A 49,706-nucleotide genomic window follows, 5' to 3' on the forward strand; every position below is an offset into this window, starting at 1 on the left:
CGCGTCGGGCAGTTCGGACCCCATTGCGCCGGAGGCGAAGCAGCCGAGGGCGAGGTGCCCGCCCGGAGCGAGACTGCGCTCCAGGAACGCGAGATAGCTGACGCGGCGGTGGGGTGGCAGGTGGTGGAAGCAGCCGGAGTCGTGGATCAGGTCGTACGGCCCGGCCGGCGCCCCTTCGGCGAAGGCGTCACCGCAGTGGAAGCGGACGTCCGCTCCCGCCTCGCCCGCTCGTTCACGGGCCCAGGAGACGGCACCGGGCGACAGGTCGACCGCGTCCACGTCGAAGCCCCGCGAGGCGAGGAACAGCGCGTTGCGCCCCGGGCCGCAGCCGAGATCGAGGGCGCGCCCCGGCGCGACGAGGCCCCGGTCGAGATAGGAGACGAGGTTCTCGTCGGGCTTCGCCACGAAGAAGGGAACCGGCTTCGACCTGTCCTCGTAGAAGCTGTCCCACCACGCCCCCGCCGCGTGCGTCCACCGATCGGCCTCCGGCGCGAACAGGCTGTCCATGAGCTTCAGGACATCGTCCACCGAGCGTATGTTCCGGTCCATTCGGAACCCCCTTTCAGACCGTCCAAGCATAGTCGGGTAGACGGTATAAGCCCAGCTCAAAGGGTGTTTGGGGAGGCTCCTGGGTGCGGCTTGAACACCCTTTCCCGCACGGCCGGGGCCGCGGGTCGCGGTGGCGGCGATCTCCCCCGCAGGGGCCCCTCACCGGCCGCCGCGGGGCGTTCCCGGGCGGTGCGCGGCCCCCTTTCTGCGGGGGTGGCGGGCCGCACCGGGGGCGCCGCCGGGAGCCGCGCCCGGCGGGTCAGTCGAAGAGATCGACCAGACCGTTCACCCAGATCGCGACGAGCACCAGCGTGACGGCCAGACAGCCCAGGGCGGCCAGGGACTGTCCGGACGAGCCGTCGTCCGCGGCGCCGTCCCCGCCGTCCGCGAGGGTGTCCCAGTCGAGGGCCCGGCCCGCGGAGGCGCTCGCCGAACGCCGTACGGCCGCCAGTTCCCCCGAGGCGAAGGCCGAACCCGCGGCCGCCTCCGGTCCACGCCAGGCCAGGGCCCTCATCGTGCCGCAGCCCGAACACCTCTGCACCGTATGGGACATACGACCCTCCGCCGGAGGGAACGGCTGCGGTGCGACGTGGCTCAGGGGTGAGCGGGTGCTGACTGTCGGTGGCAGCCGGTAGCGTCGTCGCATGTCCAACACCGCCGTGCTCGAGGGCGTCCTGGAGCGGATCACCTACGCCAACGAGGAGAACGGCTACACCGTCGCGCGCGTCGACACCGGGCGCGGAGCCGGTGACCTGCTCACCGTCGTCGGTTCGCTGCTCGGTGCCCAGCCCGGTGAGTCCCTGCGGATGGAGGGGCGTTGGGGATCCCACCCGCAGTTCGGCAAGCAGTTCCAGGTCGACAACTACACGACGGTCCTCCCGGCCACCATCCAGGGCATCCGCCGCTACCTCGGGTCGGGGCTGATCAAGGGCATCGGGCCGGTCATGGCCGACCGCATCACCACCCACTTCGGCGTGGACACCCTCGACATCATCGAGCAGCAGCCGAAACGCCTGGTCGAGGTGCCGGGCCTCGGCCCGAAACGCACGAAGATGATCGCCGCGGCGTGGGAGGAGCAGAAGGCGATCAAGGAGGTCATGGTCTTCCTCCAGACCGTCGGTGTGTCCACCTCCATCGCGGTGCGCATCTACAAGAAGTATGAGGACGCCTCGATCTCCGTCGTGAAGAACCAGCCCTACCGGCTGGCCGCCGACGTCTGGGGCATCGGCTTCCTCACCGCCGACCGCATCGCGCAGGCCGTCGGCATCCCGCACGACAGCCCGGAGCGGGTCAAGGCGGGACTCCAGTACGCGCTGTCGCAGTCCACCGACCAGGGGCACTGCTTCCTGCCCGAGGAACGGCTGATCGCGGACGGGGTGAAGCTCCTCCAGGTGGACACCGGGCTCGTCATCGACTGCCTCGCCGAACTCGCCGAGGACCCGGAGGGAGTCGTGCGCGAGAGGGTGCCGGGGCCCGAGGACGGGCAGCCCGTCACCGCCGTGTACCTGGTGCCGTTCCACCGCGCGGAGATCTCCCTCGCGGCCCAGGTGCAGCGCCTGCTGCGTACTCCCGAAGACCGGATGCAGGCGTTCCAGGACGTCGACTGGGACAAGGCGCTGGCCTGGCTCGCCCGGCGCACGGGTGCGACGCTCGCCCCCGAGCAGGAGGCCGCCGTCCGGCTCGCGCTCAGCAGGAAGGTCGCCGTGCTCACCGGCGGTCCCGGCTGCGGCAAGTCGTTCACCGTCCGCTCCGTGGTCGAGCTGGCCCGCGCCCGGAACGCCAAGGTGGTGCTGGCCGCTCCCACCGGGAGGGCCGCGAAGCGGCTGTCCGAGCTGACCGGCGCCGAGGCCTCCACCGTGCACCGGCTCCTGGAGCTGAAGCCCGGCGGGGACGCCGCATACGACCGGGAAAGACCGCTCGACGCCGATCTCGTCGTCGTCGACGAGGCGTCGATGCTGGATCTGCTGCTGGCCAACAAGCTCGTCAAGGCCGTGGCACCCGGTGCCCATCTCCTGCTGGTCGGCGACGTGGACCAGCTTCCCTCCGTCGGCGCCGGGGAGGTGCTGCGCGATCTGCTCGCCGAGGGCGGCCCCGTCCCCGCGGTCCGGCTGACCACCATCTTCCGGCAGGCCCAGAAGTCGGGCGTCGTGACCAACGCCCACCGGATCAACTCCGGAGTGCCGCCCCTGACCCAGGGCCTGGACGACTTCTTCCTGTTCGTCGAGGACGAGACGGAGGACGCCGGCGTACTCGCCGTCGACGTCGCCGCCCGCCGCATCCCCGCGAAGTTCGGCCTGAACCCGCGCCGCGACGTGCAGGTCCTCGCCCCGATGCACCGCGGCCCGGCAGGCGCCGGCCATCTCAACGGGCTGCTCCAGCAGGCCATCACCCCCGGACGCCCGGGGCTGCCCGAGAAGCGGTTCGGAGGGCGGGTCTTCCGGGTAGGCGACAAGGTGACGCAGATCAGGAACAACTACGACAAAGGTGAGAACGGCGTGTTCAACGGGACGGTCGGCATCGTCACCGCCCTCGACCCGGACGAGCAGAAGCTGACGGTCCTGACGGACGAGGACGAGGAGATCTCCTACGACTTCGACGAACTGGACGAACTGGCCCACGCCTATGCGATGACCATCCACCGGTCACAGGGCAGCGAGTACCCGGCGGTGGTCGTCCCCGTCACGACCAGCGCCTGGATGATGCTGCAGCGGAACCTCCTGTACACCGCGGTGACCAGGGCCAAGAAGCTTGTCGTGCTGGTCGGTTCACGGAAGGCCATCGGCCAGGCGGTCCGCACCGTTTCCGCAGGCAGGCGCTGTACGGCACTGGATTTCCGGCTCCGGAGCGGTGTGGCCGGAGACTTCCCGGAAAAATGATCGATCAAAACGGTGGGAAACATCACTGAGCTCTTCCGGAACCGGGTTCCAGGGGGCAGGATGAGAAAGTTGACGGCACTCAGTGCCGTCAGTAGGTCCAATGGACGACCCCGAGTGCACTCTCCTGAGCCAAATGGGGGAGGGTGGAGACAGTCAGGGCACCTCGAAGAAGAGGCACTACGTCGGTGAGGGATGACGTGAGCGAGCACACCAAGAACGCTGTAGTACTGCGGTACGGCGATGACGAGTACACCTACCCGGTGATCAACAGCACCGTCGGTGACGAGGGCTTCGACATCGGCAAGCTCCGGGCCAACACGGGTCTGGTCACGCTGGACAGCGGGTACGGCAACACGGCCGCCTATAAGTCCGCCATCACCTACCTCGACGGCGAGCAGGGCATCCTGCGGTACCGCGGCTACCCGATCGAGCAGCTCGCGGAGAGCTCGACGTTCCTCGAGGTCGCCTACACGCTGATCAACGGTGACCTGCCCAAGGACGACGAGCTGTCGGCCTTCAAGAACGAGATCACCCAGCACACGCTGCTGCACGAGGACGTCAAGCGCTTCTTCGACGGCTTCCCCCGCGACGCCCACCCGATGGCCATGCTGTCCTCGGTCGTCAGCGCGCTGTCCACCTTCTACCAGGACAGCCACAACCCGTTCGACGAGGAGCAGCGCCACCTCTCGACGATCCGGCTGCTCGCCAAGCTCCCGACGATCGCGGCGTACGCGTACAAGAAGTCGATCGGTCACCCGTTTGTCTACCCGCGCAACGACCTCGGCTACGTCGAGAACTTCCTGCGCATGACGTTCTCCGTCCCGGCCCAGGAGTACGTGCCGGACCCGGTCGTCGTCTCGGCGCTCGAGAAGCTGCTCATCCTGCACGCGGACCACGAGCAGAACTGTTCGACCTCCACCGTGCGCCTGGTCGGCTCCTCGCAGGCGAACATGTTCGCCTCGATCTCCGCCGGCATCTCCGCGCTGTGGGGCCCGCTGCACGGCGGTGCCAACCAGTCGGTGCTGGAGATGCTCGAGGGCATCCAGGCCAACGGCGGCGACGTCGACTCCTTCATCCAGAAGGTCAAGAACAAGGAGGACGGCGTCCGCCTGATGGGCTTCGGCCACCGGGTGTACAAGTCCTTCGACCCGCGCGCCAAGATCATCAAGGCTGCCGCGCACGACGTGCTGTCCTCGCTCGGCAAGTCCGACGAGCTGCTCGACATCGCGCTCAAGCTGGAGGAGCACGCGCTCTCGGACGAGTACTTCGTCTCGCGCAACCTCTACCCCAACGTGGACTTCTACACGGGCCTGATCTACCGCGCCATGGGCTTCCCGACCGAGATGTTCACCGTGCTCTTCGCGCTCGGCCGCCTTCCCGGCTGGATCGCCCAGTGGCACGAGATGATCAAGGAGCCGGGATCCCGCATCGGCCGCCCGCGCCAGATCTACACCGGCGAGGTCCTGCGCGACTTCGTCCCGGTCGAGGGCCGCTGAATCCCGGTGGCCTGAACCACCGCCGTACCCGGCCGATCCGGCCGGCATCCTTCGCCCCGTGTGCCGCGCCCGACTGTTCGGGGCGCGGTGTCGGGGCGATTCGGCGTTCAGGGCCGAGCCGCGGGCGCCGGAGAGGGCGCAGTGCCGTGTTCCGAGGGCCGTGGAGAGCGCGCCCGCGGTCCGCGAGCTGCGGCGCGACGTACGCCCGCATGGCGGGCAGGCGGGGGAACGCCCCACCCGCCGAGCCGCCCGCACACGGAAAAACGCCCCGCCTGCCGATCCCCCCACGGGTCGACGGACGGGGCGTTTTCCATATCCCGGAGCGGATTCCCCCCACGGGATCCGGCCGGGCGTCTGAAGGGAGCCTGAACTCCTCGTGATGCCGGTGGCGCGTATTCAGTTCTGCCCTGCCGGGCGGCTGCCGGGGTACGTACGGGAGGGCCGCTCAAAGCTCCCCGGTGCACGTGCCCCGGCCGGCGATCGCCAGGAGCGTCCCCCAAGACACTCCAACGGACGTCCCCCAAGACATCCATGACATCGCACTCTTAGACTCACCAACCCATCAGATGGTTACCCTCGAATCGGTGTGATCTAAGTCTCTTTGTAGAAATTATGTGAAGGAGCGCAACCTCAGACTGTTCGTCACGACGAACACCGACGAAAACGCCATCGCCGCACCCGCGATCATGGGGCTGAGCAGCCCGAACGCAGCCAAAGGCAGTGCGGCCACGTTGTAGCCGAAGGCCCAGAAGAGGTTGCTTCTGATAGTCGACAGAGTACGCCGTGACAGCCGGATGGCGGCAGTGGTCACCTTGAGATCTCCACGAATCAGTGTGAGGTCGCCCGCCTCGATCGCCGCGTCGGTCCCCGTACCCATCGAAAGGCCCAGGTCGGCGACCGCGAGGGCGACGGCGTCGTTCACCCCGTCACCCACCATGGCGACGGACCGGCCCTCCGCCTGGAGACCGCGTACGACCTCGGCCTTGTCCTCGGGCAGGACCTCCGCGTGGACCTCGTCGATGCCGACCGCGCGGGCCACGGCCTCCGCGGCGGCCCGGTTGTCGCCCGTCAGCAGGATCGGCCTCAGCCCCAGCGCGCGCAGCTCCGCGACGGCCTCGGCGCTGCCCTCCTTCACTGTGTCGGCGACCTCCAGCACCCCTCGCGCCCGCCCGTCCCAGGCCACGACGACGGTCGTGCTGCCCCGCCCCGCCGCGTCCGCCTGCGCAGCGGCCAGGGACGGCGGCAGCGCGATCCCGGCGTCGGCGAGGAGCCTCGGCCGGCCGGCCAGCACGTGACGGCCCTCGACGACGCCCCGGACGCCGAGGCCGGGAACGCTGCTGAAGTCCACCGGAGCGGGCAGTGTTCCGCCGGTCCGCGCGGCCGCTCCGGCGGCGACGGCGCGGGCCACGGGGTGCTCGGACGCGTGCTCCAGGGCGCCCGCGAGCCGGAGCACTTCGGCCTCGGTCGTACCGGGCTCGGTGTGAACGCGTCCCAGGGCCATACGGCCGGTGGTGACCGTGCCGGTCTTGTCGAGCACGATCGTGTCGACCCTGCGGGCGGTCTCCAGCACCTCGGGCCTCTTGATGAGGATGCCGAGCTGTGCGCCGCGTCCTGTGCCCGCCATGAGGGCGGTGGGAGTGGCGAGTCCCAGGGCGCAGGGGCACGCCACGATCAGGACGGCGACCGCCGCGGTGAACGAGGCCGTGACGTCGTCGGTGACGAGGAGCTGGGCGACCAGGGTCGCCAGGGCGATGAGCAGCACCACGGGGACGAAGACGGCCGAGATGCGGTCCGCCAGACGCTGGGCGGCGGCCTTGCCGTTCTGGGCGTCCTCGACGAGCCGGGCCATGCGGGCGAGCTGCGTGTCGGAGCCGATCCGGGTCGCCTCGACGACCAGCCGCCCGGAGGCGTTGAGCGTGCCGCCCGTCACGGAGTCGCCCGGGGCGGCGTCCACGGGGACCGACTCCCCGGTGAGCATGGAGGTGTCGATCGCGGAGCGCCCCTCGACGACGGTGCCGTCGGTGGCGATCGTCTCCCCGGGCCGTACGACGAAGCGGTCGCCCACGTGGAGGGCGCCGACGGGGACCCGTACCTCCGTGAGCTCCCGGGCGGAAGCCCCGTGCAGGGGTGCCGTCTCCGCCGGGATGCCGGAGCGGCCGTCCGCACGGGGGCGGAGGACCGCCACGTCCTTGGCGCCCAGGTGCAGCAGCGCGCGCAGAGCGGCACCCGCCTTCCGCTTCGACCGTGCCTCCAGGTAGCGCCCCAGCAGGAGGAAACCGGTGACTCCGGCAGCCACCTCCAGGTAGATGGTGGCCGACGGGTCGGACCGGGAGATGGTGAGGTCGAAGGTGTGCCGCATGCCCGGCATGCCGGCGTCGCCGAGGAACAGGGCCCACAGGGACCAGCCGAAGGCGGCGAGCGTGCCGATCGACACGAGCGTGTCCATCGTCGCCGCACCGTGCCGCAGATTGGCCCACGCGGCGCGGTGGAAGGGCAGCCCACCCCAGACGACCACGGGGGAGGCGAGGGTGAGGGAGAGCCACTGCCAGTTGTCGAACTGCAGTGCGGGGATCATGGCCATGAGGACGACCGGCACGGCGAGCACCGCCGACACGAGGAGACGCTGCCGGAGCGCGGCGAGACTCCCGTCGGCCGCGGCGTCGGCGGTGTCCTCGGGAGGGAGCGCGTCCGGAGCGGCCGCCGTGCCCGGGGAAGCGCCGCCCTCGTCCTCCCGGTGCGCCGGGGCGGCATCGCGTGCGGCGCCCTGCCCGGCCGGCTGGGGAGGGGGCGCCGGGGCCGGGCGGACCACCGGCCGGGCCGTGTAGCCCGTCTTCTCGACGGTGGCGACGAGGTCTTCGAGCGCGGTCCCGGCGCCGAAGGAGACGCGGGCCTTCTCGGTCGCGTAGTTGACGGTGGCGCTGACCCCGTCCATCCGGTTGAGTTTCTTCTCGACGCGGGCCGCGCACGAGGCGCAGGTCATCCCGCCGATCGTGAACTCGGTCTCGGAGGTCTCCTCCGCGGGGGCCTCGGATGCCGTGGTGCCGGCCATGTGCGGACTCCTGGGTCGAGCAGTCGTGCCGTTCCCCACCAGTATCTGCTTCCCGGGTGGGGGAACGGTCCGACGGAGGTGCGTGTGTGAACGGGGCGCCACCGGCACGGGAGCGCGGAGCGCGGTTCCGGGGTGCGGGGCGGCAGTGGCCGTCCGTTCCGTCCGGGACGGCGGTCGTCCCTTGCCGGTGCCGGTGGCGCGGGGGTGTGATGCGTGTTGTACGGGACCGTCGCGGCCGCCGCGGTGCGGTCAGGCGCGGCCGACGAGTTCGTAGCCCGCCTCGTCGACGGCGGCGCGTACCGCTTCCTCGGTGAGCGGGGCGGCGGAGGCGACCGTGACCAGGCCGCTGCCGGCCTCCGCCTTCACGGAGGTGACGCCCTCGATCCCGGAGATCTCCTCGGACACGGCCCCTTCGCAGTGGCCGCAGGTCATGCCCTTCACCTCGTAGACGGTGGTGACGCCGCCCACCTGGACGTCGGTCGTACCGTCCTGGCAGGAACCGGTGGACGAGCAGCAGGAGCCGGCGGCCCTGGGGGTCTCGGTCTCGGCGGTCATGACGTTCTCCTCTTCGCAGGCACACTGGACGCAGCAGGTGAGGCGCGAGGGGGCGCCGGGGAGCGCGGTGCGCCCACCTGCACGGCCAAGTATACCCCTAGGGGGTATTACTGGCCTCGGCTGGTCACTCCACCGGGCGTGTCGCAGGCCAGGGGTTCGAGATAGCGGTAGATCACCGCTTTCAGCTCCTCGGTGTACGCCGTCCGCTCGGGCCCGTCGTGCGGCATGACCAGGTCGAGGCCGGCCTTGAAGAGCACGAAGGACATCTCGGAGACGCGGGCGACCCGGTGGGCCCCCGGACCGCTGCGTGCCTTCCACCAGAGGTTCGGACTCAGCGAGGGTGAGCCGGTGCCGGGCGGTGACCGGGGGGCCGGGCGGACCGCCGGAGAGGCGGAGCGGGAGCGCGACAGGATCACTGCCGGGGCGTAGATTCCCCGGATCGGCGATCCGGACGGCGCGAGCCGGACCACGGGAGGCGGGGCGGATGCGGGCAGTGGTCTTCGAGGAGTTCGGACAGGAGGCCCGTGTGCGGGACCTCCCCGACCCGGCAGTCCCGGACGGGGGTGTCGTGGTGCGCGTCGGCGCCACGGGGCTGTGCAGGAGTGACTGGCACGGCTGGATGGGGCACGACCCCGGAATCGTCCTGCCGCACGTGCCCGGACACGAACTCGCGGGAACGGTCGAGGCGGTGGGCGCCGGTGTCCACAACTGGCTTCCGGGAGACCGGGTCACCGTGCCCTTCGTCTGCGCGTGCGGCCGGTGCGCCGCGTGCGCGGCGGGCGCACAGCAGGTCTGTGAGCGGCAGACCCAGCCCGGCTTCACCCACTGGGGATCCTTCGCCGAGTACGTGGCGCTGGAGCAGGCGGACGTGAATCTGGTCGGCGTGCCCGAGGAGTTGTCCTTCGCCACCGCGGCAGGGCTCGGATGCCGGTTCGCCACGGCGTTTCGGGCGGTGGTCCGACAGGGGAGGGCGGCCCCCGGGGAGTGGGTCGCCGTGCACGGCTGCGGTGGGGTCGGGCTGTCGGCGGTGATGGTCGCGGTCGCGTGCGGAGCGCGGGTGGTGGCGGTCGACGTCTCGCCGCAGGCACTGGAGTTGGCGCGGGCGTTCGGAGCGGCGGAGTGCGTGGACGCTTCGGCGTACCCGTCCGGGGCGGACGAGGCCGTGCGCGAGCTGACCGGCGGCGGTGCGCACCTGTCGCTGGACGCGCTGGGCTCGCCCGTCACCTGCGCCGCCTCGGTGCGGAGCCTGCGCCGGCAGGGGCGGCACGTCCAGGTCGGGCTGCTGCCGACGGCGGCCGGTGACCCCGTCGTGCCGATGGCGCGGGTGATCGGACTGGAGCTGGAGATCCTCGGCAGCCACGGCATGGCGGCACACGACTATCCGCCGATGATGGACATGGTGAGGGCCGGAGTCCTGCGGCCGGATCGCCTGGTGACGTCCACCATCGCCCTGGACGCGGCCCCGGCGGCGCTCGCGGCCATGGGCACTACACCCGGGGCGGGAGTGACGATCATCGAACCGTCCTGGCCGAGTCCGCCGTCGAGCGGATGACCGGGAGCGGCGGACGGGCGGGGCAGCGGACGGACGGGGCGGGACGGGGAGCCCCGACGGGGGAGCGCCGGTGGGTGTGCTTCCGGCGGGGAGGCGCACACGGGCCACCGGAAGCGGCGCTCCGGCCGGTGGTGCCTTCAATCCAGTCGCGGTGTCAACGGCCCCGGTTGCCGGGGCGGGACGCGATCCACGCGAGGACCGTGTCCACGTACCAGTGGGGCTTCCCGTTCCGGACGTCGTCGGGGGGCGGGAGAAGGCCGTGCTTGCGGTACGAGCGGATCGTGTCCGGCTGGACCTGGATGTGTGCCGCAATGTCCTTGTACGACCAGAGCGTTCTGTCCGTCATGAATGACACCTCTCAGTACCTCGGCGTGCCTCTGTTCCGTGAACGAGAGGGCCGCATACCGGGCAGGGGGCGTCGTCGGCCCGTGACACAGGACCAGCAGAACGCGGACATACGTGACAGAGGAGTGACTGCTGGGGCGAGAGCGGACCGAGGACCGAGGGGTGCAGGTCCGAGAGGAACTCGGGGGCCGGGCCGCTCAGGAGGAAGGGCGGGCTCAGGAGGAAGGACGGGCTCAGGGGGAGATCAGCGGCTCAGGAGGAAGGCCGTGCGGGTCCGCAGATCCTGAGGAACTCCCGGGTCCGGCGGGCGATGGGGAGCGGTTTGTCGGGCGGGCAGGGATACATGTCCTGCTCGACGATGGCGAACAGGTCGGTGCCCAGCGCGCGTGCCGCGTCCAGGACCGGCTCCAGCGCGGGTACCCCGCCGGGGGGTTCGCACATCACCCCGCGGGCGACGGCCGGCCCGAAGGGAACCTCGTTCGCGACGACGTCGGCGAGCACCACCGGATCGACCTGCTTGAGGTGCAGATACCCGATCCGCTCGCCGTACGTCTCGATCAGCTTCACGCTGTCGCCGCCGCAGTAGGCGTAGTGACCGGTGTCCAGGCAGAGGGAGACCAGATCGGGGTCGGTGGCGTCGAGGAAGCGGCCGACGTTCTCCTCGGTGTCGACATGCGTGTCGGCGTGCGGATGCACCACGACCCGCAGCCCGTACCGGTCCCGCACCTCGCGGGCGAGGCGTTCGGTCTGCGCGGTGAGGTCGCGCCACTGCCCGGCGGTGAGCGTGCGGTCCTCCAGGACCTCCCCCGTCTTGTCGTCGCGCCAGAAGGAGGGGATGACGACCAGATGCCCGGCCCCCATCGCCCGGGTGAGTGCGGCGATACCCGCGACATGCTCCCAGGTCCGTTCCCAGACCGCGGGGCCGTGGTGCAATCCGGTGAAGACGGTGCCCGCGGAGACGGAGAGGCCGCGCCTGGCCGTCTCGTCCGCGAGGCGGGCGGGATCGGTCGGGAGGTAGCCGTACGGGCCGAGTTCGATCCACTCGTAACCCGCCTCGGACACCTCGTCGAGGAAACGCTCCCAGGGCACCTGCAGCGGATCGTCGGGGAACCACACCCCCCACGAATCGGGTGCCGAGCCGATGCGGATGCGGGTCGGAGAGGGTACGGAGGAGGTCATATCGCCCACCCTCCAGGCCTCGGAGGGGAGTGTCAAGGCTTCGGTCAAGGCTTCGTCCTTATGTCCGGACAAAGTGTTGACAGGGCGTCGGGTCGGGGCTAGACCTGGGAGTCCGTCGCCCGGCGGCAGTCGGTTCCCAGGAGGTGTGCCGGGCCCTCCCCGGACGAGTGCCGGGCCGGAGTACCGGGGTCGAAGGGATGCGTATGCCTGAGCCGTACGACGTGATCACCATGGGGCGGATCGGGGTGGACATCTACCCGCTGCAGACCGGTGTACCGCTGGCCGACGTCGAGACCTTCGGGAAGTTCCTCGGCGGCTCACCGGCCAACGTGGCGGTGGCCGCGGCCCGGCTGGGACGCAGGGCGGCCGTGATCACGAGGACGGGCCAGGACGCCTTCGGCGACTATCTGCACCAGGCGCTCCGGGAGTTCGGGGTGGATGACCGGTGGGTGAGCGCGGTGGCGGAGTACCCCACCCCGGTCACCTTCTGCGAGATCTTTCCGCCGGACCGCTTCCCGCTCTACTTCTACCGGCAGCCGAAGGCGCCCGATCTGGAGATCGGCGGCCACGAACTCGACCTGGACGCCGTGCGGGACGCTCGCGTGTTCTGGATGACGGGCACCGGTCTCTGCGCCGAGCCGAGCCGGACCGCCACCCTCACCGCCCTGCGGGCCCGCAGCGAGGCGGCCGCGTCGGACGGCCCGTCCGGCCGTGCCCGCACCACGGTCTTCGACCTCGACTGGCGCCCCATGTTCTGGGACCCGTCGGAACACGGCTCCGCCGCACCCGCCCGCTACCGGGAGGCGCTCGCCCACGCCACGGTCGCCGTCGGAAACGTCGACGAGTGCGAGATCGCCACCGGCGAACGCGAACCGCACGCCGCCGCCCGTGCCCTGCTCGCCGCCGGTCCGGAACTGGCCGTGGTCAAACAGGGGCCGGACGGCGTTCTCGCCGTCCACCGCGACGGCACGACCGCCGAGATCCCGCCCCTCCCGGTCGACGTCGTGAACGGGCTGGGTGCCGGGGACGCGTTCGGCGGCGCGCTCTGCCACGGGCTGCTCTCCGGCTGGGACACGGAACGCGTGATGCGGTACGCCAACGCCGCGGGGGCCATCGTCGCCGCCCGCCTCGCCTGCTCGTCGGCGATGCCGTTCCCGCGTGAGGTCGAGGAGGCGCTGTCCGCCGGTGCCGTAGGCGCACAGGACGCGACGCGGACGGGACCGGCGCGAGCCGCCACGCCCCCGCGGACCACCGCGGACCCGCGCACCACGGAAGTCGCGGTACCCCCAGGAGACGCACAGTGACCCCGCCACCCCCACCGCCCCCACCGCCCCCACCGCCCCCACCGCCCCCTGCGACCCCCTCGACACCCTCCACCCCGGGCTCGGCGTCCCCACCGCCCCCGCCCCCGCCCCCGCCGTCGCCCGCGGCCTCCGGCCCCGCGGATCTCGTCCGGCTGCGCGCACGCCACCCCGAAGCCGTCACGGAAGCCGCCGCCGCCCGCCGCACGCGCCCGCTCCTCGGCCCCGCCGGACGCCTGATGATCATCGCCGCGGACCACCCCGCACGCGGCGCCCTCGCCGTGGGCGACGACGAACTCGCCATGGCCGACCGCTTCGACCTGCTCGAACGGCTCTGCCTCGCGCTCTCCCGCCCAGGGGTCGACGGGGTGCTGGCGGGCGCCGACGTCCTGGAGGACCTGCTGCTCCTCGGGGCCCTGGAGGACAGGGTCGTCATCGGCTCCATGAACCGCGGCGGACTCGCCGGCGCCGCCTTCGAACTCGACGACCGCTTCACCGGCCACCGCCCCGTCGACCTCGCCCGGCGGAGGTTCGACGCGGGCAAGCTGCTCCTGCGGATCGACCACGACGACCCCGGCTCCCTGGAGACCCTGGACACCGCCGCCCGCACGGTGAACGCCATGGCCGCCCGCCGACTCCCCGTCTTCATCGAGCCGTTCCTCTGCCGCCGTACCCCCGGCGGTATCCGCACCGGCCTGGGTGCCGCGGCCGTCGCGACGTCGATCGCCATCGCCTCGGGGCTCGGCGGCACATCCGCGTACACCTGGCTCAAGGTCCCCGTCACCGAGGACCCCCGCGACATGGAGCGGGTGATGCGCGCCTCGACCCTGCCCGCCGTCCTGCTCGGCGGCGAGGTCACGGAGGATGCGGACGCCGCGTACGAACGATGGCGGGGCGCGCTGCGGCTGCCGACCGTCCAGGGGCTGGTCGTCGGGCGGTCGCTGCTCTATCCCGCCGACGGTGACGTGGCGGGTGCGGTCGACACGGCCGTCGGACTTCTGTGAACGCGGCCTGACGACGGGTAGGGATGGAGTCATGACGACGCCCGACGAGCAGCAGAGGCACCACCTCCGGTCCGGTCACGCCGCGCGTGGTCCGTATGCCCTCGACATCGACCCCGAGCGGGCCGGGTGGGACCGGTCGAGTCTGCGTGTGCTGGAACTCGAGCCGGGTGGTGTTCACACCCTGGTAACCGGGGAGAGCGAATGGATCGTTCTGCCGTTGTCCGGTGGCTGTACGGTGCAGGCGACAGGTGAGATCTTTGAACTGCTGGGCAGGAAAGACGTGTTCAGCTCAGTGAGCGACTTCGCCTATGTCCCACGCGACGCACGCGTCCAGATCGCCTCCGGCGCAGGAGGCCGCTTCGCCCTGGCAGGAGCGAAGTGCGAGCGACGACTCCCCGCTCGCTACGGTCCCGCGCCGGAGGTACCGGTCGAGCTGCGCGGTGCGGGCGCCTGTTCGCGTCAGGTCAACAACTTCGCCGCGGCCGACACCTTCGACTGCGACCGCCTCATCGCCGTGGAGGTGCTGACCCCCGGCGGCAACTGGTCCTCCTACCCCCCGCACAAGCACGACGAGCACCTGCCCGGCACCGAGGCCGAACTGGAGGAGATCTACTACTTCGAGGTCGAGGGCGACGGCCTCGGATACCACCGGGTCTCGCCCTCCCGGGCGGGAGGCACGGACGTACTCGCCGAGATCTCCACGGGCGACGCCGTCCTCATCCCCGACGGCTGGCACGGCCCGTCCATCGCCCCGCCGGGCCGCACCCTGTACTACCTCAACGTCATGGCCGGCCCGGGCGAGCAGCGCGAGTGGCTCATCCGCGACCACCCCGACCACCGCTGGATCCGGGACACCTGGCCCGGGCAGCCCGTCGACCCACGACTGCCGTTCCACGGCACGGAGGCCACCCGGTGACCACCCCGCACCGCACGTCCGACCCGGCCGCGCCCACCCGCAGGCTCACCACCGCGCAGGCCCTGATCACCTTCCTCGCCCGGCAGTTCACCGAAAGGGACGGCCGACGGCACCGTCTGGTCGACGCCACCTGGGGCATCTTCGGACACGGCAACGTCGCGGGAATCGGACAGGCCCTCGTCGAGTGCGGCCCCGCCATGCCCTTCCTCCAGGGCCGCAGCGAACAGGCCATGGTGCACGCCGCCGTCGGCTACGCCCGGCAGTCCGGCCGGCTCTCCGCCCACGCCGTCACCACGTCCATCGGGCCCGGCGCCACGAACCTCGTCACCGGCGCCGCCCTGGCGACCGTCAACCACCTGCCCGTGCTGCTCCTCCCCGGGGACACCTTCGCGGCCCGGCCCGCGGACCCCGTGCTCCAGCAGCTCGAAGTGCCGCACAGCGGTGACGTGTCGGTCAACGACTGCCTGCGCCCCGTCTCCCGCTACTTCGACCGGATCACCCGTCCGGAGGCGCTGATCCCCGCCGCCCTCCAGGCCATGCGCACGCTCACCGACCCGGCTGCGACGGGAGCGGTCACCCTCGCGCTGCCGCAGGACGTGCAGGCCGAGGCGTACGACTGGCCCGCGGACTTCCTCGCGCCGCGCGTCTGGCACGTCCGCAGGCCCGCCCCCGACCCGTACGAGCTCGAACAGGCGGTCAGGGCGGTACGCGCCGCACGTCGTCCCCTGATCGTCGCGGGCGGCGGGGTCCACCACAGCGCCGCCGAGGAGACCCTCGCCGCCTTCGCGGCCTCCACCCGCATCCCCGTCGCCTCCACCCAGGCCGGCAAGGGGTCCCTGCGCCACGACCATCCCGCCGACGTGGGCGGCATCGGTCACACCGGCACCGCCACGGCCGACACGCTCGCCCGGGAGGCCGACCTGGTCATCGGTGTCGGCACCCGCTACACGGACTTCACCACGGCCTCCGGCACCCTGTTCGCCGACCCGGCCGTCCGCTTCCTCAACCTCAACATCACCGGCTTCGACGCCCACAAGCTCTCCGCCCTCCCGCTCGTCGCGGACGCCCGGACCTCCCTCGAAGCGCTCGGCGAAGCACTCGGCGCGCGGGGCTACCACGTCGACCCCGCGTACGAGACCGGTTACACCGACGCCAAGGAACGCTGGGAGCGGCGCGTGGACGCCGCGTACGCCGCCGACGACCAGGACGCCCGCCCCACCCAGGCCCAGGTCCTCGGACTGCTCGACGAGCTGGTCACGGAGGACGACATCCTCGTCAACGCCGCCGGCTCGCTGCCGGGCGACCTCCACAAACTGTGGCGGACCCGTTCCCCGCGTCAGTACCACCTCGAATACGGTTACTCCTGCATGGGCTACGAGATCCCGGCGGCCCTCGGGGTGCAGCTCGCCGCCCCCGGCCGCCCCGTCTGGGCCCTCGTCGGCGACGGCACCTATCTGATGAACCCCACCGAGATCGTCACCGCCGTGCAGGAAGGGCTCCCCGTCAAGCTCGTCATCCTGCAGAACCACGGGTACGCCTCCATCGGCGGCCTCTCCGATTCCGTCGGCGCGGAACGCTTCGGCACCGCCTACCGCCACCGGGCCGACGGCGGCGCGTTCACCGGCGCCCCGCTGCCCGTGGACCTCGCGGCCAACGCGGCGTCACTCGGCATGCACGTACTGAAGGCGGGGACGGTCGGCGAGCTGCGCCGGGCCCTCGCCGAGGCGCGCGGCGCGGACCGCCCCACTTGTGTCTACGTCGAGACCGAAACGGCAGACACAGTGTCGGGGCCTCCTCCGGCACAGGCGTGGTGGGATGTTCCCGTAGCCGAAACCGCGACCCGCCCGTCGGCGGTCGAGGCCAGGAAAGAGTACGACCGGCAGATCGCCGCCCGACGCCGCCACCTGTGAAGGAGACCCCCGTCATGAAGACCGTCAACCACTGGATCGGTGGCAAGACCGTCGAGGGCACGTCGGGCAACCACGGTCCGGTCACCGACCCCGCGACCGGCGCCGTCACCACCCGGGTCGCGCTCGCCTCCACCGAGGAGGTCGACGCCGCGGTGTCCGCCGCGCGGACCGCGTACGAGAGCTGGGGCACCTCCTCGCTCTCCGCCCGCACCGCCGTCCTCTTCCGCTACCGCGCCCTGCTCGACGCCCGCCGTGACGAGATCGCCGCGCTGATCACCGCCGAGCACGGCAAGGTGCACTCGGACGCCCTCGGAGAGGTGGCCCGGGGCCTGGAGATCGTCGAGCTGGCCTGCGGCATCACCACGCAGCTCAAGGGCGAGCTGTCCACCCAGGTCTCCAGCAGGGTCGACGTCTCGTCGATCCGTCAGCCGCTCGGCGTCGTCGCGGGCATCACCCCGTTCAACTTCCCGGCCATGGTGCCGATGTGGATGTTCCCGCTGGCCATCGCCTGCGGCAACACCTTCGTCCTGAAGCCCAGCGAGAAGGACCCGTCGGCCGCCAACCTGCTGGCCGAACTGGCCGCCGAGGCGGGCCTGCCCGACGGCGTGCTGAACGTCGTGCACGGGGACAAGGTCGCCGTGGACGGTCTCCTCAACCACCCGGACGTGGCCGCCGTCTCCTTCGTCGGCTCCACCCCCGTCGCCCGGTACATCCATGCCACGGCCTCCGCCAACGGCAAGCGCGTCCAGGCGCTCGGCGGTGCGAAGAACCACATGCTGGTCCTTCCGGACGCCGACCTCGACGCGGCGGCCGACGCCGCCGTGTCGGCCGCCTACGGCTCCGCCGGTGAGCGCTGCATGGCCATCTCGGCGGTCGTCGCGGTGCGTTCGATCGCGGACGAGCTGGTGGCGAAGATCCGCGAACGCGCCGAGAAGATCAAGATCGGTCCCGGCACGGACCCCACCTCCGAGATGGGACCGCTGATCACCGCCGCCCACCGGGACAAGGTCGCCTCCTACGTCACCGGAGCGGCCGCGCAGGGCGCCGACGTCGTCCTGGACGGCACCGGGCACACCGTCGAGGGCTTCGAGGACGGCCACTGGATCGGCCTGTCCCTCCTGGACAACGTCTCCACCGGCTCCGACGCCTACCGCGACGAGATCTTCGGCCCCGTCCTGTGCGTCCTGCGCGTCGACACCTACGAGGACGGCGTGGCCCTGATGAACGCCTCACCGTTCGGCAACGGCACGGCGATCTTCACCCGCGACGGCGGTGCGGCCCGGCGCTTCCAGCTGGAGATCGAGGCGGGCATGGTCGGCGTCAACGTGCCGATCCCGGTGCCCGTCGGCTACCACTCCTTCGGCGGCTGGAAGGACTCCCTGTTCGGCGACCACCACGTCTACGGCAACGACGGGGTGCACTTCTACACGCGCGGCAAGGTCGTCACCACCCGCTGGCCCGACCCGGCCGACGCCCCCGCGGGCGTGGACCTCGGCTTCCCCCGCAACCACTGACCGCCTCCCCGGCCGACGGCCCCCGTTCCCCTCGGGGACGGGGGCCGTCGGCCTGCCTGCGCGGGGAGACCGCAAGGCCCGGGGGCCCGTGCGGCCGCAGCGGAAAACCCCTGGCCCGGGGGACGGAGTCCGGCCCATCCTGGGGCCATGACCGCACCGCACCAGGAGATCCGCGCCCTGCACACCGCCGACACGCTCACCGTCTACCAGGCCTACTCGCCTGCCATCGGCGTCCCGGCGGCCCGCGACGGACGGTTCCCGGCGGCCTGGAAGCGCGACCGCATGACCTGGATCAAGCCGAGCTTCCTCTGGATGATGTACCGCTGCGGCTGGGGCACCAAGGAGGGCCAGGAGACCGTGCTCGCCGTCGAGATCACCCGCGAGGGATTCGCCTGGGCGCTGCAGAACGCCGAACTCTCCCACTACGTCAGGGGAGTGCACCCCGACCGGGACGCCTGGCGGCGCGGCCTGCGCCGCAGCCCCACCCGGGTGCAGTGGGACCCCGAGCGTGACCTCCGCCTGGACCCGCTGCCGTACCGCTCCCTCCAGCTCGGGCTCGGCGGCGAGGCGGCCCGGCGTTACGCCGACGAATGGCTGGTCTCCGTGCGCGACGTCACTCCGCTCGCACGCGACATCCACGGCCTCGTCGGAGCCGGCCGCCACGACGAGGCCGCCGCGCTGCTCCCCCTCGAAACGCCCTACGACCCGGGCTGCAGCGTGCCGGCGGGGCTCCCGAAGTCCCAGGTCAGCATGGCGAATCCGCCCTCGTCGGCGGCGCCCGCCGAACGGTAGGCCGCGAGAGCCGCCTCGTTGTCGCGCTCCACGCCCACCCACATGTCGTAGCAGCCGCGCCTCCGGGCCTCCGCCGCCAGCGCGTGCGTGAGGGCCCGCCCGATGCCCCGGCGGCGGAACGGCTCGCCGACGGAGAGTTCGTACAAGCACATCTCCGTGCCCTTGTCCGGGTGCAGCATCTCGATGCCCGAGACGAAGCCGACGGGAGCCCCGTCCACGTAGGCGATCAGCATCAGATGGCCGTGCGCCGCGAGGAAGCGGTCCGCCCACTCGGGACGCGGCGCGACATCGTAGAGGTGCCCGGCGCCGAGGAGTTCGGCCGTGGTGGTCGCGGGGCGGATGACGATGTCCATGGACGGTGCCTTTCGTGAGTTCTCTCGCCCATTGCGAGTTGTTGCTTCCAGCCGACCAATGGACATGTAGCGCCCAGCGTGGGGAGCGGAGCGCCACCCACCTTCTGTCACCCTAGAAATCCAAGAGCGGTGCCAGGTCCCAGTCTCAATGTCGTTGAGGGATGTCATCCTCGGCTCCATGGATCACTCTGCGCGGATCAGCGCGTTCACAGGTCTCGTCGGACCGCCGCCCGGTCCGACGTCCGTCGTCGACTGGGCGGCGGTCGAGGGCTGGCTCGGCACCCCACTGCCCGGTGACTACAAGGCGCTCGTGTCGGCGTACGGTGCGGCCGAGATAGGCGGCCCGGGTGCGGCGATCCGGCTGCACCCCCCGTGCGTCAGCACCGACGGCCGCTTCGAGTACGCAGCATGGATGGTCGAGACGCACCGGCACTCGGCGATCCGGCCCGGCATGTTCACCGCGCGTCGGCGCCCCTTCCTGCCCGAGGAGGGCGGCCTGCTCGCCTTCGCCACGACGAGGAGCGGCGACCACCTCTTCTGGAACACGGGAGCGTCGGCCGACCCCGACGAGTGGCCGGTCACGCTCATGACCACACATGTGGCAGTTGGGGTGAGTGAGCCCTGGGTGGACTATGAAGTCCCTTTCTTGGAGCTGCTGTTCACGCTGCTGCGCGCCGGCGTGCCGCACCCGGGCGAGCCCGGCGGGCTGCTGGGCCCGCTGTCCTCACAGATACGGGTCTGGTCGCCGCTGGCCGGGGCCGCACCTTGGTCGCCACCGCCTGCGGGCACCGCCGTGGACGCGCGGCAGCGCGCGGCGCTCACCGAGGGCTCGGGCCTCGACGCCGTCATGGCGCTGGTTCCACCGCCCCTGGAGCCGTACCTGGGCGAGGGCACATGGGAGCAGGTCTTCGAGCGGCTCGGCACCCGGCTGCCGCCGGACTTCGTGGTGCTCGCGGAGCGGTACGGGGCGGGCAACTGGAGCTGGTGGCTGGACATGAGCGCCCCACTGTCCCTGGACCGGCCACGGGAGCAGGGGCTCGCGGCCACCGTCGAGGGCATGCTTGACGGATACCGCCAACTGCGCGCCGCCCATCCCCAGTACTACCCGATGCCCGCGTGGCCCGAGTCCGGCGGCTTCCTGCCGTTCGCGTCGACGATCGACGGGGACCAGATCGGCTGGTGCGCGGACGGCCCGCCCGAGACATGGCGCGTAGCCGTCAACCCACGCCACTGCGACCAGGGACCGCCCCTGCCAGGCGGCTTCACAGCAACCCTGCTCACGTGGTTGCGCGGCGGCCCCGCCGAATCCGGCTTCCCCGGCCTGACCGGCCGGGACCTGCATCCGCTGGACGTCATGTTCTTCGAACCGTTCGGGCCGGGCGCGCCGTGGTGAAGCCCCTCGTCACCACGGGCTGGGGCCTCAGCACCGTTGCGTCATGGCCATGAGCGGCTTTTGAGGCTGTGGGCGAAGAACGCGACGGTGGTGCGGACGGTGTAGTTCTGGGCCAGACACACCCGTGTTGAGCACAAAGCCGTCAAGCGATCACCGATCATCTGCCGTTCCCGCGCATCAGGTGATGCTGGTCGGGAGGCTCCGGACGGGGCTGCGGTGGGTGGTGCTGTCGGTACGCCTGTCCAGCTCGGTCCGGAGTTCGTGGATGACCTGGGCATAGACGGCGACGCGCTCGCGAAGCCGGTCGTTGTGCTCCCGCAGGGCCTGGGCGGCGGCTTCGGCGTCGATGGCGCGGGCGTGCAGGTGTTGGAACGCGGGTGGAATGCCGTTCGCCTCGGGCTTTCGGCGGACCGGATCGGTCACGTACCACGGCACCCCCCGCCGCGGGTCGCACCAATGCACCTGCCATCGCGCCAACGGCCCGGCTTGCACCTCAAGTTCATCGATCATCAATGAGTGAACGCGCAGCCACTCACGGTCACTGAAATCCCAGCAACAGCCGCTTGTGGCTGGAGACCGCCGGCGGGGCGTACCGCGCACGGAGTACGCCCCTGCGCGGCGTACCTCTCAAGGAGGCCGGTCAGCTCACCCTGGCGGCTTCCCGGCGCGCCGCGCACGCCGTTTAGGGTCGGGTCATGGACCACTCGACTTCCCGGTGGCGGCACCGGCTGCCCCGTACCCCAGGCCGGTGGGCCGCGGTCGTCGCCGCCCTCGCCGTACTCGTGGGCGCCGGTACCTGGACCGCCGCGGCCGACGACGACGGCGAGCCCTCCGTGCACCGGCAGGACCGGATGATGAGGATGAACGGGGTGGACGTCGACACCTCGTACTTCACGTCCGGCGGCTCGCGGCGCCGGCCCGCCGTCCTCATCGGGCACGGCTTCGGCGGCAGCAAGAACGACGTGCGCGCCCAGGCCGAGAAGCTGGCCGCCGACGGCTACGCCGTCATGACGTGGTCCGCCCGCGGGTTCGGGAGGACCAGCGGCGAGATCACGCTCAACGCGCCCGACGGCGAGGTCAAGGACGTCTCGGGCCTCATCGACTGGCTGGCGGAGCGGCCCGAGGTCCAGCTCGACAAGAAGGGCGACCCCCGGGTCGGTGTCACCGGCGCCTCGTACGGCGGGGCGGTGTCCCTGCTTGCCGCCGGTCACGACGAGCGGGTCGACGCCATCGCCCCCGTCATCAGCTACTGGAACCTCGCCGACGCGCTCTTCCCGGACGGTGTGTTCAAGAAACTCTGGGCGGGGATCTTCGTCACCTCCGGCGGCGGCTGCCAGAAGTTCCAGAAGCAGCTGTGCGACATGTACGAGCGGGTCGCCGTCAGTGGCAAGCCCGACGCGGCGGCGCGCGCCCTGCTGACGGAACGTTCCCCCGTCGCGGTCGCCGACCGCATCGACGTACCCGCGCTCATCGTCCAGGGGCAGAGCGACTCGCTCTTCCCGCTCGGCCAGTCCGACGCGATGGCCAGGGCCATCCGCGCCAACGGCGCTCCCGTCGCCGTCGACTGGATCTCCGGCGGCCACGACGGCGGTGACGACGAGGGCGATCGTGTCGAGGGCCGGATCGGGGACTGGTTCGACCGCTATCTGAAGAAGGACGAGGGCGCCGACACCGGCCCGGGATTCCGTGTGACCCGGACCGGAGGCGTCGACTCCACCGACGGCGCCGCGCTGAAGCGCGGGGCGAGCAGCGCCACCTATCCCGGGCTGACCGGCGGCGGCCGCGAGATCCCCCTGACCGGTGCCGGTCAGCGGCCCGCTGCGGCCGGTGGCCCGGCCACCGGGGGACAGAACGCCCAGCGGGGCGACGGCCGGAGCGGCGCGACGCAGACGTTCCGCAACCCGGCCGGGGCGAGCCCGCCCTCCATCTCCGCCGTCCCGGGCGTCGGCGGCGGGCTCTCCCAGCTGTCGTCCCTCGGCGTCGGGTTCTCGGCCGACTTCCCCGGGCAGTACGCCCGTTACGAGTCCGCACCGCTGGACACCGCCGTACGCGTCACCGGCACGCCCACCGTCCGCGTCAACGTCAAGGCGGACCACGGCGACGCGGTGCTGTTCGGCAAGGTGTACGACGTGTCACCCGACGGGAAGCAGCAGGTCCTGCCCTCCCAGCTCGTCACACCCCACCGGATCACCCCCGGACGGCAGGGCAGGCCGGTCGAGCTGACGCTGCCCGCCGTCGACCACGAGGTGGACGCCGGACACCGGCTGCGGCTGGTGCTCTCCGCCACCGACCTCGGCTACGCCTCACCCGCCGAGCCCGCCACCTACACCGTCTCCCTCGACGGACCGCTGACCGTCCCCACGGCACCCGCCGTGAAGAGCGCCGCGGCCGTCCTGCCCTGGTGGACCTGGGGGCTTCCCGCCGCGGCGGTCGTCATCGCCGCCGCCCTCCTGCTCACCGCACGCCGCCGCACCACGACACCCGCCCCGGATCCCGCGCTCGCCGGCGTACCGCTGCAGATCACGGACCTGTCCAAGAAGTACGCCAAGTCCGTGGACCGGTACGCCGTCCGCGACCTGGGATTCCGCGTCGAGAAGGGCCAGGTCCTCGGACTCCTCGGACCCAACGGCGCCGGGAAGACCACCACCCTGCGCATGCTGATGGGCCTCATCACCCCCGACTCCGGCGAGATCCGGGTCTTCGGCCACGCCATCCGGCCCGGGGCGCCCGTGCTGTCCCGTGTGGGGTCCTTCGTCGAGGGCGCCGGCTTCCTGCCCCACCTGTCCGGCCGCTCCAACCTGGAGCTGTACTGGCAGGCCACCGGCCGGCCCGCCGGGGACGCGCACATCGACGAGGCCCTGGAGATCGCCGGACTCGGCGACGCCCTGGCCCGTGCCGTGCGCACCTACTCCCAGGGCATGCGGCAGCGGCTCGCCATCGCCCAGGCGATGCTGGGCATGCCGGACCTCCTCATCCTCGACGAACCGACCAACGGCCTCGACCCGCCCCAGATCCGCGAGATGCGGGACGTGATGATCCGCTACGCGGCCGGCGGCCGGACCGTGATCGTCTCCAGCCACCTCCTGTCCGAGGTCGAGCAGTCCTGCACCCACCTCGTGGTCATGGACCGCGGCCGGCTCGTCCAGGCCGGTCCCGTCGCCGAGATCACCGGCTCCGGCGACATGCTGCTCGTCACCACCGCGGCCGAGGTCGCCGAGCCGCTCGCGGACAAGGTGGCCGCCCTGCCGGGCATCGGCTCCGCCGTCCGCGTGGACGACGGCCGCGGTCTCCTCGTCCGTCTCGACGGCGCCACCGCCGCGCAGCTCGTCGCCGACCTGGTCCGCCTCGACGTGCCGGTCACCGGCGTCGGGCCGCACCGCCGCCTGGAGGACGCCTTCCTCACCCTCATCTCCCAAGGATCCGCATGAGCTCCGCAACAGAGGTCCGGGCGCTCCCGGAGGCCCCCGGCTACCGTGCCCGCCGCACCCTGCCGCTGCGTGTGGAGGCGATGAGGCAGCTGCGCAGGCGGCGCACCCTGCTCATGGGCGGGGTGCTGGCCGCCCTGCCGTTCATCCTCGTCATCGCCTTCGCGATCGGAGGCACCCCGGGCGGCGGCGACGGCGGCCGGGGCGCGTCCCGCATCAACCTGATGGACGTCGCCACGGAGTCCGCGGCGAACTTCGCGGCGACCTGCCTCTTCGTCTCCGCCGGCTTCCTGCTGGTGGTACCGGTGGCCCTCTTCTGCGGGGACACCGTGGCGTCCGAAGCGAGCTGGTCCTCGCTGCGCTACCTCCTCGCGGCGCCGGTGCCCCGCTCAAGACTGCTGTGGAGCAAGCTCGTCGTGGCCCTCGGCTTCAGCCTCGCCGCGATGGTGCTGCTGCCGCTCGTCGCCCTCGGCGTCGGGGCGGCGGCCTATGGATGGGGGCCGCTGAAGCTGCCCACCGGGGGTGCGCTCACCACCGCGGACACCGTGCCGCGGCTCGCACTCGTCGTCGCCTTCGTCTTCGTCTCCCAGCTCGTCACCGCCGGGCTGGCGTTCTGGCTGTCGACGAAGACGGACGCCCCGCTGGGCGCGGTGGGCGGCGCGGTCGGGCTCACGATCGTCGGCAACGTCCTGGACGCCGTCACCGCGCTCGGCACCTGGCGTGAATTCCTGCCCGCGCACTGGCAGTTCGCCTGGGCGGACGCGCTCCAGCCGGACCTCGAATGGGGCGGGATGGCGAAGGGCGCGGCCGTGTCCGTCACCTATGCCCTGATCCTGTTCGCGCTCGCCTTCCGGGGGTTCAGTCGTAAGGACATCGTGTCCTGACGTTGACGTTCCGCCCCGTCGGTGCCCGCCGTTGCGCCATCGAGACTGTTCCGCAACGCTTCCGACGACTCCACGGGGCCACCCCGCACGTCACATTCACAGATGCCGACGACGTGGGGGGTACGCATGCAACGCGGGACAAGGACGAGGACGTACAGGGGAGCACTGGCCCTGCTCCTGGGCGCGGCTCTGATCACCGGCTGCGCGGGGACGAGTTCGGACGGCGGTGAGTCGGCCGTCGACCGGGCGACCGGCACCGGCGGGCCGGCCGGCGGCAAGCAGCCCCCGCCCGCCGCACCGGAGCAGGAGCAGGACGCGGACGGGGCGGCGAAGGACGGCGGCACCCGCAAGGGCGTGGCGCCCGACTACCTGTCGACCTTCGCACTCGACGTGGACACCGCCAGTTACGGCTACGCGCGCCGCACGCTGGGCGAAGGCCGGCTCCCCGAGGCGGACACGGTGCGCCCCGAGGAGTTCGTCAACAGCTTCCGCCAGGGCTACCGGACGCCCAAGGGCAACGGCTTCTCCGTCTCGGTCGACGGCGCCCGGCCCGGTGCCGGGGCTGCCGACTGGTCGCTCGTACGCGTGGGGCTTGCCACCGCCCCCGCGGCGCGCACGAGTGAACGCCCGCCCGCCGCACTGACCTTCGTCGTCGACGTCTCCGGATCGATGGCCGAGCCCGGACGCCTCGACCTCGCCAGGACGTCACTGGGCATCCTCACCGACGAACTGCGCGACGACGACTCGGTCTCCCTGGTCACCTTCAGCGACGGGGCCGAGACCCTGCTCCCCATGACCCGGCTGCGGGGCAACCGCACGAAGGTGAGGGACGCCATCGAGGAGATGCGGCCGGAGGACTCCACCAACGTCGCCGCCGGCGTCGAACGCGGCTACGACGAAGCGGTCGAAGGCCACCGCGAGGGCGCCACCAACCGGGTGGTCCTTCTCTCCGACGCGCTCGCCAACACCGGCGAGACCGACGCCGACGCGATCCTGGAGCGGATCGCCGACGCGCGCGAGGAGTACGGCATCACGCTGTTCGGCGTGGGCGTCGGCAGCGACTACGGCGACGAGCTGATGGAACGCCTGACGAACAAGGGCGACGGCAACACCACCTACATCGCGGACGAGTCGCAGGCCAGGAAGGTCTTCGTCGACCAGCTGCCTGCTCACGTCCAGCTGCGCGCCCGGGACGCCAAGGCCCAGGTGGCGTTCGACCGCGGGACGGTCCGGCAGTTCAGGCTGATCGGCTACGAGAACAGGAAGGTCGCCGACGAGGACTTCCGTGACGACGCCGTCGACGGCGGCGAGGTCGGCCCCGGCCACACGGTGACGGCGCTCTACGCGGTGCGGCTCCGTGAGGGTGCCTCCGGGCACGTGGCGACGGCGACGGTGCGCTGGCTCGACCCGACGACGAGGAAGGCGCACGAGGCGACCGGATCGGTGGAGACCGGCGCGGTCTCCGGAAAGCTCTGGGGAGAGGCCGGTGCGCGGCTCCAGGTGACGGCGGTCGCCGCCTACTTCGCTGACACCCTGCGCGGCGGGGACCTGCCCGGCACGCCCGCGCTCGGTGAACTCGCCGAGCGGGCAAGGTCGCTGGCCGTCTCCACCGAGGACGGCGCGGTGCGGAAACTCGCGACGATGATCGAGCAGGCGGACCGGCTGAACGGCGGTGGCGACGAGCCCTCGGGGAACGGGAGCGAGGGCGAGGTCGGCTGACGCCGTGGGCCGGCCCGGCGGGGCCCCCGCCGGGCCGTTCGCGGCTCCCGGCACCGCGGTCACGGCGGCGCCCCGGCTGCCGGGGAGGACAGCCGGGGCGGCGGGGTGCGGTCAGGCAGGCGGCCCTACGCCAGGTGGAACACCTCGGTGAGCGGGAGCATCGCCTCGTCGGCGGCCTCCGGCTGCTCGAAGAAGGCGGCCATGTCCCGCTGCCACCGGGCGTTGACCTCGGTCGCCGCCATCGCCTCACGGGCGGCGTCGAAGTCCTCGGTCTCCAGATAGCCGACGAGCAGGCCGTCCTCGCGGAGGAACAGCGAGTAGTTGTGCCAGCCGGCCTCCGAGAGGGCTTCGAGCATGTCCGGCCACACCTCGGCGTGACGCTCGCGGTATTCGGCCGTGCGGTCCGCACGGACCTTCAGCAGGAAGCAGACGCGCTGCATGGAGAGGGGTCCCTTGCTCAGAAGTCGAACGTGTCGATGTTCTTGGCGTCGAAGACGGTCGGTTCGCCGAGGATGACCTCACCGTCCTTGCCGACGGTGTACTCACCGAGCTTGCCCGCCTTGAACTTCTCGCCCTCGGCGCCGGTGATCTGCCCCGATGCCAGGGCCGCGGCCGCGTAGGAACCGAGGTAGCCGAGCTCCTCGGGGTTCCAGAGGGAGAACTGCTCGACCGTGCCGTCCTTGACGTACTTGCGCATCTGGTTCGGCGTACCGAGGCCGTTGAGGACGACCTTGCCCTTGTACGACGAGTCGCTCAGGTAGCGCGCGGCGGCGGCGATGCCCACCGTGGTGGGGGAGATGATGCCCTTGAGGTCCGGGTAGGCCTGCATGAGGCCCTGGGTCTGCTGGAAGGACTTCTGGTCGGCGTCGTCGCCGTACGCGACCTTCACCAGCTGCATGTCCTTGTACTTCGGGAGCTTCAGCTCCTCCTTCATGAACTCGATCCAGGTGTTCTGGTTCGTCGCGTTCTGCGTCGCGGACAGGATCGCGATCTTGCCCTTATAGCCGATCTGCTCGCCCAGGTGCTGGACCAGGCTGCGGCCGATCTCCTCCGAGCTGGCCTGGTTGATGAAGAGCTGCCGGCAGTCCTTCGCCGTGTCCGAGTCGTAGGCGACGACCTTGATGTCCTTCTTCATGGCCTGCTTGAGCGGGCCGCACACCGCGTTCGGGTCGTTCGCCGCGACGAGGATCGCGTCCTGGCGCTGCTGGATGAGCGTGTTGATGTAGGAGACCTGCGAGGAGGCGTTCGCGTCCGACGGACCGACCTCCTTGCCCGTGCCGCCGTACTCCTTCGCCGCGGCGATACCCGCCTCGTCGACGATCTTCTCGTACGGGTTGTTGATCTGCTTCGGCAGGAAGGCCAGCTTGAGCCCCTTCTTCAGCGGGGCGTCCGGGTCGGCCTTCGCGGAACTGCCGGCCTTCGCGCCGCCGCTGTCCTTGCTGTCCTTCGTGGTGCCGGAGCAGGCGGTCAGGGCGAGGGCCAGGGAGACGGCGGTGGCTGCGGTCGCGACGGCGCGGCGCCCAGCGGCATTGCGGAGCATCATGGCGGCGTGTGCCTTTCGGAGAAGGAGCTGAGAGGTACCGAGAAGGGGAGGGGGTCTACGGCTGCGGCGAAGGGGTGTTCGCGGCACGCCTGTGCCGGCGTTCGACGACCGCGGCGATGACCCGCGGAGTGAGGACGGACGCCACGAGCAGCAGCCCGGTCACGATGACCTGCACCTCGTTGGCGATGTCGTTGAGCGTGAGCAGGTTCTTCAGCACACCGATCAGCAGGACACCGGCGACCGCGCCGAAGAGCGTGCCCTTCCCGCCGTCGAAGTCGATACCGCCGAGCAGCACCGAGGCGATGACGAGCATCTCGAAGCCGAGTCCGTTGTCCGCCCGGGCACTTCCGTAGCGGAGGGTGAAGACGACCCCCGCGAAGGCGGAGAACAGCCCCGTCACCACGAAGAGCAGCAGCTTGATCCGCTTGACCCGGATGCCCGCGAAGTACGCGGCCTCCTCCTGCGCGCCGATCGCGAAGAGCGAGCGGCCGAACCCGGTGGCGTGCAGCACCACGGCGGTGACCACGGCCAGGACGGCGAAGAGCACGACCGGATAGGTGAGGAAGGTCCCGGGGACCGTGGTCGTGTCGACGGCCCAGTCCGCGTACGTCTGCGGGAAGTCCGTCACCGCGTCGCTGCCGAGCGCCACCGAGGCGAGCCCCCGGTACAGCGCCAGCGTCCCGATCGTGACCGCCAGCGAGGGCAGCCCCACCTTCGTGACGAGCCAGCCGTTCAGGAGGCCGCCGGCGACGCCCACCAGGAGCACCACCGGCACGATCATCTCGAACGCCCAGCCCGCCTCCCACAGCGCGCCGGTCAGCGCACTGCCCAGACCCAGCATGGACGCCACCGACAGGTCGACCTGGCCGGCGACGACGAGCAGGGTCATCGGCAGGGCGATGAGGGCGACTTCGGCGATGTCGTTGAACGCGAACGCGAGGTTCTCGCCGGAGCCGAAGCCCTCCGTCGTGCCCAGTCCGACGACGAGGACCGCCACCAGCAGGACACCGACGGCCGTGTCCCAGCGCAGTGCCAGGCCGCGTACGGGCGAGGTCCGCGCGGCGGGAGCCTTCTCTGTCTCAGGCGCCGTGGTCATGACGGGCGCTCCTCTTCCTCAGTGCGGCTGTCATCCGCAGGTTCACGATCCGGTCGACGCTGATGGCTAGCAGCAGGAGCGCGCCGGTGATGGCGCCCTGCCAGAAGGAGTCCACCTTCAGCACGACCAGGACGCTGCCGATGGTGGTGAGCAGCAGGGCGCCGAGCGCGGCGCCCCAGACGGTGCCGGTGCCGCCGGTGATCGCGACACCGCCGACGACGACGGCGCTGACGACGGTCAGCTCCCAGCCGTGCGCGTTGTCCGCGACGACGGTGCCGAAGCGGGCCAGCCACAGTGCACCGGCGAAGCCGGCGACCGCCCCGGAGAAGGCGTAGGCGGCGAGCACCCGGCGGCGGATCGGGATGCCGGCGAGCCGGGCGGCCTCGGGGCTCGACCCGATCGCGTAGAGCTCGCGCCCCGAGCGGTAGCTGCGCAGGAAGTACGCCGTCGCCGCGAGCAGGAGCACCGCGAGCAGCGGCAGGTACGGGATGCCGAGCACGCTGCCGCTGCCGAGCCCCAGGACGGCCTCCGGCACGTCGGAGGCGCTGATCTGCTCGCCCTGCGCCCACCAGTAGTCGACGCCCTGGATGATGTAGAGCATGCCCAGGGTCACGACGAGCGCCGGGACCCTGCCGAAGCTGACGAGGGCGCCCGAGACGAGCCCGCAGACCACTCCGATGGCGATGCCCAGCAGCATCACCGTCACCACCCCGTGGTCGCTGCCCGCCACGAACTTGCCGCAGGCGAAGGCGGACAGGCCCACGACGGACCCGACGGACAGGTCGATGTTCCGTGTGATCACCACGGCTGACTGGCCGACCGCGAGGAGCACCAGGATCGACGCGTTGAGCAGCAGGTCCTTGATGCCCTGGTCGGAGAGGAAGCGCGGGTTGGCGAGGTAGGTGCCGAGGATCAGCAGGACGAGCGCGCCCGCGATGGAGATCTCGCGCGCCCGGAAGACCGTGTCCACCAGCGAGGACGCGCTGCGCACCGGCGCCTTCGCGGTGTCCGGGGGGCTCTCGATGGTCGTGGTCATGCCGCTGCCCTCTCATTGCGTCCGGTGGCCGCCGCCATGACCGACTCCTCGGTGGCGCTCTCCCGCGGGATCTCCGCCACGAGCCGGCCCTCGTGCATCACGAGCACGCGGTCGGCCATGCCGATGACCTCGGGGAGGTCCGAGGAGATCATCAGGACGGCCAGGCCCTCGGCCGCGAGCGAGGACAGCAGCCGGTGGACCTCGGCCTTGGTTCCGACGTCGATCCCGCGGGTCGGTTCGTCGACGATCAGCACGGCGGGGCCGGTCGCCAGCCACTTGGCCAGCACGACCTTCTGCTGGTTGCCGCCGGAGAGCACGCCCACGGTGTCGGCCAGCCGGTTGTACTTGAGCTGGAGGCGCACCGCCCAGTCGGCGGCCCGGTCGTGCTCCAGCGCCCGGCTGACGAGCCCGCGCTTGCGGACCTCGCCCAGGCCGGTGAGGCCGATGTTGCGCTCGATGGACATATCCATGACCAGTCCGCGCTGCCGCCGGTCCTCGGGTACGAGCGCCAGACCGGCGTCCATCGCGGCCGTGGGCGAACCGGGGCGCAGCACCGTGCCGCCCACCTTCACCTCGCCGGCGTCGGCACGGTCGACGCCGAAGACCGCCTGGGCGACCTCCGTGCGTCCGGCGCCGACGAGCCCGGCGAGTGCGACGATCTCGCCGCGGCGGACGTCGAAGGACACATCGCGGAAGACGCCCTCGCGGGTCAGCCGGCGCACCGACAGGGCGACTTCGCCGACCTCGGCGTCCTGCTTGGGATAGAGGTCGTCGAGGTCGCGGCCGACCATCCTGCGGACCAGGTCGTCCTCGGTGAGCCCCTCCAGCGGTTCGGAGGAGATCCACCGTCCGTCGCGCAGGGTCGTGACGCGCTGGCACAGCTCGAAGATCTCGTCGAGGCGGTGCGAGATGAACAGCACCGCCGCGCCCTCCGACCGCAGCGCGCGGACGACGGAGAAGAGCCGCGCGGTCTCGCTGCCGGTCAGGGCCGCGGTCGGTTCGTCCATGATCAGGACGCGGGCGTCGAACGAGAGGGCCTTGGCGATCTCGACGATCTGCTGGTCGGCGATCGACAGGCCGCGGGCCGGCCGGTCCGGCGCCAGGTCGACGCCGAGCCTGCGCATCAGTGCCGCGGTGGTCTCGTGGACGGCCCTGCGGTCGATCCGGCCCAGTGTCCGCCGGGGCTGCCGGCCCATGAAGATGTTCTCGGCGATGGACAGGTCGGGGAAGAGCGTCGGCTCCTGGTAGATGACGGCGATGCCGGCGTCACGCGCGTCGGCCGGGCCGTGGAAGACGACGGACTCCCCGTCGAGGAGCACCTCGCCGCTGTCCGGCCTGTGCACGCCGGCCAGGGCCTTGATCAGGGTCGACTTGCCTGCGCCGTTCTCGCCCGCGAGCGCGTGGGCCTCGCCGGGGAACAACTGCAGGGAGACGTCCTGCAGGGCCCGTACGGCACCGAAGGACTTGCTCACGCCCTTCAGGGCCAGGACCGGGGCCGGGTCCGGAGCGGACTGGTTCATGGGAGCTCCTCAGCGGTGGCCTGGTCGCTCCACGCGCCGTGAAAGGTTTCAATGAGGTTGCTCGGAAGCTAAACGGGGATTGCGGGCGCAGTCAATGGGTTGATGGCGAGAAGTTCCAGGAATGAGGTCGATGTACGACCTGAATGGGGGGAATGAGTGGGAACCCTTGACAGGCTTCGAGGCAGGCCACTATCTTCCGAGGCTTTGAATCGATTCATGTCACGGTTGTATATCGCTCCACTCACCCGTACGCACCAGGTGTGTCCGGACCCTCACCGGCGGGCGAGCCCGGCGGCCGCCGGGTGCCCGGGCCCGAGCAGGACGGTGAGCCCCGCTCTTCCCGGCACGGTCACCGGGACCCGGTGCCATCCCGCACGCCGGTAGAAACGCAGCGTCGCCTCCGCGTGCACGGACGTCAGCAGCCAGCAGCGCCCGTCCGGTGCTGCGCCCGTGACGGCCGTCAGCAGCGCGGCGCCCAGACCGGCGCCCCGCGCGGCCGGGGAAACCGCCAGTTCGTCGACCTCCAGGGCCCCGCACAGCCATGCGGACACGCGCTCGGGCCCCAGGGCGCGGCCCACGTGGCCGTAGCTGCGGCCCGTGGGGAACACCTCGGGAGTGGTCCACGCGGTGGCGAAGCCGCAGACCTCGCCGGGGGAGCCCGCACCCTCCGCCCCGGGGGGAGGCGCGTCGTCGCCGGATTCCAGGGCCAGCGCCGCGGTGAAACCGGGGCGCAGGGCGTCGGTCATGAGGCGCTCGACGTACGGCCCGGCCGCCGAGGGGTCCTCGTTCCACGGCGGAGCCGAGAACACGTCGGCGTACACCCGCCGAATGCCGTCGGCGTACGCCGGAAGGAGCCTGCCCGCCGTCAACCGGACCTGCACGCGCCGCCCCCTCCGCTCCCGGTTCGGTTCCGGGCGCCGGAACCGCTGCGGAAAGAATAGGGCGCGGCTCCGGGCCCCGGCGGGTGCGGCTCAGCTTGAGGGTGCGGCTCAGCCCGGGGTGAGGAGATGCGTGGTGAACCAGTCCCGCGCGAGGTCCGCGACGCGGTCCAGGGCGCCCGGCTCCTCGAACAGATGGGTGGCGCCCGGCACGATCTCCAGTCGCGTCTCGCAGAACAGCGCCGCCTGGGCCTGCCGGTTGAGGTCGATCACGGTGGTGTCCTCGCCCCCGACGATCAGGAGCGTCGGCGCCCGTACCCCGGAGAGGTCCACACCGGCCAGGTCGGGCCGGCCGCCGCGCGAGACCACCGCTCCGATACCCGAGTCCGTGGCGGCCGCGGCCCGCAGTGCCGCCGCCGCCCCGGTGCTGGCACCGAACGAACCGACCGGCACGGACACCCGGTTCCTGAGCCAGCGCGTGGTGTCGGACAGCCGCGCCGACAGCAGCCCGATGTCGAAGACGTTGGCCCGGTAGACCTCCTCGCCCGGGGTGAGCAGGTCGAAGAGCAGCGTGCCCAGACCGGCGCGGTTGAGCGCGGTGGCCACCGCGCGGTTGCGCGGGCTGAGACGGCTGCTGCCGGAACCGTGGGCGAACACCACGACGGCGCCGGCGTCCGCCGGGAGCACCAGATCGCCCGTGAGCGGAACGCCGCCCGCGTCCACCTCGACGCTCTCGGCCGTGAGGCCGTCCTCGGGCGCGCGGGCCAGCAGGGCGACGACCTCGTCGTCGGAGGTCTGGGAGAAGTCCCGGTACCACTCGCCCACCGCGGAGAAGAGGGGCGGCGTGGACAGACACACGATCTCGTCCACGTCCTCACCCAGGCGCGCGGCCACGTCCGGCGACGCCACGGGCACGGCCAGCGCGACATACGCGGCCCCCTGCGCCCGGACCACCTGGCAGGCCGCCCTGGCGGTGGCGCCGGTGGCCACCCCGTCGTCCACCACGACCACCGCGCGGTCCCGCAGCGGCAGGCGCGTCCTGCCCGCCCGGTACGCACCCGCCCGCCGGAGCAGCTCCGCCTCCTCCGCGTGCTCGACGGACCGGACCTCGGCCTCCCGCACGCCGGCGTGCCGCACGATCTCGTCGCTGATGACCCGCACCCCGCCCTCACCGATCGCGCCGAAGCCCAGCTCCGGATGGTGCGGCACACCGAGCTTGCGGACCACGATCACGTCGAGCGGTGCACCCAGGGCCCGGGCCACCTCGTAGGCCACGGGGACCCCGCCCCGTGGCAGCCCCAGCACGACGGGGTCGCGGCGCTCCAGGTGCCGCAGGGCCTCGGCCAGTCGTCGCCCGGCGTCCGTGCGGTCGGTGAACAGCACGGTGGCTCACCTCCAACAGAAGCGGGAGACGGCAGCCCACGCGCCCGCCCCTGTTTCGAAACAAACCCATGTGTGGCGCTTCGGCAAGTCGGGGAACGACCGGTTTCGGCGGTAGAGACCGTCCCGGGCCTTCCCCGGACCGTCCCCGGGCCCTCCCGGGCCCTCCTCGGACCGTCCCCGGGCGGCGGATCGGGCGCGGACGCGGGCCATGCCGGTCCGGGAGCCGGAGCGGGCATGCCGGTCCCGTTCCCGTCCGTTTCCGACCGGAACGCCGGGCGTTCCGAGGGGCGCCGTGATCTCGCGGCCGGCGTCCGTGCGGCCGGGGCCGGAGAAGATTCGCCTGCGGGCCGGAATCCTGCTTCCTTGACAGAGGAAATAAAGTCGGCCACTCCACCGTGCCGCGCATGTCCGACATGGCCTTTCGGCGCACAACGGGGCCGGGTGAGCCGGTGGATGGGGATGCCTCGCCGGCCGGCGCCGATTCACGCAGGTCGCACGTCGACGGGGTCGCACGGCGTTCTGCGGTGCCGAGCCCGGCGGTCGTGGAGGCCCGCCACCCAACACGGACATCTACGCGCGCAGCCGGACGGCGATCGCCCGCCCCGCGGATTCCCGGGATAGGCCTGAAACGCGTGGCGGACAAGTGACGACTTAGGGCGCGATACGGCCCCTCCGGCATGCTCACGCCGTTCTCACAGCTTTTCCACAACCTTTGTACGTTTGGTGACCACGCGTCATTTATTGGTAACGCAACGTGTATTGACCTTGATCGGGCGTGCCTCACTAATTGGCTCCCGGCGAACGACCATTCGCTGTCGCCCGGGACATTCACGGGCCGACCCCTGCTCGCAGCATGGAGTCATGCCTTGCGCAAAGCGGCAAGATCGGAAAGATCGAACGGGTCCGGCAGATCAGAGATATCGAAGAGGCGCGGACAGGCGCGGCAGAGAATCGGCGGGGGACTCGCGGTTCTGAGTGCGGCCGCCATGGGGGTCCTGGGCCTGCAGGTCCCGACCGCCGGCGCGGCGCCCGTCACCGGCGCCCGCGTGGCCTACGAGGCGAGCTGTGGCGTGGCGAAGCCGGGTGACGCCACCTGCTACTCGCTGCGCCGTACGGACATCAAGGAGACCAAGGGTCTCAGGGCGGCCGCGGACGCGCCGCCCGGCTTCGGCGCGACGGACCTGCGCGACGCGTACAACCTGCCGGACGACGGCGGCGCGGGGCAGACCATCGCCGTGATCGACGCCTTCGACAGCCCGACCGCGGAGAGCGACCTCGCGGTGTACCGCGAGCAGTTCGGCCTCCCGGAGTGCACCACGGCCAACGGCTGCTTCACCAAGGTGGACCAGCGGGGCGGCACGAACTACCCTGCGCCGGACCCGGGTTGGGCGGGTGAGATCTCCCTCGACCTCGACATGGTGTCGGCGGCGGCTCCGAACGCGCACATCCTGCTCGTGGAGGCGGACGACGCCAGCTTCGAGAGCCTGGGCGCCGCGGTCAACAAGGCCGTCGAGCTCGGCGCGAAGTTCGTGTCCAACTCCTACGGCACCGACTACCGCGGTGGCGGCGGCGAGGACCCGGCCGAGACCACCGAGTACGACGCGTACTACAACCACCCGGGTGTCGCGGTGGTCGCGTCGACCGGCGACTTCGGCTACGGGGTCAGCTACCCGGCCGCGTCGCAGTACGTCACCGCCGCAGGCGGCACCGCGCTGCACCGCGACACGAACACGGAGCGCGGCTGGACCGAGAGTGCCTGGGACGGCGCCGGTTCGGGCTGCTCCCTGTACGAGCCGAAGCCGGCGTTCCAGAAGGACACCGGGTGCGCCAACCGCTCCCTGTCCGACGTCTCCGCGGTCTCGGACCCGGCGACCGGTGTATCGGTCTACCAGACGTACGGCGGTGGCGGATGGGCGGTCTACGGCGGTACGAGCGCCGCGTCGCCCCTGATCGCCGCGACGTACGCGGTCGCGGGCACCCCCGTGGCCAACACGTACCCGAACGCCTACCCCTACGCCGGTGACGGTGCGGGACTCAACGACGTGAAGAACGGCAGCAACGGGTCCTGCACCCCGAGCTACCTGTGCGAAGGCGCGACGGGCTACGACGGTCCGACCGGGCTCGGCACGCCGAACGGCGTGGACGCGTTCCGCAGCGGTCCGCACGGTGAGCTGGCGGGCACGGTCACGGACGCGGCCACCGGCAAGGGCCTCTCCGGTGCGACGGTCACGGTCGGTGACAGCCTCGCGAAGTCGGGCGCGGACGGCACCTACAAGCTGACCGTGCCCGCGGGGACGTACGACATCGCCGTCGACGCCTACGGCTACAAGACGGCGACGGCCTCCTCGGTGGAGGTCGCCGACGGCGCGGCTCTGACGAAGAACTTCGCCCTCGCCGCCACGCCGAGCCAGACGGTCTCGGGCAAGGTGACGGACGGCAGCGGCCACGGCTGGCCGCTGTACGCGCGGGTCAGCGTCGAAGGCGTCCCCGGCGGCCCGGTCTGGACGGACCCGGCCACGGGTTCGTACAACCTGTCGCTGCCGGAGAACCACGGCTACACCCTGAACATCGCCCCGGCCACCCCGGGTTACAAGGCCGTGAGCGAGAAGATCACGGTGGACGAGGCGCCGGTCACCACGAACATCTCGGTGAAGGCGAACTCGTTCGGCGACATCGCGCCCGGCTACACCGTCAAGGACGAGGGCGCGACGGAACCGTTCGACTCCACCACGACGACTCCGGACGGCTGGAAGGTCGTCAACCACGGTGACGGCGGCTGGCAGTTCGACGACCCGGGCGCCCGGGGCAACACGACCGGCGGCAAGGGCTCCTTCGCCATCGTCGACAGCGACCACGCGGGCTCCGGCTCGCAGACCGATTCCGAACTCGTAAGCCCGTCCTACGACTTCTCGGACAGCAGCAGCCCGGTGGCGACCTTCGCGACCGACTACCTGGCGTCGGGCGGCCAGTCGGCCGACGTCGACGTGTCCGACGACGGCGGGGTCACCTGGAAGACCGTATGGTCCACCGTCACCTCGACCGACGGAGCCTCGAAGGTCACCGTTCCGCTCGACGAGTACGCGGGTGCCCCGGACGTCGTCCTGCGCTTCCACTTCATCGGGTTCTTCGGCTGGTGGTGGAAGGTCGACGACGTCTTCGTCGGACAGCGCTCGCTGACGGCGACCCCCGGTGGTCTGCTCGTCGGTGAGGTGACGGACGCCAACACCGGCCGCGGTGTGACGGGCGCCACCGTGGCGAGCGACGACAGGGCGTCGGTGACGACCACGACCGTCGCCACGCCGGACGACCCCGACGTCTCGGAGGGCTACTACTCGGTCTTCTCGCCGGACCTGGGCAAGCACGGCATCACCGCGTCGGCGAACCGCTACACGAAGCTGTCGAAGACCGTGAAGACGGCCGCCGACAGCGCGGTGTCCACGAGCTTCTCGCTCGCGGCGGGCCGGCTGAGCGTGACGCCGGAGAACGTGACCAAGACCGTCGCATGGGGCGGGCAGGCCACGCAGAAGGTCACCGTCAAGAACACGGGCGGTGCGGCCGCCACGCTGAAGGTGTCCGAGCAGGCGGGCAAGTACGAGCCCATGGACCGGCAGCAGGGAGCGCCGCTCCAGAAGATCAAGGGCACGTACCCGACCGGCAGCAGCGCGAAGTCCGGACTCGCGGCCAAGAAGGCCGGCAGCACGGCGAGCCCGGCCGCCGCTCCGTCGGACAGCACCTGGCAGACGGCTCCCGACCTGCCGCGGGCGATGATGAGCAACATCGCCGCGGTGAACGACGGCACCGTCTACACCGGATTCGGGTACAACGGGGCCGGAGTCTCCAGCGAGCTGTACGGCCTGAACACCGAAACCGGGGCGTGGTCGAAGAAGGCGTCCGCCCAGGACGGGCGCGAGGGCCCCTCGGCCGGATTCATCGACGGCAAGCTCTACGTCGCGGGCGGCTGGCTCCAGACGGGCACCACCGACCCGAAGCTGGAGGTGTACGACGCCGAGGCGAACACCTGGAGCACCGGAGCCTCCAACCCGCACCCGTTCGCGGGCGCCGGCGCGGCGGTCCTCGACGGAAAGCTGTACCTGATCGGGGGCTGCACCGACGGCTGCGGCAGCAAGAACGCCAGCGTGTACGACCCGGCGGGTGACAGCTGGTCCCAGATCGCGAACTACCCCGAGAACGTGGCGTGGGAGTCCTGCGGCGGCATCGGCGGCAAGGTGTACTGCGCCGGTGGCACCTCGGGCAGCACCGACCTGAAGCACGCCTACTCCTACGACCCGGACTCCGACAGCTGGAGCCAGGTCGCGGACATGCCGGCTCCGGTGTGGGGCTCGTCGTACGCGGCGGCCAACGGGCAGCTCGTGATCTCCGGCGGTGTCAGCGCGAACGCGCTCACCAATGCGAGCTACGCCTTCGACGCGGCCTCCGGCGTGTGGACGGCCCTGCCGAACGCCAACGTCGCGACCTACCGCGGCGCGGGCGCCCTCGGCTTCTACAAGGTGGGTGGCGCCGACGCGCCGAACAGGCCCTCCGTCAAGAACGAGTACCTCCCCGGGTACGACCAGGACGGTGCCGGTGACGTCTCGTGGCTGAGCGAGAGCACCCAGGAGCTCACCGTCCAGCCGGGTGCCAGCGCGACGTTCACGGTCTCGCTGGACGCCTCGGTACCCGAGATCACCCAGCCCGGTACCTACCGCGCGTCGCTGGCGTTCCGCACCGACACTCCGTACGGCGGATCGAAGGTCCCCGTGTCGCTGACGGTGAACCCGCCGAAGACGTGGGGCAAGATCACGGGCACGATCCTCGGCAAGGCGGCGAACGGGACCACGGCCCCGATCGCCGGGGCGACCGTCGAGATCGACAGCTGGGCGTCCGCGTACACCCTGAAGACGGCGGCCGACGGCACCTACGCGCTGTGGCTGGACACCCGCAACAACCCGCTCACCGTCATCGCCGCCAAGGACGGCTACGCGCCGGCCACGGCGACGGTGAAGATCGTCAAGGGCACCACGGTGATCAGTAACTTCACCCTCAGGAAGCAGTAGCACCACGGCACATGGGAAAGGGGCGGGCCACTCCTCCGGGGGCGGCCCGCCCTTCCCCGTGCGCGACGGGGCGGCGGGGCGTGCTTACGCGCCCGCTACGGACTGCCGTGTCCTCGAACCTGCGGTCAATCGCTTGGAAGAGACTGACCCAGTTCCCCGCCAGTCATGGCCCCTGACCTGCGACGCGCGGTCTGTGACCCTGGCTGAGTGCACCTGCGTACCCGTCAGGCCACCAGTAATCGTCATTCCGTTGCCTGCCTGGCTACGTCATCGTGCGACCAATGTCGGATTTCGGACCGCCGGCTCATTTGGCGCTCTACCCGCGTTGAGGGCGTCTGGTCATCCTCTCGGAGAGGGATCAGCCAGGTCGGTTGGCTGGGTGCACAGGGCACTAGGGCCTGTCTCTTGGATCCGTCCGTGAGATCGTCGTGCTCGTGATCGAGTCTTGGGTGATCAATGACGACAGCCCCGTCCCTGTGTCGTCGGCGGGGGTGGTGGAGGATCTTCAGTCGAGGATCGACAGCGGGCAGCTTGAGACGTGGCTGACCAGTTCGTCTGGACGGTTGCTGGCCTTCGTGACAAATGCCGAGCGAGCGATGGTGGTGCTGCTCGAAGGCGAGGGTGATCCCGGCGAGCACGCGGTGGCCCCCGGAACTGCGGGGTCGAGCGACGGGTTCGTCCTCTCCAACGGGCAGGGCGACGAGTATCCGGATGAGGACACCGTCCCCATCCGTGAGGCATTCAGGCTCGTGGAGCACATCGTTGGCACGGGCTCCTGGCCTGCGGGTTCACGTTGGGTGGTCGATCGCTGAGCGGGCTATCGCCGTGCCCAGATGAGGATCGCGGCGAGGTGGAACGCGGCCTGGTAGGCGATGGCGAGCTTGTCGGTCCGCATGGCCAGGCCGCGCCACTGCTTGAGCCGGTTGATGCAGCGTTCGACTGAGTTGCGCTGCTTGTATGCCTCGGCGTCGAAGGCGGGCGGGCGGCCGCCGGCGCGGCCGCGCCGCAGACGGTGGCCGATCTGGTCGGAGGGCTGGGGGATGACAGCGCGGATCCCGCGTCGGCGCAGGTGGCTCCGGATCGCGCGGGATGAGTACGCGCGGTCCGCCAGGACGGCATCGGGGCGGGTCCTCGGTCGACCGGGTCCGCTTCGAGGAACACGGATGCCTGCCATGACGGTCTCGAAGGCCGGGGCGTCGCCCGCCTGGCCTGCGGTGACGCGGAGGGCCAGGGGCCGTGCACAGGCGTCACTAGCGAGATGGACCTTCGTGCTCAGGCCGCCGCGGGAGCGTCCGAGCGCGTGGTCGTCTGGTTCGGCCCGGCCTGGAGCCCCTTTTTCCTGGCGCCGGCGGAATGCTGGTGGGCCCGGCAGACGGTGGAGTCCACCGACACGGTCCAGCCGATGTCGTCAGCGTCGTCGGCCGCTGTCAGGACCGCGGCGAGGATGCGTTCCCAGGTGCCGTCCATGGCCCACCTGATCAGGCGTTTGTGGGCGGTCTGGAACGAGCCGAGTTCGTCCGGCAGGTCCCGCCAGGGCGAGCAGGTTCGGTACTTCCACGCGATGGCCTCAAGGGTGCGGCGGTGATCGGCCCACCGCCGACCGCGGACCGGATCGGCCGGCATCAGCGGCTCGATCCGGTCCCACATCGCATCAGTGATCACTAACCGGACAGGCATATCCGATCAACTGACCAACCGATCAAAGAGACACGCTCTAGGGGGTGGTCGGTGGCTTACGTCCCGATACTCAAAGCCAAGGCGGGCGAGTTTCAGGCACTGGAGCACGCAACACCAGAGGTCCGCTCCCGCATGCGACCAGTCCTGGAGCTCGTACCTGATCCCGAGCTGGTCAGGGATCAGCTTGAGACCTTCAGCGACCGTGCGATGGATGCAATCCCAACCGGTGTGGTGTTGACCGTCGACTGCGGCGCCCTACCCGCGAGCCGAGTCCTCGAAGGCGCCAGCGGAGGACCCATCGCACGACTCAGTGAATCGCTGGGCCTCAGAGGTGTCGACATGCGTCCGGTGATCCGCACCACGGACACAGCCGACGTTCTGCACGAAGCAGCGGACGCTAGCAGGTCTCATCAGCGCGGCGCTTGCTTGCGCGTGGCAACAGGACCAGACGAAACCGCGCCGAACGAAGAGCAGATCCGCGGAACGCTCCGGACACTCCGCCTCGACCCTGAAGAAGTTGACCTCCTCATCGACGCAGGGCCCGTGCAACCGGGGCCCGCAGTGGGCGGCTTAGCAGAGCGAGTCATGAAGCTTCTCGATCTCTTGTCGCAGTGGCAGTGGCGCCACGAGTGTGTAGCTTCCGGCGCCTTCCCCGCCAACCTGACCGGCTTTCCCCACGGCCGGGCAACACCCGTGGTCAGGCAGGATTTAGAGCTCTGGAAACGGGTTGCCCATCACTGGCATGGCCAGACGCCGGACTTCGGAGATTTCGGCGTCACACATCCCCGCATGCCGGCCCAGAGCCGCGGGACGCCAGACCCGAACATGCGCTACACGACACCGGACAACTGGCAGGTATTCGTCTATCCACGCGTGAGCCCGGGAAACGACGACTTCTTCACCCTGAGCCGGGATCTCGTCTCTTCGCCCCACTGGCCCGCCACTGGCCCGCGAACCTCCTGGGGAGACGCGCGGCTGCACGAGTGCGCCCACCGGCAGCGGGCGAAGGCAGGCGGCGGAACGCAGTGGCGAGCCTGGGCGACGTCCCACCACCTGGCGATGGTGACTGCGGAGCTTGCGACCTGGGCACGCTAGCTCCTGGATAGTCGTGGCCTCTGGTTCGTGACCTCCTCGTCGGCCGCATCACACGGCTCCGGAGGGCGTTCTATGAGGCTCGGCTAATCATCTGATCTGCGAGAACGCTTGACCAGGCTTGGACCGGCAGCCAGCTCACTCGTGGCTGCCGATGGGGACTCCTCGACCGCTTCGTCCCGAAGCAACTCGACTAACAGGTTGTGGTCAGGCCAGGCTCATGCTGACCTCGCGTGATTGCTTCCTGAACGTCCGTGATTCTCGACCGGCCGCGAAGAAGCCGTGGTGATCTCTGAACGCTGTCGATGACCTGCTCCCAGATGACTGATCCAGGATGGGTCAGCCGGTGGCGTTCGAGCAGTCGACCCAGGCGACGAGGTCGGCGCTGAAGTCGGGATAGTTCACGTGGACGACGCCGAACCTGATGTGCTGTCCCTGGGACAGGGGCTTGAGGCAGTCGAGCGGGCTGCTGTCGTGCCAGGCGCCGTTGCTGTCCTTCCACGGCACGGCTCCGAGTCCGAAGCTTTTTCCCGGCTGGCGACCGTCGAGGGAGACCCCGAACTTGTCTCCGTTGACCCCGACTGCCGAAACCGTGCCCTGGAACACCTACGGGGTCGCAGTATCCGTCGACAGCGTGTGGCCAATCCCGAATCCGACACCGGCGACCACCACCAGGCCGGCGACTACCAGCAGCTCCGGCTTTGACTTGATCTTGGGTATTTCCATCCGCGCAACATACGCCGATTCCGTCAGCGCAGCGCCTGGTCGGCGTGCCGGGCGCGCGCCTTCCTGAACGCGTTCACCTGAGAGTTGATCGCGATGCCTGGCAGGTCCCACGTCGCCCGGGTCCCCGGGCTGTCTGCCGGAGCGCTGAACGTCCGCGAACGCGCGGGCGGTGGGGTTCTGCTGAGAGCGTCACCGCGTGTTCTCCGCAGCCACCCGCAGGAATCCGGCGCCAGCCTGATGGCGCCTGGTCTCCGTCGTGCCTACTCGACGGAGACCAGGCGCTTACGCGTTCGCTACGCGGCCCTCGCTACGGTGCTGTGACCTGAAAAAAGGCCCTCCCGAGGGAGGGCCTGACGTCGTACGGGATGTGTGCCCCCGGCAGGACTCGAACCTGCGGCCAAGCGCTTAGAAGGCGCCTGCTCTATCCACTGAGCTACGGGGGCCGGGTGTCCCGGAGGGCGTGGGTTCAAGCCATCCGCGACGCTGCCGGGACAAGGATAGGGCTCAGATCGCCTCGTCCCGGTTGCTTCACCTGCGTGGCACGATGTGGAGGTTCGGTGAAGCGAACCGATAATCGCAGGTAGGTGCGATTCGTGCACCGCTTTTCGCGCCTCGCGCCCCGGGTGTTGTGCACTCGTTATGCCTGCGCCCCACTCGTCCCCTCTGTCCCCCGGGACGGATCCGCCGCGCAGAGGGGCCTATACGCTTCAAAAAGCCGTCAAAATTGGGCATTCTTCACATGTGGTAACCATGGATGTACGGCCCCAGCTCATCGACGCACTTTCCGCCCTGCGCGACCGTGTCGCTGCCGTGCGTCTTCCACTCCCGCTGCCCGGAGCCCCGCGCTCCCGGCAGACGCGGACCGAACTGCTCGCCCAGCTCGACGACTACCTCGTACCTCGCCTCAAGGACCCCGAGGCACCGCTGCTCGCGGTGATCGGCGGATCGACCGGCGCGGGCAAGTCCACGCTCGTCAACTCGCTGGTGGGATGCCGGGTCAGTGAGGCCGGAGTGCTCCGCCCGACCACCAGGACCCCCGTACTCGTCTGCCACCCCGACGACCACCACTGGTTCGCCGGGGTGCGCGTGCTGCCGCAGCTGACCCGCGTGTGGCTGCCCCCGGGGCAGGCCCGGGACCCCGACGGGCTGGACCACCTCGGTGCCGAGGGGGACGACGACGAGTCCGTGCTGCGCGTGGAGACGGCGGCGACCCTGCCGCGCGGGCTGGCCCTCCTGGACGCCCCCGACATCGACTCGCTCGTCGTGCGGAATCGTGTGCTCGCCGCCGAGCTCATCTGCGCCGCCGACGTGTGGATCATGGTGACCACCGCTTCCCGGTACGCCGACGCCGTGCCGTGGCACCTCCTGCGGACCGCGAAGGAGTACGACGCGTCGCTGGTCACCGTCCTGGACCGGGTACCGCACCAGGTGATCGGTGAGGTGTCCCGCCAGTACGCCGCCCTGCTCACCCGGGCCGGTCTGGGCGACGTGCCCCGCTTCACGATCCCCGAGCTTCCCGAGTCCGCGGGCGGCGGCAGCGGGCTGCTGCCCACCACCGCCGTGGCCCCGCTCAGGGCCTGGCTCAGCCACCGGGCACAGGACCCGGCGGCCCGTCAGCAGGCCGTGGGGCGCACGGCGTCCGGGGTCATCGACTCGCTGAACGTACGGATGCCCGAACTCGCCGCGGCGGTCGCCGCGCAGTACGCCGCGGCCGTGCGCCTGACCGGGGTGGTCGAGGAGGCGTACGGCAAGGAACTGTCGCGCGTCGGGCGACGGCTGAAGGACGGCGCCGTGCTCGCGGGCGGCGCCCGCACCCGGTGGCGCGGCTACCCGCTCTACAGCACGGCGGGAGAACTGCTGGACGCACTCGTGGAGAGCCTCACGGCCCTGCTGCAGTGCGCGGTGGCCGCGGCGGACGAGCAGATCCGTACGACCTGGCGGCGCGAACCCGCCGCGGGAATCTTCCGGTTCGAGGACGCGGGGCGGGAAGCCGGCGGCTGGGGTCCGGCCGAGGACATCCAGGGCCGGGTCGGGATGGCCGTACGGCGCTGGCGGAGGGTCCTTGAGGAGCTGGCCGAGGAGGAGGCGCGGCTGCTCGAACGCAACGCGGCGCCGGACGCCGAGACGGTGGCGGCGCTGCTCGCGGCCGCTCTGCTCGGGGGACGCCGGGCCAGGGGCGCCGGCGAGCAGCTCGCCGAACGGATCGGTGCCCAGGGTGCGCTGCGCCTGCGCGACAAGGGAGGGGCGCTGCTCACCACCTGCCTCGGCCAGGTCCTGCACGGCGAGCGCGACCGGCGGCTCGCGCCGCTCGACGCGCTCGAAGTGGCCCCGGAGCCACAGGCCGAACTCATCGCCGCGCTGTCCGTACTGCAGAAGGAGAGGAAGCAGCGATGACTGCCGTCACCGACCAGGGCCGCGACCACGGACAGGGACCGGGCAACGGGAACCCGGGGATGCCCGGGAACACCGAAGCCCCCGGCGTACTCCTGAAGCCCGAGGCACCCGAGGCACCCGAGGCACCCGAGACGCCCCACACGCCCCACACGCCCGGGAACACCGAGGGGTCCCGCAGGGGCGAGGAGCGGCGCTGGGACGACGGGCTCATCGCGCGCCGCGCCGCCGAGGCGTCGAAGGAACGAGCCGAAGGGGAGCATGCGGCCCAGGACGAGTCCGGGCCGCAGGTCGAGGCGTACGGACCGCCCGGCAGCCCCCTGCGGCCCCGGCTCGACGCGCTGCGCGAGCTGGTCGGGCTCTCCCGCGCCCGGCTGGACGGGGACACACTCGCCGAGGCGGGGCGCGTGCTCGACGAGGCGTCGGCCCGTCAGCGGCTCTCCTCGCGGCACACCGTCGTCGCCGTCGCCGGGGCCACCGGCAGCGGGAAGTCCACCCTCTTCAACGCACTCGCCGGCGTCCAGATCTCCGACACCGGGCTGCGCAGGCCCACCACGTCCGCGCCGATCGCCTGCAGCTGGACCGACGGCGCCGCCGGCCTGCTCGACCGGCTGGCCATCCCCGGCCGGCTGCGGCGCAGGCCCGTGCAGGGCGGTACTCCGGCCGACGAGGCGCTCCAGGGGCTCGTCCTCGTCGACCTGCCCGACCACGACTCGGCGGCGACCGGACACCGGGCCCAGGTCGACCGCGTGCTGGCCCTCGTGGACGCGGTGATCTGGGTCGTGGACCCGGAGAAGTACGCCGACGCGGCCCTGCACGAGCGCTACCTGCGGCCGCTCGCCGGGCACGCCGAGGTCTCCTTCGTCGTCCTCAACCAGATCGACCGGCTTCCCGGCGAGGCCGCGGACCTCGTCCTCGACGACCTGCGCAGGCTCCTGGACGAGGACGGCATGGCGGTGGGGGAGCACGGCGAGCCGGGAGCCACCGTCATGTCCCTCTCCGCCCTGACCGGAGCAGGGGTGGGCGACCTGCGCGAACTCCTCGGCAGGTTCGTCCAGGACCGCACGGCGGCGGCACGCAGGCTCTCCGCGGACGTCGACGCGGCCGCGGCCCGGCTCCGGCAGGTGTACGTCGCCGAGGGGCGGCCCGGGCTCGGCGAACGGGCCCGGGAGCAGTTCACCGACCGGCTGGCCGAAGCCGTCGGCGCGGCGGCGGCGGGACAGGCGGCGGAGCGCGAGTGGCGCAGGAACGCGGGGAGGGCGTGCGGAACGCCGTGGCTGCGCCTGTGGCGCTGGTACGAGTCCACCCGGCAGCTCGGCGGTCTGGACCTGATGGCGCAGGCACTCGCGCCGCCCGAGGAGGAGCTCACCGCCCGGCAGCGCGTGGAACAGGCGGTGCGGACGCTGGCGGACGACGCGGTGGACGGTCTGCCCGCGCCGTGGGCGCAGGCCGTGCGCGAGGCGGCGGTCGGCGGCGCCGAGGGCCTCCCCGAGGCACTGGACGAGCTGGCGAGGAACGCGCAGGCGGCCTCCGCCGGGCGAGGCCGGGGCCGGGGCGGGGACACCGCTTCCGCCGGCGCGGACCAGGGCGGTAAGGGCAGGGCGGGTAAGGCGGGGGTTCCGGCCGGGCGCGTGCCCGGTACTGCGGCCGGACCCGCGCCCCTCACGGGCGCCCTCGGTGGCCGGGCGGTTCGGCCGCCGCGCCCCGCGTGGTGGCCCGCCGCGGTCCTGGCACAGGCCTCCATGACCCTGCTCCAGATCTTCGGCGGACTGTGGCTGCTGGGCCAGATCGTGGGCTTCCTCGAACCCGGGCTGATCGTCCCGGCCCTGTTGATGCTGGCTGGGGTGATCGGTGGGCCGCTCGTCGAATGGTCGTGCGCGGCCGCCGCGCGGGGCCCCGCGCGGCGCTACGGGCAGGAGGCGGAGCGGCGCCTTCGCGAAGCCGCCGCGGGCTGCGGCCGGGCCAGGGTGCTCGACCCGGTCGCGGCGGAACTGGCGCGCTACCGCGAGGTGCGGGAACGCTATGTGACGGTGACGGAGTTCTCCACAACCGGCCGGTAATCCACAGCCCCAGCGGGATTTCCCGTTTCCGTCCAGGATGGTGTGCACGGACCGGACAGACGTACCGGACCGGACGTCTTCGCACCGCATCGGTGCAGGCCGGACGGTGCGCCGGAAAGCCGGACGGAAAGTGCCGGGGGACGCGGACACGACGCACGGGGAAGTGCGGCGGAACGCGCGACGGAATGGGGGGACGGAAATGAACGAGACCTTGGTGACGCTGGTGGGAAACAGCGCGACGGCTGTGGACTTCCGGGAGACGGAGGCCGGGGCGACGGCCCGGTTCCGGCTGGCGGTGACGCCCAGGCGATGGGACCGCGAGCGGCGGGCATGGACCGACGGCCGCACCGGCTTCTACACGGTGTGGGCCAGGCGGGCGCTCGCGGCGAATCTGTCCGGTTCGGTCTCCGTGGGCGAACCGCTCGTCGTGCACGGGCGTCTGAGAGTGAGGGAGGAGGAGCGCGACGGGGTGTGGAAAACCTCCGTGGACATCGAAGCGGTGGCCGTGGGACACGATCTGACCAGGGGAACAGCCGCGTTCCGGCGGGTGGCCAGAGCCGATCCCACTCTGATTGCGCCCACGCATCGTCAGAAACCGGCCACGGAAATGGCATCGGTGTCCTGAACGACTGGGCGCGCCGATGAAAGGTGTAACGATTACGAGTCGGAATGCTTATCTGACGGCATGACGGGGGACTGCTCTTCGTTCGATCCTTACGATTCCCCAGTACTCATGCGGCACTTGAGTTTGCTGGCGAGGCACCTCCCACACGCGACTCATGCGTGAAGGTCTCGCCCGGAGGGGAATTCTGTGTTTTCTGTGTCTTCAGCGTCCACCCCGTCGTCGATGGAGGGCTCCCCAGGGGGCCGGAGCAAGGGCCAGGTCCGCGGTCTCGTCAGGACGGCCGCCGCGCTGCTGGCCACCGGGCTGGCCGCCGCGGGAACGATCGTCGGAGCGACGGCCGCCACGGCCGCGCCGGCGGACGAGACCGGCCAGCATCAGGGTGGTGCGGTCGCCGTACTCGACGGTCTGAAGACCTACGGCACCGCCGTGCTCAACACCGGTGAGGGCAAGAGGCCCCAGGAGCTGCCCGCCGGCCTGTTCGAGATGAAGGTCGACGGCGGCGGCACCATCCAGACGTACTGCATCGACTTCCACACGCCCACCAAGGACGGCGCGAAGTACTCGGAGACCCCCTGGGACCAGTCCTCGCTCGGCGCCAACGAGGACGCCGGCAAGGTGCGCTGGATCCTGCAGCACTCCTACCCGCAGGTCAACGACTTCGCGGCGCTCGCCGAGAAGGCCGGTACCGGCCCGCTGGACGAGAGGACCGCCGCCGCCGGTACCCAGGTCGCCATCTGGCGCTTCTCGGACAAGGCCGATGTGACGGCCAAGGACGCGAACGCCGAGAAGCTCGCCGACTGGCTGGAGGCGAGCGCGCAGAACGTCGCCGAGCCCAAGGCGTCCGTGGGTCTGTCTCCGGCCGCGGTCTCCGGCAAGGCCGGTGAGAAGCTGGGTCCGATCACCGTCCGCACCGACGCCGGCCAGGTCTCGGTGACGCCGCCCGCCGACGCCGCCGCCAGCGGGGTCCAGGTCACCGACAAGGCGGGCAAGCCCGTCACCGAGGCCGCGGACGGCACCGACCTGTACTTCTCCGTCCCCGAGGACGCCACCGACGGCTCCGCCTCGTTCTCCGTCCAGGCCTCGACCTCCGTGCCCGTGGGCCGGGTCTTCGCAGGGCTGGTCAAGAGCCAGACGATGATCCTCGCCGGCTCCAGCGAGTCCACCGTCTCCGCGACGGCGACCGCCACCTGGGCCGAGAAGGGCGCCGTCCCGGCCGTGACCGCGGAGAAGAACTGCGCCAAGGGCGGCGTCGACATCACCGCGACCAACAACGGCGACGAGCCGTTCACCTTCACCCTGGCGGGTGCCGAGCACACCGTCGCCGCCGGTGAGACCCGCACGGTGACGGTCCCGGTCGCCGAGGACCAGGCGTACGACTTCACGATCACCGGCCCCGGCGGCTTCAGCAAGAACTTCAAGGGCGTCCTGGACTGCAAGACGGCCGGCACCCCCGCACCGGGTGACGACACCGAGACGCACAGTGGCTCCACGCCCGTTCCGGCCCAGACCGGCACCGGCTCCGCCGGCGTCGAGGGCGACCTCGCCGAGACCGGCGGGTCCAGCGCCACCCCCGTCATCGCGGGTGTCGCGATCGCCCTCGTCGTCCTCGGCGGCGGCGCGGTCTTCTTCCTCCGCAGGAAGAAGACGCAGGCCGGCGGTGAGTGACGCGTAGCGCCACGGCGCGCGAGAGCGCCGCGGGAGGGCCCGGTACGGACATCGGCGGTTTCTAGGGATCGTCGCAACACGTGGTCGTGTTGATCAGGCCGCGAGCAGTTTATGCAGGCGCTCGGCTGGGGTTTCCCAGCCGAGCGTT

38 protein-coding genes and 1 tRNA gene (1 of these 39 running past the window's edge) are annotated in these 49,706 nt (G+C 71.3%); 20 read left to right on the top strand and 19 right to left on the bottom strand.

What is annotated here, in order from left to right:
• Both ACFYY2_RS20995 and ACFYY2_RS21000 read right to left on the bottom strand, forming a co-directional pair.
• Positions 1-549, bottom strand: partial view of a class I SAM-dependent methyltransferase gene (locus ACFYY2_RS20995; protein ID WP_388745003.1) — the 5' portion only. Its footprint begins 186 nt before the window's first position; 549 of the gene's 735 nt are visible here — the first part of the coding sequence; its start codon is at positions 547-549; the stop codon falls past the left edge of the window.
• A 259-nt stretch (positions 550-808) separates the two neighbouring features.
• Positions 809-1,102, bottom strand: coding sequence for a DUF6584 family protein (locus ACFYY2_RS21000; RefSeq protein ID WP_388745005.1), 294 nt, complete (start codon positions 1,100-1,102; stop codon positions 809-811).
• A 91-nt stretch (positions 1,103-1,193) separates the two neighbouring features.
• Between ACFYY2_RS21000 and ACFYY2_RS21005 the strand changes: the two genes are divergently transcribed.
• Both ACFYY2_RS21005 and ACFYY2_RS21010 read left to right on the top strand, forming a co-directional pair.
• Entirely contained in the window at positions 1,194-3,425 is a 2,232-nt protein-coding gene (locus ACFYY2_RS21005) for an ATP-dependent RecD-like DNA helicase (protein WP_388745007.1), read from the top strand.
• Positions 3,426-3,622: 197 nt separating this feature from the next.
• Positions 3,623-4,921, top strand: coding sequence for a citrate synthase (locus tag ACFYY2_RS21010; protein ID WP_388745010.1), 1,299 nt, complete (start codon positions 3,623-3,625; stop codon positions 4,919-4,921).
• 610 nt (positions 4,922-5,531) lie between these two features.
• Here ACFYY2_RS21010 and ACFYY2_RS21015 read toward each other — a convergent pair.
• The 3 genes from ACFYY2_RS21015 to ACFYY2_RS21025 form a co-directional block, all read right to left on the bottom strand.
• Entirely contained in the window at positions 5,532-7,970 is a 2,439-nt protein-coding gene (locus tag ACFYY2_RS21015; RefSeq protein ID WP_388745012.1) for a heavy metal translocating P-type ATPase, read from the bottom strand.
• Positions 7,971-8,219: 249 nt separating this feature from the next.
• Complete coding sequence (locus ACFYY2_RS21020) at positions 8,220-8,525, bottom strand: heavy-metal-associated domain-containing protein (RefSeq protein WP_388745014.1); 306 nt, start codon at positions 8,523-8,525, stop codon at positions 8,220-8,222.
• A 107-nt stretch (positions 8,526-8,632) separates the two neighbouring features.
• Positions 8,633-8,941: a hypothetical protein gene (locus tag ACFYY2_RS21025; RefSeq protein WP_388745016.1), complete on the bottom strand. Its 309-nt coding sequence runs from the start codon at positions 8,939-8,941 to the stop codon at positions 8,633-8,635.
• A gap of 68 nt (positions 8,942-9,009) precedes the next feature.
• Between ACFYY2_RS21025 and ACFYY2_RS21030 the strand changes: the two genes are divergently transcribed.
• Positions 9,010-10,077: a zinc-dependent alcohol dehydrogenase family protein gene (locus ACFYY2_RS21030; RefSeq protein ID WP_388745018.1), complete on the top strand. Its 1,068-nt coding sequence runs from the start codon at positions 9,010-9,012 to the stop codon at positions 10,075-10,077.
• A gap of 154 nt (positions 10,078-10,231) precedes the next feature.
• On the opposite strand, the gene ACFYY2_RS21035 is transcribed toward ACFYY2_RS21030, so the two are convergent.
• Together ACFYY2_RS21035 and ACFYY2_RS21040 are read right to left on the bottom strand one after the other, a co-directional pair.
• The gene (locus ACFYY2_RS21035) at positions 10,232-10,423 is read right to left on the bottom strand and encodes a helix-turn-helix transcriptional regulator (protein WP_388745020.1); all 192 of its coding nucleotides are present in this window, start codon (positions 10,421-10,423) and stop codon (positions 10,232-10,234) included.
• A gap of 251 nt (positions 10,424-10,674) precedes the next feature.
• The gene (locus ACFYY2_RS21040) at positions 10,675-11,601 is read right to left on the bottom strand and encodes a sugar phosphate isomerase/epimerase family protein (protein ID WP_388745022.1); all 927 of its coding nucleotides are present in this window, start codon (positions 11,599-11,601) and stop codon (positions 10,675-10,677) included.
• 203 nt (positions 11,602-11,804) lie between these two features.
• Here ACFYY2_RS21040 and iolC point away from each other — a divergent pair, with 203 nt between their 5' ends.
• The 6 genes from iolC (at position 11,805) to ACFYY2_RS21070 (ending at position 19,038) form a co-directional block, all read left to right on the top strand.
• Positions 11,805-12,905, top strand: a complete 1,101-nt coding sequence (gene iolC / locus ACFYY2_RS21045) for a 5-dehydro-2-deoxygluconokinase (protein ID WP_388745024.1) — start codon at positions 11,805-11,807, stop codon at positions 12,903-12,905.
• 152 nt (positions 12,906-13,057) lie between these two features.
• On the top strand, positions 13,058-13,906 hold the full coding sequence (locus ACFYY2_RS21050) for a deoxyribose-phosphate aldolase (RefSeq protein ID WP_388745098.1): 849 nt from the start codon (positions 13,058-13,060) through the stop codon (positions 13,904-13,906).
• Positions 13,907-13,937: 31 nt separating this feature from the next.
• The gene (gene iolB / locus ACFYY2_RS21055) at positions 13,938-14,822 is read left to right on the top strand and encodes a 5-deoxy-glucuronate isomerase (protein ID WP_388745026.1); all 885 of its coding nucleotides are present in this window, start codon (positions 13,938-13,940) and stop codon (positions 14,820-14,822) included.
• On the top strand, positions 14,819-16,732 hold the full coding sequence (gene iolD / locus ACFYY2_RS21060; protein WP_388745028.1) for a 3D-(3,5/4)-trihydroxycyclohexane-1,2-dione acylhydrolase (decyclizing): 1,914 nt from the start codon (positions 14,819-14,821) through the stop codon (positions 16,730-16,732). The genes iolB and iolD overlap by 4 nt, the downstream gene beginning before the upstream one ends.
• Before the next feature lie 14 nt (positions 16,733-16,746).
• Positions 16,747-18,246, top strand: coding sequence for a CoA-acylating methylmalonate-semialdehyde dehydrogenase (locus ACFYY2_RS21065; protein WP_388745030.1), 1,500 nt, complete (start codon positions 16,747-16,749; stop codon positions 18,244-18,246).
• 147 nt (positions 18,247-18,393) lie between these two features.
• Positions 18,394-19,038, top strand: coding sequence for a DUF4291 domain-containing protein (locus tag ACFYY2_RS21070; protein ID WP_388745032.1), 645 nt, complete (start codon positions 18,394-18,396; stop codon positions 19,036-19,038).
• On the opposite strand, the gene ACFYY2_RS21075 is transcribed toward ACFYY2_RS21070, so the two are convergent.
• Entirely contained in the window at positions 18,945-19,391 is a 447-nt protein-coding gene (locus ACFYY2_RS21075) for a GNAT family N-acetyltransferase (RefSeq protein WP_388745034.1), read from the bottom strand. The genes ACFYY2_RS21070 and ACFYY2_RS21075 overlap by 94 nt on opposite strands.
• 178 nt (positions 19,392-19,569) lie before the next feature.
• Here ACFYY2_RS21075 and ACFYY2_RS21080 point away from each other — a divergent pair, with 178 nt between their 5' ends.
• A complete protein-coding gene (locus tag ACFYY2_RS21080) occupies positions 19,570-20,784 on the top strand; it encodes an SMI1/KNR4 family protein (protein WP_388745036.1) in 1,215 nt (404 codons plus the stop codon).
• 177 nt (positions 20,785-20,961) lie between these two features.
• Here ACFYY2_RS21080 and ACFYY2_RS21085 read toward each other — a convergent pair whose 3' ends face one another.
• Positions 20,962-21,207: a hypothetical protein gene (locus ACFYY2_RS21085; RefSeq protein WP_388745038.1), complete on the bottom strand. Its 246-nt coding sequence runs from the start codon at positions 21,205-21,207 to the stop codon at positions 20,962-20,964.
• Positions 21,208-21,479: 272 nt separating this feature from the next.
• Between ACFYY2_RS21085 and ACFYY2_RS21090 the strand changes: the two genes are divergently transcribed.
• The 3 genes from ACFYY2_RS21090 to ACFYY2_RS21100 all read left to right on the top strand — a co-directional run bounded on the left by ACFYY2_RS21090 (position 21,480) and on the right by ACFYY2_RS21100 (position 26,812).
• Positions 21,480-24,212, top strand: coding sequence for an alpha/beta fold hydrolase (locus ACFYY2_RS21090; RefSeq protein ID WP_388745040.1), 2,733 nt, complete (start codon positions 21,480-21,482; stop codon positions 24,210-24,212).
• Positions 24,209-25,093 (top strand): ABC transporter permease, encoded by an 885-nt coding sequence (locus tag ACFYY2_RS21095; protein ID WP_388745042.1) that lies wholly within the window; start codon positions 24,209-24,211, stop codon positions 25,091-25,093. Before ACFYY2_RS21090 ends, ACFYY2_RS21095 begins: the two co-directional genes overlap by 4 nt.
• Before the next feature lie 126 nt (positions 25,094-25,219).
• Positions 25,220-26,812: a von Willebrand factor type A domain-containing protein gene (locus ACFYY2_RS21100; protein WP_388745044.1), complete on the top strand. Its 1,593-nt coding sequence runs from the start codon at positions 25,220-25,222 to the stop codon at positions 26,810-26,812.
• Between the two features lie 125 nt (positions 26,813-26,937).
• On the opposite strand, the gene ACFYY2_RS21105 is transcribed toward ACFYY2_RS21100, so the two are convergent.
• From ACFYY2_RS21105 to ACFYY2_RS21135, 7 genes are all read right to left on the bottom strand, one after another.
• Complete coding sequence (locus ACFYY2_RS21105) at positions 26,938-27,252, bottom strand: L-rhamnose mutarotase (RefSeq protein WP_388745046.1); 315 nt, start codon at positions 27,250-27,252, stop codon at positions 26,938-26,940.
• A gap of 17 nt (positions 27,253-27,269) precedes the next feature.
• Positions 27,270-28,355: a rhamnose ABC transporter substrate-binding protein gene (gene rhaS / locus ACFYY2_RS21110; RefSeq protein ID WP_388745048.1), complete on the bottom strand. Its 1,086-nt coding sequence runs from the start codon at positions 28,353-28,355 to the stop codon at positions 27,270-27,272.
• A 55-nt stretch (positions 28,356-28,410) separates the two neighbouring features.
• Positions 28,411-29,451 (bottom strand): ABC transporter permease, encoded by a 1,041-nt coding sequence (locus tag ACFYY2_RS21115; RefSeq protein ID WP_388745050.1) that lies wholly within the window; start codon positions 29,449-29,451, stop codon positions 28,411-28,413.
• Positions 29,435-30,487: an ABC transporter permease gene (locus ACFYY2_RS21120; RefSeq protein WP_388745052.1), complete on the bottom strand. Its 1,053-nt coding sequence runs from the start codon at positions 30,485-30,487 to the stop codon at positions 29,435-29,437. The genes ACFYY2_RS21115 and ACFYY2_RS21120 overlap by 17 nt, the downstream gene beginning before the upstream one ends.
• The gene (locus ACFYY2_RS21125) at positions 30,484-32,007 is read right to left on the bottom strand and encodes a sugar ABC transporter ATP-binding protein (RefSeq protein WP_388745054.1); all 1,524 of its coding nucleotides are present in this window, start codon (positions 32,005-32,007) and stop codon (positions 30,484-30,486) included. Before ACFYY2_RS21125 ends, ACFYY2_RS21120 begins: the two co-directional genes overlap by 4 nt.
• A 272-nt stretch (positions 32,008-32,279) precedes the next feature.
• Positions 32,280-32,888 carry a GNAT family N-acetyltransferase gene (locus ACFYY2_RS21130; RefSeq protein ID WP_388745056.1) on the bottom strand — a complete coding sequence of 203 codons (609 nt, stop codon included), beginning with the start codon at positions 32,886-32,888 and terminating at the stop codon, positions 32,280-32,282.
• Between the two features lie 108 nt (positions 32,889-32,996).
• Positions 32,997-34,268 carry a phosphoribosyltransferase family protein gene (locus tag ACFYY2_RS21135; RefSeq protein WP_388745058.1) on the bottom strand — a complete coding sequence of 424 codons (1,272 nt, stop codon included), beginning with the start codon at positions 34,266-34,268 and terminating at the stop codon, positions 32,997-32,999.
• A gap of 986 nt (positions 34,269-35,254) precedes the next feature.
• On the opposite strand from ACFYY2_RS21135, the gene ACFYY2_RS21140 reads away from it, so the two are divergent.
• Both ACFYY2_RS21140 and ACFYY2_RS21145 read left to right on the top strand, forming a co-directional pair.
• A complete protein-coding gene (locus ACFYY2_RS21140) occupies positions 35,255-39,322 on the top strand; it encodes a carboxypeptidase regulatory-like domain-containing protein (RefSeq protein WP_388745060.1) in 4,068 nt (1,355 codons plus the stop codon).
• Positions 39,323-39,750: 428 nt separating this feature from the next.
• A complete protein-coding gene (locus ACFYY2_RS21145; protein WP_388745062.1) occupies positions 39,751-40,134 on the top strand; it encodes a hypothetical protein in 384 nt (127 codons plus the stop codon).
• A 5-nt stretch (positions 40,135-40,139) separates the two neighbouring features.
• Here ACFYY2_RS21145 and ACFYY2_RS21150 read toward each other — a convergent pair.
• Positions 40,140-40,999, bottom strand: a protein-coding gene (locus ACFYY2_RS21150) for an IS5 family transposase (RefSeq protein WP_388745064.1) whose coding sequence is annotated in 2 segments (ribosomal slippage) — positions 40,140-40,657 and positions 40,657-40,999 — 861 coding nt in all. Because the reading frame shifts where the segments join, the coding sequence is not laid out codon by codon here.
• A 51-nt stretch (positions 41,000-41,050) separates the two neighbouring features.
• Between ACFYY2_RS21150 and ACFYY2_RS21155 the strand changes: the two genes are divergently transcribed.
• The gene (locus ACFYY2_RS21155; RefSeq protein ID WP_388745066.1) at positions 41,051-42,094 is read left to right on the top strand and encodes a beta family protein; all 1,044 of its coding nucleotides are present in this window, start codon (positions 41,051-41,053) and stop codon (positions 42,092-42,094) included.
• A 336-nt stretch (positions 42,095-42,430) separates the two neighbouring features.
• On the opposite strand, the gene ACFYY2_RS21160 is transcribed toward ACFYY2_RS21155, so the two are convergent.
• Both ACFYY2_RS21160 and ACFYY2_RS21165 read right to left on the bottom strand, forming a co-directional pair.
• On the bottom strand, positions 42,431-42,598 hold the full coding sequence (locus tag ACFYY2_RS21160; protein WP_388745068.1) for a hypothetical protein: 168 nt from the start codon (positions 42,596-42,598) through the stop codon (positions 42,431-42,433).
• A gap of 589 nt (positions 42,599-43,187) precedes the next feature.
• Positions 43,188-43,260: transfer RNA gene (locus ACFYY2_RS21165), tRNA-Arg, on the bottom strand.
• Positions 43,261-43,567: 307 nt separating this feature from the next.
• Here ACFYY2_RS21165 and ACFYY2_RS21170 point away from each other — a divergent pair.
• From ACFYY2_RS21170 to ACFYY2_RS21185, 4 genes are all read left to right on the top strand, one after another.
• On the top strand, positions 43,568-45,211 hold the full coding sequence (locus tag ACFYY2_RS21170) for a dynamin family protein (protein WP_388745070.1): 1,644 nt from the start codon (positions 43,568-43,570) through the stop codon (positions 45,209-45,211).
• On the top strand, positions 45,208-47,268 hold the full coding sequence (locus ACFYY2_RS21175; protein ID WP_388745072.1) for a GTPase: 2,061 nt from the start codon (positions 45,208-45,210) through the stop codon (positions 47,266-47,268). The genes ACFYY2_RS21170 and ACFYY2_RS21175 overlap by 4 nt, the downstream gene beginning before the upstream one ends.
• Before the next feature lie 199 nt (positions 47,269-47,467).
• Positions 47,468-47,893, top strand: coding sequence for a single-stranded DNA-binding protein (locus tag ACFYY2_RS21180; protein WP_388745074.1), 426 nt, complete (start codon positions 47,468-47,470; stop codon positions 47,891-47,893).
• A gap of 222 nt (positions 47,894-48,115) precedes the next feature.
• The gene (locus ACFYY2_RS21185; protein ID WP_388745100.1) at positions 48,116-49,558 is read left to right on the top strand and encodes an LAETG motif-containing sortase-dependent surface protein; all 1,443 of its coding nucleotides are present in this window, start codon (positions 48,116-48,118) and stop codon (positions 49,556-49,558) included.
• Positions 49,559-49,706: the final 148 nt, after the last annotated feature.

The organism is Streptomyces sp. NPDC001822 (assembly GCF_042892135.1).
In the GTDB taxonomy this organism is placed as follows: domain Bacteria; phylum Actinomycetota; class Actinomycetes; order Streptomycetales; family Streptomycetaceae; genus Streptomyces.

Bases quoted from the DNA above. Each gene is read 5' to 3' on its own strand.
- ACFYY2_RS21000 (WP_388745005.1), bottom strand. From the start codon at position 1,102: ATGTCCCATACGGTGCAGAGGTGTTCGGGCTGCGGCACGATGAGGGCC.
- ACFYY2_RS21005 (WP_388745007.1), top strand. From the start codon at position 1,194: ATGTCCAACACCGCCGTGCTCGAGGGCGTCCTGGAGCGGATCACCTAC.
- ACFYY2_RS21015 (WP_388745012.1), bottom strand. From the start codon at position 7,970: ATGGCCGGCACCACGGCATCCGAGGCCCCCGCGGAGGAGACCTCCGAG.
- ACFYY2_RS21020 (WP_388745014.1), bottom strand. From the start codon at position 8,525: ATGACCGCCGAGACCGAGACCCCCAGGGCCGCCGGCTCCTGCTGCTCG.
- ACFYY2_RS21030 (WP_388745018.1), top strand. From the start codon at position 9,010: ATGCGGGCAGTGGTCTTCGAGGAGTTCGGACAGGAGGCCCGTGTGCGG.
- ACFYY2_RS21035 (WP_388745020.1), bottom strand. From the start codon at position 10,423: ATGACGGACAGAACGCTCTGGTCGTACAAGGACATTGCGGCACACATC.
- ACFYY2_RS21040 (WP_388745022.1), bottom strand. From the start codon at position 11,601: ATGACCTCCTCCGTACCCTCTCCGACCCGCATCCGCATCGGCTCGGCA.
- iolC (WP_388745024.1), top strand. From the start codon at position 11,805: ATGCCTGAGCCGTACGACGTGATCACCATGGGGCGGATCGGGGTGGAC.
- iolB (WP_388745026.1), top strand. From the start codon at position 13,938: ATGACGACGCCCGACGAGCAGCAGAGGCACCACCTCCGGTCCGGTCAC.
- ACFYY2_RS21065 (WP_388745030.1), top strand. From the start codon at position 16,747: ATGAAGACCGTCAACCACTGGATCGGTGGCAAGACCGTCGAGGGCACG.
- ACFYY2_RS21070 (WP_388745032.1), top strand. From the start codon at position 18,394: ATGACCGCACCGCACCAGGAGATCCGCGCCCTGCACACCGCCGACACG.
- ACFYY2_RS21075 (WP_388745034.1), bottom strand. From the start codon at position 19,391: ATGGACATCGTCATCCGCCCCGCGACCACCACGGCCGAACTCCTCGGC.
- ACFYY2_RS21080 (WP_388745036.1), top strand. From the start codon at position 19,570: ATGGATCACTCTGCGCGGATCAGCGCGTTCACAGGTCTCGTCGGACCG.
- ACFYY2_RS21090 (WP_388745040.1), top strand. From the start codon at position 21,480: ATGGACCACTCGACTTCCCGGTGGCGGCACCGGCTGCCCCGTACCCCA.
- ACFYY2_RS21095 (WP_388745042.1), top strand. From the start codon at position 24,209: ATGAGCTCCGCAACAGAGGTCCGGGCGCTCCCGGAGGCCCCCGGCTAC.
- ACFYY2_RS21100 (WP_388745044.1), top strand. From the start codon at position 25,220: ATGCAACGCGGGACAAGGACGAGGACGTACAGGGGAGCACTGGCCCTG.
- ACFYY2_RS21105 (WP_388745046.1), bottom strand. From the start codon at position 27,252: ATGCAGCGCGTCTGCTTCCTGCTGAAGGTCCGTGCGGACCGCACGGCC.
- rhaS (WP_388745048.1), bottom strand. From the start codon at position 28,355: ATGATGCTCCGCAATGCCGCTGGGCGCCGCGCCGTCGCGACCGCAGCC.
- ACFYY2_RS21115 (WP_388745050.1), bottom strand. From the start codon at position 29,451: ATGACCACGGCGCCTGAGACAGAGAAGGCTCCCGCCGCGCGGACCTCG.
- ACFYY2_RS21120 (WP_388745052.1), bottom strand. From the start codon at position 30,487: ATGACCACGACCATCGAGAGCCCCCCGGACACCGCGAAGGCGCCGGTG.
- ACFYY2_RS21125 (WP_388745054.1), bottom strand. From the start codon at position 32,007: ATGAACCAGTCCGCTCCGGACCCGGCCCCGGTCCTGGCCCTGAAGGGC.
- ACFYY2_RS21140 (WP_388745060.1), top strand. From the start codon at position 35,255: ATGGGGGTCCTGGGCCTGCAGGTCCCGACCGCCGGCGCGGCGCCCGTC.
- ACFYY2_RS21170 (WP_388745070.1), top strand. From the start codon at position 43,568: ATGGATGTACGGCCCCAGCTCATCGACGCACTTTCCGCCCTGCGCGAC.
- ACFYY2_RS21175 (WP_388745072.1), top strand. From the start codon at position 45,208: ATGACTGCCGTCACCGACCAGGGCCGCGACCACGGACAGGGACCGGGC.
- ACFYY2_RS21180 (WP_388745074.1), top strand. From the start codon at position 47,468: ATGAACGAGACCTTGGTGACGCTGGTGGGAAACAGCGCGACGGCTGTG.
- ACFYY2_RS21185 (WP_388745100.1), top strand. From the start codon at position 48,116: ATGGAGGGCTCCCCAGGGGGCCGGAGCAAGGGCCAGGTCCGCGGTCTC.